The organism is Flavobacterium sandaracinum (assembly GCF_004349135.1).
Taxonomy (GTDB): domain Bacteria; phylum Bacteroidota; class Bacteroidia; order Flavobacteriales; family Flavobacteriaceae; genus Flavobacterium; species Flavobacterium sandaracinum.
On the sequence record NZ_SMFN01000018.1, the window covers coordinates 1 to 57,671 of the forward strand.

48 protein-coding genes, 2 tRNA genes and 1 pseudogene are annotated in these 57,671 nt (G+C 35.0%); 21 read left to right on the forward strand and 30 right to left on the reverse strand.

Annotated features, from left to right (window positions below; translation table 11 throughout):
* The 6 genes from E0F91_RS13490 to serB form a co-directional block, all read left to right on the forward strand.
* Positions 1-203: hypothetical protein (locus E0F91_RS13490; protein WP_132066987.1), on the forward strand; the 203-nt coding region annotated here is incomplete at its 5' end.
* Between the two features lie 375 nt (positions 204-578).
* On the forward strand, positions 579-1,277 hold the full coding sequence (locus tag E0F91_RS13495; protein WP_132066988.1) for a hypothetical protein: 699 nt from the start codon (positions 579-581) through the stop codon (positions 1,275-1,277).
* A 442-nt stretch (positions 1,278-1,719) separates the two neighbouring features.
* Complete coding sequence (locus E0F91_RS13500) at positions 1,720-3,045, forward strand: trigger factor (RefSeq protein WP_132066989.1); 1,326 nt, start codon at positions 1,720-1,722, stop codon at positions 3,043-3,045.
* Positions 3,046-3,443: 398 nt separating this feature from the next.
* Entirely contained in the window at positions 3,444-4,118 is a 675-nt protein-coding gene (gene clpP, locus E0F91_RS13505) for an ATP-dependent Clp endopeptidase proteolytic subunit ClpP (protein ID WP_091202765.1), read from the forward strand.
* A 166-nt stretch (positions 4,119-4,284) separates the two neighbouring features.
* A complete protein-coding gene (gene clpX / locus E0F91_RS13510; RefSeq protein WP_132066990.1) occupies positions 4,285-5,517 on the forward strand; it encodes an ATP-dependent Clp protease ATP-binding subunit ClpX in 1,233 nt (410 codons plus the stop codon).
* A 162-nt stretch (positions 5,518-5,679) separates the two neighbouring features.
* Complete coding sequence (serB, locus tag E0F91_RS13515; RefSeq protein ID WP_132066991.1) at positions 5,680-6,918, forward strand: phosphoserine phosphatase SerB; 1,239 nt, start codon at positions 5,680-5,682, stop codon at positions 6,916-6,918.
* A gap of 471 nt (positions 6,919-7,389) precedes the next feature.
* Here the strand turns inward: serB and E0F91_RS13520 are convergent, their stop codons facing one another.
* Both E0F91_RS13520 and E0F91_RS13525 read right to left on the reverse strand, forming a co-directional pair.
* A complete protein-coding gene (locus tag E0F91_RS13520) occupies positions 7,390-7,755 on the reverse strand; it encodes a hypothetical protein (RefSeq protein ID WP_132066992.1) in 366 nt (121 codons plus the stop codon).
* A 117-nt stretch (positions 7,756-7,872) separates the two neighbouring features.
* On the reverse strand, positions 7,873-9,396 hold the full coding sequence (locus E0F91_RS13525; protein ID WP_132066993.1) for a GH3 auxin-responsive promoter family protein: 1,524 nt from the start codon (positions 9,394-9,396) through the stop codon (positions 7,873-7,875).
* A 94-nt stretch (positions 9,397-9,490) separates the two neighbouring features.
* Here E0F91_RS13525 and E0F91_RS13530 point away from each other — a divergent pair, with 94 nt between their 5' ends.
* The gene (locus tag E0F91_RS13530; protein WP_132066994.1) at positions 9,491-10,285 is read left to right on the forward strand and encodes a DUF2797 domain-containing protein; all 795 of its coding nucleotides are present in this window, start codon (positions 9,491-9,493) and stop codon (positions 10,283-10,285) included.
* A gap of 243 nt (positions 10,286-10,528) precedes the next feature.
* Here the strand turns inward: E0F91_RS13530 and E0F91_RS13535 are convergent, their stop codons facing one another.
* Positions 10,529-13,147 (reverse strand): AsmA-like C-terminal region-containing protein, encoded by a 2,619-nt coding sequence (locus tag E0F91_RS13535; protein ID WP_132066995.1) that lies wholly within the window; start codon positions 13,145-13,147, stop codon positions 10,529-10,531.
* Between the two features lie 193 nt (positions 13,148-13,340).
* Positions 13,341-15,101, reverse strand: coding sequence for a signal peptide peptidase SppA (sppA, locus tag E0F91_RS13540; RefSeq protein WP_132066996.1), 1,761 nt, complete (start codon positions 15,099-15,101; stop codon positions 13,341-13,343).
* A gap of 138 nt (positions 15,102-15,239) precedes the next feature.
* Between sppA and folK the strand changes: the two genes are divergently transcribed.
* Positions 15,240-16,376 (forward strand): 2-amino-4-hydroxy-6-hydroxymethyldihydropteridine diphosphokinase, encoded by a 1,137-nt coding sequence (folK, locus tag E0F91_RS13545; protein ID WP_132066997.1) that lies wholly within the window; start codon positions 15,240-15,242, stop codon positions 16,374-16,376.
* A gap of 6 nt (positions 16,377-16,382) precedes the next feature.
* Here folK and E0F91_RS13550 read toward each other — a convergent pair whose 3' ends face one another.
* The 3 genes from E0F91_RS13550 to E0F91_RS13560 form a co-directional block, all read right to left on the reverse strand.
* Entirely contained in the window at positions 16,383-20,837 is a 4,455-nt protein-coding gene (locus E0F91_RS13550) for an Ig-like domain-containing protein (RefSeq protein WP_132066998.1), read from the reverse strand.
* A gap of 106 nt (positions 20,838-20,943) precedes the next feature.
* Positions 20,944-21,480 (reverse strand): RNA methyltransferase, encoded by a 537-nt coding sequence (locus E0F91_RS13555; RefSeq protein WP_132066999.1) that lies wholly within the window; start codon positions 21,478-21,480, stop codon positions 20,944-20,946.
* 72 nt (positions 21,481-21,552) lie between these two features.
* On the reverse strand, positions 21,553-22,002 hold the full coding sequence (locus E0F91_RS13560; RefSeq protein WP_132067000.1) for a DUF1573 domain-containing protein: 450 nt from the start codon (positions 22,000-22,002) through the stop codon (positions 21,553-21,555).
* Positions 22,003-22,164: 162 nt separating this feature from the next.
* Between E0F91_RS13560 and mutS the strand changes: the two genes are divergently transcribed.
* The 4 genes from mutS (at position 22,165) to E0F91_RS13580 (ending at position 25,556) form a co-directional block, all read left to right on the forward strand.
* Positions 22,165-24,771, forward strand: a complete 2,607-nt coding sequence (gene mutS, locus E0F91_RS13565) for a DNA mismatch repair protein MutS (protein WP_165930138.1) — start codon at positions 22,165-22,167, stop codon at positions 24,769-24,771.
* 147 nt (positions 24,772-24,918) lie between these two features.
* Positions 24,919-24,994, forward strand: a tRNA-Gly gene (locus tag E0F91_RS13570).
* A gap of 11 nt (positions 24,995-25,005) precedes the next feature.
* A tRNA-Leu gene (locus E0F91_RS13575) sits at positions 25,006-25,091 on the forward strand.
* A gap of 117 nt (positions 25,092-25,208) precedes the next feature.
* Positions 25,209-25,556: a DUF1508 domain-containing protein gene (locus tag E0F91_RS13580; protein ID WP_132067001.1), complete on the forward strand. Its 348-nt coding sequence runs from the start codon at positions 25,209-25,211 to the stop codon at positions 25,554-25,556.
* 163 nt (positions 25,557-25,719) lie between these two features.
* On the opposite strand, the gene E0F91_RS13585 is transcribed toward E0F91_RS13580, so the two are convergent.
* From E0F91_RS13585 to E0F91_RS13600, 4 genes are all read right to left on the reverse strand, one after another.
* A complete protein-coding gene (locus E0F91_RS13585) occupies positions 25,720-25,953 on the reverse strand; it encodes a PG1828 family lipoprotein (protein ID WP_073351851.1) in 234 nt (77 codons plus the stop codon).
* A 196-nt stretch (positions 25,954-26,149) separates the two neighbouring features.
* Positions 26,150-28,321 (reverse strand): S46 family peptidase, encoded by a 2,172-nt coding sequence (locus E0F91_RS13590; RefSeq protein WP_132067002.1) that lies wholly within the window; start codon positions 28,319-28,321, stop codon positions 26,150-26,152.
* A 23-nt stretch (positions 28,322-28,344) separates the two neighbouring features.
* Complete coding sequence (locus E0F91_RS13595) at positions 28,345-28,791, reverse strand: GNAT family N-acetyltransferase (protein ID WP_132067003.1); 447 nt, start codon at positions 28,789-28,791, stop codon at positions 28,345-28,347.
* Positions 28,778-30,019 carry a 3-deoxy-D-manno-octulosonic acid transferase gene (locus E0F91_RS13600; RefSeq protein WP_132067056.1) on the reverse strand — a complete coding sequence of 414 codons (1,242 nt, stop codon included), beginning with the start codon at positions 30,017-30,019 and terminating at the stop codon, positions 28,778-28,780. The genes E0F91_RS13595 and E0F91_RS13600 overlap by 14 nt, the downstream gene beginning before the upstream one ends.
* A gap of 226 nt (positions 30,020-30,245) precedes the next feature.
* Between E0F91_RS13600 and E0F91_RS13605 the strand changes: the two genes are divergently transcribed.
* The 4 genes from E0F91_RS13605 to E0F91_RS13620 all read left to right on the forward strand — a co-directional run bounded on the left by E0F91_RS13605 (position 30,246) and on the right by E0F91_RS13620 (position 33,097).
* Positions 30,246-31,376 (forward strand): DegT/DnrJ/EryC1/StrS family aminotransferase, encoded by a 1,131-nt coding sequence (locus E0F91_RS13605; RefSeq protein WP_132067004.1) that lies wholly within the window; start codon positions 30,246-30,248, stop codon positions 31,374-31,376.
* Positions 31,377-31,457: 81 nt separating this feature from the next.
* A complete protein-coding gene (gene galE, locus E0F91_RS13610; RefSeq protein WP_132067005.1) occupies positions 31,458-32,471 on the forward strand; it encodes a UDP-glucose 4-epimerase GalE in 1,014 nt (337 codons plus the stop codon).
* 120 nt (positions 32,472-32,591) lie between these two features.
* Positions 32,592-32,786, forward strand: coding sequence for a hypothetical protein (locus E0F91_RS13615; protein ID WP_132067006.1), 195 nt, complete (start codon positions 32,592-32,594; stop codon positions 32,784-32,786).
* On the forward strand, positions 32,771-33,097 hold the full coding sequence (locus E0F91_RS13620; protein WP_132067007.1) for a hypothetical protein: 327 nt from the start codon (positions 32,771-32,773) through the stop codon (positions 33,095-33,097). The genes E0F91_RS13615 and E0F91_RS13620 overlap by 16 nt, the downstream gene beginning before the upstream one ends.
* A gap of 74 nt (positions 33,098-33,171) precedes the next feature.
* Here the strand turns inward: E0F91_RS13620 and fabD are convergent, their stop codons facing one another.
* The 5 genes from fabD to E0F91_RS13645 all read right to left on the reverse strand — a co-directional run bounded on the left by fabD (position 33,172) and on the right by E0F91_RS13645 (position 38,108).
* Positions 33,172-34,047 carry an ACP S-malonyltransferase gene (fabD, locus tag E0F91_RS13625; protein ID WP_132067008.1) on the reverse strand — a complete coding sequence of 292 codons (876 nt, stop codon included), beginning with the start codon at positions 34,045-34,047 and terminating at the stop codon, positions 33,172-33,174.
* A 202-nt stretch (positions 34,048-34,249) separates the two neighbouring features.
* Positions 34,250-35,176 (reverse strand): bestrophin family protein, encoded by a 927-nt coding sequence (locus E0F91_RS13630; RefSeq protein WP_243698908.1) that lies wholly within the window; start codon positions 35,174-35,176, stop codon positions 34,250-34,252.
* Positions 35,177-35,236: 60 nt separating this feature from the next.
* Positions 35,237-35,962, reverse strand: coding sequence for a hypothetical protein (locus E0F91_RS13635; RefSeq protein ID WP_132067010.1), 726 nt, complete (start codon positions 35,960-35,962; stop codon positions 35,237-35,239).
* 80 nt (positions 35,963-36,042) lie between these two features.
* Positions 36,043-37,431, reverse strand: coding sequence for a HAMP domain-containing sensor histidine kinase (locus E0F91_RS13640; protein ID WP_132067011.1), 1,389 nt, complete (start codon positions 37,429-37,431; stop codon positions 36,043-36,045).
* 2 nt (positions 37,432-37,433) lie between these two features.
* Entirely contained in the window at positions 37,434-38,108 is a 675-nt protein-coding gene (locus E0F91_RS13645) for a response regulator transcription factor (protein ID WP_132067012.1), read from the reverse strand.
* A 227-nt stretch (positions 38,109-38,335) separates the two neighbouring features.
* Between E0F91_RS13645 and E0F91_RS13650 the strand changes: the two genes are divergently transcribed.
* Positions 38,336-39,979: a hypothetical protein gene (locus E0F91_RS13650; RefSeq protein ID WP_132067013.1), complete on the forward strand. Its 1,644-nt coding sequence runs from the start codon at positions 38,336-38,338 to the stop codon at positions 39,977-39,979.
* A gap of 38 nt (positions 39,980-40,017) precedes the next feature.
* Here the strand turns inward: E0F91_RS13650 and E0F91_RS13655 are convergent, their stop codons facing one another.
* Positions 40,018-40,341: a DUF6370 family protein gene (locus E0F91_RS13655; RefSeq protein WP_132067014.1), complete on the reverse strand. Its 324-nt coding sequence runs from the start codon at positions 40,339-40,341 to the stop codon at positions 40,018-40,020.
* 40 nt (positions 40,342-40,381) lie between these two features.
* On the reverse strand, positions 40,382-40,744 hold the full coding sequence (locus E0F91_RS13660; protein ID WP_073351869.1) for a DUF983 domain-containing protein: 363 nt from the start codon (positions 40,742-40,744) through the stop codon (positions 40,382-40,384).
* A gap of 91 nt (positions 40,745-40,835) precedes the next feature.
* On the opposite strand from E0F91_RS13660, the gene E0F91_RS13665 reads away from it, so the two are divergent.
* Positions 40,836-41,699 carry an AraC family transcriptional regulator gene (locus E0F91_RS13665; protein ID WP_132067015.1) on the forward strand — a complete coding sequence of 288 codons (864 nt, stop codon included), beginning with the start codon at positions 40,836-40,838 and terminating at the stop codon, positions 41,697-41,699.
* Between the two features lie 105 nt (positions 41,700-41,804).
* On the opposite strand, the gene purT is transcribed toward E0F91_RS13665, so the two are convergent.
* The 6 genes from purT to E0F91_RS13695 all read right to left on the reverse strand — a co-directional run bounded on the left by purT (position 41,805) and on the right by E0F91_RS13695 (position 47,483).
* Positions 41,805-42,965 (reverse strand): formate-dependent phosphoribosylglycinamide formyltransferase, encoded by a 1,161-nt coding sequence (gene purT / locus E0F91_RS13670; protein ID WP_132067016.1) that lies wholly within the window; start codon positions 42,963-42,965, stop codon positions 41,805-41,807.
* A gap of 61 nt (positions 42,966-43,026) precedes the next feature.
* Entirely contained in the window at positions 43,027-43,383 is a 357-nt protein-coding gene (locus tag E0F91_RS13675) for a bleomycin resistance protein (protein ID WP_132067017.1), read from the reverse strand.
* 116 nt (positions 43,384-43,499) lie between these two features.
* Positions 43,500-44,282, reverse strand: coding sequence for a DUF1828 domain-containing protein (locus E0F91_RS13680; RefSeq protein WP_132067018.1), 783 nt, complete (start codon positions 44,280-44,282; stop codon positions 43,500-43,502).
* A complete protein-coding gene (locus E0F91_RS13685; protein WP_132067019.1) occupies positions 44,279-44,779 on the reverse strand; it encodes a DUF6978 family protein in 501 nt (166 codons plus the stop codon). The genes E0F91_RS13680 and E0F91_RS13685 overlap by 4 nt, the downstream gene beginning before the upstream one ends.
* 352 nt (positions 44,780-45,131) lie before the next feature.
* Complete coding sequence (locus E0F91_RS13690; RefSeq protein ID WP_132067020.1) at positions 45,132-46,319, reverse strand: pyridoxal phosphate-dependent aminotransferase; 1,188 nt, start codon at positions 46,317-46,319, stop codon at positions 45,132-45,134.
* Between the two features lie 69 nt (positions 46,320-46,388).
* On the reverse strand, positions 46,389-47,483 hold the full coding sequence (locus tag E0F91_RS13695) for a fatty acid desaturase family protein (protein ID WP_132067021.1): 1,095 nt from the start codon (positions 47,481-47,483) through the stop codon (positions 46,389-46,391).
* A 106-nt stretch (positions 47,484-47,589) separates the two neighbouring features.
* On the opposite strand from E0F91_RS13695, the gene rsmG reads away from it, so the two are divergent.
* Together rsmG and E0F91_RS13705 are read left to right on the forward strand one after the other, a co-directional pair.
* Entirely contained in the window at positions 47,590-48,219 is a 630-nt protein-coding gene (rsmG, locus tag E0F91_RS13700; RefSeq protein WP_132067022.1) for a 16S rRNA (guanine(527)-N(7))-methyltransferase RsmG, read from the forward strand.
* 58 nt (positions 48,220-48,277) lie between these two features.
* On the forward strand, positions 48,278-48,676 hold the full coding sequence (locus E0F91_RS13705; protein ID WP_132067023.1) for a hypothetical protein: 399 nt from the start codon (positions 48,278-48,280) through the stop codon (positions 48,674-48,676).
* A 127-nt stretch (positions 48,677-48,803) separates the two neighbouring features.
* Here the strand turns inward: E0F91_RS13705 and pruA are convergent, their stop codons facing one another.
* From pruA to E0F91_RS13720, 3 genes are all read right to left on the reverse strand, one after another.
* Positions 48,804-50,432: an L-glutamate gamma-semialdehyde dehydrogenase gene (gene pruA, locus E0F91_RS13710; RefSeq protein WP_132067024.1), complete on the reverse strand. Its 1,629-nt coding sequence runs from the start codon at positions 50,430-50,432 to the stop codon at positions 48,804-48,806.
* Between the two features lie 294 nt (positions 50,433-50,726).
* On the reverse strand, positions 50,727-51,113 hold the full coding sequence (gene apaG, locus E0F91_RS13715; RefSeq protein ID WP_132067057.1) for a Co2+/Mg2+ efflux protein ApaG: 387 nt from the start codon (positions 51,111-51,113) through the stop codon (positions 50,727-50,729).
* A gap of 79 nt (positions 51,114-51,192) precedes the next feature.
* Complete coding sequence (locus E0F91_RS13720) at positions 51,193-52,458, reverse strand: type IX secretion system plug protein (protein WP_132067025.1); 1,266 nt, start codon at positions 52,456-52,458, stop codon at positions 51,193-51,195.
* A 166-nt stretch (positions 52,459-52,624) separates the two neighbouring features.
* Between E0F91_RS13720 and E0F91_RS13725 the strand changes: the two genes are divergently transcribed.
* On the forward strand, positions 52,625-55,435 hold the full coding sequence (locus E0F91_RS13725; RefSeq protein WP_132067026.1) for a M16 family metallopeptidase: 2,811 nt from the start codon (positions 52,625-52,627) through the stop codon (positions 55,433-55,435).
* Positions 55,436-55,513: 78 nt separating this feature from the next.
* On the opposite strand, the gene E0F91_RS13730 is transcribed toward E0F91_RS13725, so the two are convergent.
* The 3 genes and pseudogenes from E0F91_RS13730 to map form a co-directional block, all read right to left on the reverse strand.
* On the reverse strand, positions 55,514-56,278 hold the full coding sequence (locus E0F91_RS13730) for a class I SAM-dependent methyltransferase (RefSeq protein WP_132067027.1): 765 nt from the start codon (positions 56,276-56,278) through the stop codon (positions 55,514-55,516).
* 47 nt (positions 56,279-56,325) lie between these two features.
* A pseudogene (locus E0F91_RS13735) lies at positions 56,326-56,744 on the reverse strand (GxxExxY protein).
* Between the two features lie 86 nt (positions 56,745-56,830).
* Entirely contained in the window at positions 56,831-57,649 is an 819-nt protein-coding gene (gene map / locus E0F91_RS13740; protein ID WP_132067028.1) for a type I methionyl aminopeptidase, read from the reverse strand.
* Positions 57,650-57,671 lie beyond the last annotated feature (22 nt).

Consider the following 57,671-nt stretch of genomic DNA (forward strand, 5'->3'; position numbering starts at 1 on the left):
AAAAAGTCAATGGCGAACACAGTTTGATTATGCTCGTGTATAACATCAAACGCTCGATAAATATACTGGGCGTACCAGATTTAATTGCCAAACTCAAGAACTGGAAGTCACCTTACAAAACCAAAGGTGTTCTTGTTTTAAAAAGGGCTATTTTAAGGCTTTTTAACGACTTATTCGGATTGGACTTAGCAATTGCTGCTTAAAAAACAAGCTTGTTTAGCGTGCTTATATTGAAGTATACAGCGATGATTTTTGCTGTACTTAAGTGAAAAACGGAGTTTTTTCACAGCCTGACGTTTTGCTACTAGGCGATGTAGCGGGGTTAAATTTACTGTTTTATCTGTTGTTACTTTTTTCGGCAAGTACAAAACCGTTTTAATTTCAGCCGATTCCCGCTATTGCGCTTAGTAGCTGTTGGTGGATGGCTTTCTTGTCGGTTACACTTTTCCACGTTGCAATTTAATAATATTTTCTTACTTTCGTCTTTCTAATTTACGCAATTTATGAAAAAGAATTTTACAATTTCAATATTGATATTTTTATTAATTTCTGTAATTACGTTTTCTTATGTAAAATTAATGTCTTTACAATCTACGGTTAATTCTCTTTCAAATGAGGTCTATATTTTGAAAAACCCTTGTTCAAAAATAACCTTGAATGTAGCCAATAATAAATTAAATTACAAAGATGATTTTTTAAACGAACAAATTAGTAATTCGACAACATTAATTTTAAGCGTTATTGGATTTGCTCTTGTATTCGCTGGAGTTTTCACCTATTTCTTCGGTAAAAGTGTCTTTCTCGATGTCCTCAAGCAGTTTAGACTTAAAATCAATGAAGTCAGAGCCGAGGTACGCCAAGCTAAGAATACCAATGAGAAGAACTATAATGACATAAGGGTTAAGCATAATGATTTTGAGTTTAGTTTAAATTATAATCAGGGTAACTTCTATGTAACTTTATACAATAAATACGTTGATGATAAAAATACAGAGATGAGTTTGTATTACGCTTTAATCGCTTTTTCTGATTTTACAACTTGTTGTTTAAGTACTTCTGTTAAAAATGACGCTGAATTTAAAATTGAAAAAGTTGAGTATATTAAAAACGGATTAAACAATCTAACAGAATTCAAAAATTATAAAGTAAACATAGAATTTGGCGGAACAATTCAGAACAATATAACTAATATCAGAAAAATAGATAATGTTGAAATAGATATTCTACTTTCAAAACTTCAAGCGTCTATTACGTATGAAAATAGAAAAGTAAGTTAGTTATCTTTAGCACTTCTGTTTCTCACAAGCTTTCCACCAACTTGTATATATCCGCTACAAAGTAGCGCTTATACACCCAATTTTGGATGGCTTTGCGCTACTTTGTTTCGTTTTATCTGTTTTCAAATATATTAAAATTTTTTCTTACAAACTATCAAAGCAACTTCATATTGTTGAATACCATAATCCGCGTGAAGGATGGCAGTGGAGCTCTTTATGATTTTGTCCCGCAGGGCAAAACCATAAAAGCGGGAACGTACAGCCTGACGCACCGCAGCCAAACGGAGGTGCGACACGCCCAAATCACTCTAATTATCCTAGAATTTTGGAGATAGAATCCGTTGGAATTCAATACACAAGGTTCGGGCGGAAAAAACTTGGTTGGCTGGTAAAAATTTTATAATTTTGCAGACCGAAATTATAATGTAAAGTAAAGAAGAAGATGGATATCAAAAGAGTAGCAATAGACGCTGTAAACGAGACAATTGTAATGACTGTAGTTCAAATGGATTACAAAGGTCAAGTAGCAAAAAGAATAAACGAAAAAATGCCTTTGGCAACGGTTAAAGGTTTTAGAAAAGGCGCTGTGCCTAAAGACCTTGTTGAAAAACAATACGGAAAAGCAATCAAACAAGAAGAAGTTACTAAAGTAGTTGACTTAGCGCTTGAGCGTTTTGTGCAATCAGAAAGACTAAACTTGCTTGGAACACCTCTTCCTAAAGTAAACGAAGCGTTTTCTTGGGATGCGGAAGAATTGGTTTTTGAATATGAAATTGGTTTGGTTCCTGACTTCACTTTAGATCTAGAGGCTAAAAATGACATCGTAAAATATGTAGTTTCAGCGGATGATAAATTGATTGAAGGTCAAGTAGAAAGAATCCAAAAACAATTTGGAACTGCAATTCCTCAAGAAGTTGTTGCTGCAGATTCAGATGTAACAGGAACATTCACAAACGAAGAAAAAGGAATTAATAACGCTACCACTATTGCTGCTGATCTTTTCAAAGACAAAGCGACTTTTGACCTTTTCATAGGTAAAAAAGTAGGTGATGTAGTGACTGTAAATACAAAAGGTTTATTTGAAGACGATCATCAATTGATGGACGTGATGAAAGTAAGTCATGATGACGTTCACGGTTTAGAAGTGGAGGTAGCTTTCACAATTGAAGCAATCAACACGGCTGAATTAGCGGAATTGAACCAAGAATTGTTTGACAAATTGTTTGGAGCTGGAACAGTTTCTTCATTAGAAGAATTGAAAGCAAAAATCAAAGAAGATGCAGAATCTCAATTTGCTACGCAAGCAGACCAAAAATTATTAGGGGATGTTACTGAGTTTTTAATCGAAAGCACCAAGTTTGATTTACCAGCTGAATTCCTAAAAAAATGGTTACAAACTGTAGGAGAGAAAAAATTATCTCCTGAGGAAGCTGAAGTGGAATATGCACGTTCTGAAAAAGGATTGCGTTTTCAATTGATCGAAGGTAGAGCAATGGCTCAATCGGATATCAAAATCACTTTTGAAGATTTGAAAACATTCACAACAAAAAACATCCGTCAACAAATGGCACAATTCGGACAAACAAATCCTACGGACGAAGAAGTTCAAGGAATTGTTGCTAGAGTTTTGTCTAACCAAGACGAGGTTAAAAGACTTTCTGACCAAGTGGTGGCAGAGAAATTATTGGAATTGTTCAAAGAAAAAGCAAACCCAACAACTAAAGAAGTGACTTACGACGAATTTATTGCTGCGTCTTACGGAGAATAAATAGCGTTTGTACTGTCATAAATTCGAAAGTCAAAAGCCCTAAGAGCGCTAGAGATTATTAAAATTTTATGATTTGATTACAGATTGTAAACAATAAAAAATAGTTATATTTGAGCGTCAGAAAAATATTTTTTTGACGCTCTTTTGTTTGAATTAATTTCAGGAGCTAATCCAGCTGTACGTTTCAAGTTTTTTCTTCCGTTTGAGTTTTTTAAATTCCTGCAAGAGCTTCTTTCAGTCGCTTTGCAAGAATAAAAAAACTAAAAAACGGAATTCAAAAAGCTTTTTACTCCCATCTGGGCTAAAAAATAAGACATATTGACATCATTTATAAAGAGGTATGACCTTTGCATTAAATGGAATCATAAGATATAACGTAAAACTTAGAACAATAAAATATGAACTACGGTAAAGAATTTAAAAAATTTGCTACAAAGGACCACGGCGTAAACTCGATGTATTACGATAAAATCGTAGGCGCAATGACTCCTAAAAACATGACTCCATATATCATCGAAGAACGTCAGTTGAATATTTCACAATTGGACGTTTTCTCTAGGCTGATGATGGATCGCATTATATTCCTTGGAACAGGAATCGATGACCAAATTGCAAACATTGTTCAAGCACAGTTATTGTTCTTGGAAAGTGCTGATGCTTCTAAGGATATTCAAATTTATTTGAATTCTCCAGGAGGAAGTGTTTACGCAGGATTAGGAATTTATGACACCATGCAATACATCAAACCAGATGTAGCGACTATTTGTACTGGAATGGCAGCTTCTATGGGAGCAGTGCTTTTATGTGCAGGTGCTGCAGGAAAACGTTCGGCATTGCCGCATTCAAGAGTAATGATTCACCAACCGTCAGGTGGAGCGCAAGGAGTGGCTACGGATATGGAAATCAACTTGCGTGAAATGTTGAAATTGAAAGATGAGTTATACAAAATTATCTCGCAGCACTCTGGACAAACATTTGACAAAGTTCATACGGACAGTGAACGTGATTATTGGATGATTGCTGAAGAAGCAAAAGCGTATGGAATGATTGATGAGGTTTTAATAAGAGGATAGATTTTTAAGATTCAGAGTTGCAAAGGAGCTGAGTTTCAAAGGTGGCAATTTGTGGTTTTGAGATTAAATAAATAGATTAAAAATGAAGTTTCGGGTTGATAGATTTTCAGAGTCCTTTTGTAGACTTTGTACCCTTGTACCTTTGAATCTTTGTAACTAAATAAAAATGGCAAAAGTAGTATTAGAATGTTCGTTTTGTGGAAGAAAGAAGCCAGAAACTAGTTTATTGATTGCTGGTATCAATGCACATATTTGTGATAAATGTATCGAACAAGCGCACGGAATTGTTTTAGAAGAATTAAAATCTGGCGGAAGTTCAAAAATTGTTGGTGATTTGATTTTGAAAAAACCAAAAGAAATCAGAGCGTTTTTGGATCAATATGTAATTGGGCAAGACCAAACTAAAAAAGTAATGTCGGTGGCAGTTTACAACCACTACAAACGTTTGATGCAACAGCAATTAGACGATGAAGTAGAGATTGAAAAAAGTAACATCATCATGGTGGGTCAAACTGGAACAGGAAAAACATTAGTGGCTAAAACCATTGCAAAAATGTTAGACGTTCCTTTAGCCATTGTGGATGCGACCGTTCTTACTGAAGCGGGTTATGTAGGAGAAGATGTCGAAAGTATTTTGACACGTCTTTTACAAGCTGCTGATTATGATGTAGCCAAAGCAGAACGCGGAATCGTATTCATTGACGAAATAGATAAAATTGCACGCAAGAGTGACAATCCGTCTATTACGCGTGACGTTTCGGGTGAAGGGGTGCAACAAGCCTTATTGAAATTACTAGAAGGAACCGTTGTAAATGTTCCACCAAAAGGAGGACGCAAGCACCCAGACCAAAAATTTGTTGAGGTGAACACGCAAAACATTTTGTTTATTGCTGGTGGTGCTTTTGATGGAATCGAAAGAATTATTTCGAAACGATTGAACCGTCAGGCCGTGGGGTATTCTACTTCAAAAAATGTGGATAATATTGACAAAGAAAATTTACTACAATACATCATCCCGAAAGACATCAAGGATTTTGGATTAATTCCGGAGATTATTGGTCGTTTGCCAGTATTGACACACATGGATCCTTTAGATAGAGAAACCTTGCGTGCGATTTTGACACAGCCTAAAAATGCGTTAATCAAACAATACGAGAAATTGTTTTTGATGGATGAAGTAACTTTTACCATCACTGACGAAGCCTTGGATTTTATTGTGGATAAAGCATTAGAATATAAATTAGGAGCTCGTGGATTGCGCTCTTTATGCGAAGCCATCTTAACTGATGCGATGTATGAATTACCAAGTTCTGATGACAAAATTTTAGAAATAGATGTAGAATATGCTAAAGAAACATTGAATAAAAATTTATTGAAACGTTTGGAGATTGCATCGTAAAAAATGCATTTTTCTTAAAAATACAAACCTGTTCATTCATTTGGACAGGTTTTTTTATGGGGAAATTACACTATTTGTTATTGTTTGAAAAAAGGAACATTATTTTTTTTTATCAACGTCAGATTGTCGATTTTTGTCCATTCTAAATCAAATATATACAAAATGCAAATAGAAGAGGTAGAGGTAATTTTACTAAAAGTTTCAGGTCAGGATAAGCCCGGAGTAACCGCTGGTTTGACATCTATTTTGGCAAATTATGACGCCATTATTTTAGATATAGGTCAAGCCGATATTCATGACACACTTTCTTTAGGTATTTTATTTGAAATAAAAGCGGGTTCTTCTTCCGCTCCTGTTCTAAAAGATTTATTGTTTAAAGCCTATGAATTGGGTGTGAAAGTAAAGTTCATACCGATTTCGATTGCTGATTACGAAATATGGGTCAAAGGACAACGAAAGCAACGCTACTCTATCAATGTTTTGGGTGAGACATTAACGGCGGTTCAATTGGCAGCTGTCACAAAAATACTGTCAAACCAAAATTTGAATATTGACGCAATCAAAAGATTAACCGGTAGGGTTTCTATTTTGGAAAAAGAGGAGTTTCCGCGTTCCTGCATACAATTATCAGTTACGGGAACTATTGTAGATAAAACGTTTATGACCGCTAGTTTTATGGAAATTTCCAGAACGTTAGATGTTGATATTTCGTTTCAAGAAGACAATATGTACCGAAGAAACCGCCGTTTGGTGTGTTTTGATATGGATTCGACCTTGATTCAAACCGAAGTCATTGATGAATTAGCCGAGTTAGCTGGTGTGGGTGAGCAAGTAAAAGCCATTACAGAAGCAGCCATGAACGGTGAAATCGATTTCAGCGAAAGCTTCAAACAACGAATGGCTTTATTAGAAGGTTTGAGTGAAGAGGTATTGCAAAAGGTTGCTGAAAATCTTCCCATAACTAAAGGAGCGCACCGCTTAATGAAAGCCTTGAAATATTACGGCTATAAAACCGCAATTCTGTCAGGAGGATTTACCTTTTTTGGGAAATACTTGCAAAAGGAATTAGGGATTGATTACGTTCACGCCAATGAATTAGAAATCATTGATGGTAAATTAACTGGTAATTATTTAGGCGAAATTGTTGATGGTAAAAAGAAAGCAGAATACCTTCAAGCCATTGCTGATAAAGAAGGCATTCATATCAACCAGACCATTGCGGTGGGAGATGGCGCCAATGATTTACCAATGTTAAACTTAGCAGGTTTAGGAATTGCTTTTCATGCCAAACCTACGGTAAAAGAAAAAGCAGAAAGTTCTATTTCTAGTTTAGGATTGGATGGTGTTTTGTATTTGTTGGGCTATCATGACAGGCATATCGATATGATGGAGCAGGAGTAAAATACTATAATAACGATACGAATCATTGTCGGTAATATGCCGTTAGGCATTAAATACAGGTAGAAAACATGAAATTGAATGAATTTAGCGTGCCATAGGTACGCAATAATTAATGTTTTGTACCTACGGCACAAAAAAAGTTCCAACCCTTGTATTAAAATAAATAAGGTAGTCCGAAAAGTGATTTTTGTATAACTTTTTTATTTAATGTAGGTACAGGTTTTACTGATCGTTGCTTGTTGAAAGATCTTGAAATTCCGTAGTTTCAATTTTATTCACTTTTTCAGAATAGTATTTTATCTTAAGTCTAAGTGTTTTTCTAACTAACAAATACAAATCAATCAGAATAACTGAAATGATTAAAATAAAAAATGCTGGGATTAGAGTAATAACCGATTCTATCATAATGTTTATTTTCTTGTTTGATGTGTTAAAATTATAACTATATCAAACTTATTATTCAAAAACTTTTTATTCTTTTTTTATTGCGATATAAAATTCTTTACCGCTGTAATTGTATTTTTGGACACGAAGATTTGTTTTTTGATTCTTAACAGAATCTAAATTTGTTAGAATTGCTTCAAAATTAAAATATTTAGCATTTATTGGTATTTCAATTTTTTGTCTTTGATATATGCCATATAAACTAGAACCAAAATGAATTTTGTTAGTATTAGTAAGCTTTGATAGTAAATCCAAATCATTCTGCATGAACGCTTGTTTCCCTAATGCTAAATTATAAATTTCAATTGTTTCGTAATTACCAGCTGTTTGCCGTGATTTGCAATTTACAGATAACATATAAAAAACAACTAAAATCATAATTTTATAATTCATAATTTAAATTTTATATTTTCAAAATCGAATTAAAAATCTTACTCGAAATGTGTTTAAGATTAGAAAACATTATTTTAATTTTTTATGCTTTGTCATGATTTTTTACAAAATCTTTTTTTATACCCTTTCAAACTGCATGCTTTTCAACTGCTCTAAATAATCCCTTTGATTGGATAATCTTGGTATTTTATGCTGCCCGCCCAGTTTATCACGATCTTTTAACCAATCATAAAACAAGTTTTTCCGAGCTACATTAATGACCAAAGGATTTAAAGTCATATTGTTATAGCGTTTCGCTTCATAATCAGAATTGAGCGACTGAATTGCTTCGTCTAATGCTTTTTGAAATTGATTGATGTCAGCAGGATTGTTTTTAAATTCGATCATCCATTCGTGAGCGCCTTTCTCTTTGCCTTCCATAAAAATAGGTGCAACGGTATAATCAACAACTTCGGTTTGGGTAAGTTTACAGGCTTTGGCAATAGCCTGATCTGTATTTTCGACCATCAATTCTTCGCCAAAAACATTGATATGATGCTTGGTTCGTCCCGTAACCCTGATGCGATATGGGTTTAAAGAAGTAAAACGAACGGTATCACCTATTAAATAACGCCACAAGCCAGAATTAGTTGTAATTACCAAAGCATAGTTTTTGAATAATTCTACATCTGCCAACCGAATTACTTTTTGATCCGGTGTGCCAAAAGTATCTATTGGAATGAATTCATAAAAAATTCCGTAATCCAGCATCAATAATAAATCACTGGAATTATTTAAATCCTGAATGGCAAAAAAACCTTCAGAAGCATTGTATATTTCGTAGTATTTAAAGTCTTTTTTAGGGAGTATTTTTTTGTATTGTTCGCGGTACGGTTCAAAATTTACGCCGCCATGAAAGTATACTTCCAGATTGGGCCAAAGTTCGAATAAATTTCCTTTGCCCGTTTCTTCGAGCATTTTATTCATTAAAACCAACATCCACGAAGGAACTCCGGCGAAACTGGTTACATTTTCGTTTTTGGTTTCGTTGATAATCGCAGCAATTTTAGTTTCCCATTCGCTCATCAAGGAAATTTTGTTGCTGGGCGTACTGCTGAACTCCGCCCAAATAGGCATGTTTTCAATCAATATTGCGGATAAATCGCCAAAGAACGTATTGTTGTCTTCATAAATTTGGGAACTACCGCCCAGACGCAAGCTCTTACCCAGAAACAACTCCGAATCTTCATTGTTATTCAAATACAAACACAATAAATCCTTACTGCCTTTATAATGACAATCTTCTAAAGCTTCGTTGCTTACGGGAATAAATTTGCTTTTGGCATTGGTTGTTCCGCTTGATTTGGCAAACCATTTTATAGGTGTTTCCCAAAAAACATTTTGCTCACCTTTGCGCGTTCTTTCTATTAGCGGCTGCAATTCTTCGTAAGTTGCTATTGGAACTCGCTCTGCAAAATTCGCATAGGATTTTATTGTTGCAAAATCATATTCTTTGCCTAAAACAGTATTTTTAGAAGATTGGATTAAATTCATAAGCAATTCTTCCTGAACTTCATTTGGATATTTCAAGAAAAGTTCGATCTGATGAATTCTTTGTTTGAGAACCCATGAGGCAAACGAATTGATTATGGTTAGTGGCATTTTTAAATTATGAATTATGAATTGTGAGTTATAACTTTACCAAAAATAACAAAATTTGTTTAACTGTTGCGTTAAACCCGAAACTTTAATCACAATGACATACGAAGGTGTACTCAAAAAAATGCAAACTGAATTTGGAAACCCAATTCAATATTATCTGGTTTTCGAAAATAGTTTTTTGAATGTAAACCAATTGCTGCACAAGAATCTAGAAATTAGTTTTGTAGGCTTTCAGTGTTTGAATTGCGGCAAGAAGAAAAAGATATTCCGTCAGGGATTTTGTTATGATTGCTTCTATTCCAGTGCGGCTGTAGGCGATTGGATTATGAAACCAGAACTGAGTACCGCTCATCTTGGGATTCAAGATCGTGATTTGGCGTATGAAGAGAAAGTGCAGTTGCAACCACATATTGTGTATTTGGCTTTGTCAAGTGAAGTCAAAGTTGGAGTGACCCGCAAAACCCAAATGCCCACCCGATGGATTGATCAAGGTGCGACACAGGCTATTTCGATTGTGGAAGTTCCTAACCGATACTTGGCCGGAATTACCGAGGTAGCGTTGAAAAACCATTATGCCGATAAAACCAATTGGAGAAAAATGTTGACGAATAATGTGGAGCAAATTGATTTAGTTGCGGAACGATTGAAAGTCGAAAATTTAATCCCAACCGAAGTTCAGGAATACTTTTATTCGCAGAAGAATGACTTGTACGAAATGCATTATCCCGTTCTAGAATATCCTACTAAAGTGGCAAGTTTAAGTTTGGATAAATCGCCTCACTTTCAAGGAAAATTGACCGGAATAAAAGGACAGTATTTGCTTTTTGAAGATGGAACGGTTTTCAATATTCGTGGTTCCGAGGGGTATGTTGTTACCTTTTCAGTTTAGGCAGTTGCACTTGGGCGTATCCTTTTTTTAAAATTGAAAAAAATTTAAAAAAAAGGTCAGGCTGTCCGCTATATCTTTTATTCCGCAGGCTCCATAAAAGGATGCCGCTGCCATCCTTTACGCAAAAAAATCCAGTGACAACAGCATATTTGTACATTACAACACTCTTGTACAAATGTATTCACAATAAAAAAGAGGAATGTCACATAGTGAAATTCCTCTTTCTTGCTTCATAAAGTGTTCTTAGTTCGCTTTTGTAGTGTCTACTTTTTTCTTTCTATTAAACAATCCATTTAATAATTCAGAGGCTTTCGCTTTTACTTCTTCCTTAGTCGCTGGCACAGCAGGAGTAGCTGTTTTAGTAGTGTCTCCAGGTTTCTTATTTTTATTGATATAGTCTGTCAAAGCTGACGTTCCTTGTTTTACCAATCTGTCTTTTTGTTGGTTTACCAATTGAGTCGTCAATTTAGTTACTGCGCTATTAATATCCGTGGTGATTTTAGGATTTGTAAAATTACCTACTAATACCGCATTTATCGGGAAGCTTTCTAATTTAGCAGCATCAGCAGCAGATAATTTTGCAATTAATGCATTGGCTTCTGAACCCAAATATTTAGCTGGAACATCAAATTTTAAATTGTAATTCATGCTTTGGTCAAAACCATGTGTCCCTCCAATTGTTGCCTTGATGTCTTTGTACTTGATGTCAAATGGTTTAACATTCACTTTTCCGTCCTTGAAAGTCACAGCAGCTTTCAAATCATTCAAATTGATTTTACTCACATCAATGAATTTCAAGTTAGAACCTAAAGCCGTCAATAAAGTAGAATTACTGGAGTTTACCGTCGTAGAAAGCAGTTGTCCTAATAAATCTCCGGTAAGCGTTTTCAAGTCAGGAGTAAATTCCGTTGCGTCAAGATTTCCGTTTAATTTGATGCTTGAATTTAATTTTCCATTGATGATTCCCGCAATTGGCGCTATTTTTTTCAACATATCCAGTTGGGTGAACGACTGTGCAATGTCGACTTGATTTAATTTTAAATCCATATTGAAAACGGGTGTTTTTCCTTTTGTGGAAACAGCTCCATTCACCCCAATTGTTCCACCGAAAATAGATGTTTTCACATTTTCTAAAGTTACTTTTTCGTCTTTTACGATTAGTTTTCCTGATACGTCTTTCAAGGTTAAATTATCATATAAAACCGTAGTCGCTTTTGCGGTAAGCGTACAATTTAAAAACGCAGGAATCTTCATGGCATCAGGTTTTTTAGCCGTTGCTGTTTCCGTTTTCGCGGGTTCCCCAGTTGTCATGAAATCGTCAACGGCTAATTGTTTCGAATTCATGTTAAAATTTCCTTTCAACTCTTGGTTTCTAAAAATAAATCCGTAGAAATTCTCTAAAACTCCGGTTACACTAATGTCACTTTTTCCGGTAGTTGCGTTCAGTTCTTTCAAATTGACTTGGCTAGGATTAAATTGAACTACAGCAGTGCTAATGTTCATTGTTTTGCCATTTTCATCTGCATACTTGAAACCGGATAAACTCATAGTTCCCGCATTATTGATGTTTTCGTACTGACTTTTCTCTACAGATTGCATGTCAAATTTTGTCGTCACATCAGCGTTTAAAATTCCGGATAAGGGCTTGTCCAGTTTTATAGGATACGCTTTCGAAAGATTGGCTAAATTGATAGTTCCTTTTAAAACAGCATCGACAATTGCATTTTGAGTAATGTTTCTAATATCGGCTTTGGCATTAAAAACATCTTGGTCAATTTTGAAAGAGAGTTTGTCTAAGTTGACATACGTGTCATTTAGAATACCTGTTTCGTTGATGATTTTAGTGTCAATAACGATGTTTTGAACTGTTTTTGGTAAGTTAGGGTATTTGAAGGAGGCGTTATTGGAAGCAATTTCAATATTAAATTTTGGTACCGTGGTATCAGAATACAAGCCTTTTGCAAAACCGATTACGGTAAAATCTCCGGTTGTTTTCACGTTGTCCAGACTAGCTGCATACGCCGCCGGAATAATTCCCAAGAAATTTTTGAAGGTAGAAGTTGGCGTTTTAAATTTCAAATCGTATTGCTGACCCGCTTCCACCATTTGAATAAAACCATCAAATTCAAGCGGCAATTGATTGATTAACGCTTTGTTTTCTTTGAAGGTATATTTACTTTTTTCTAAATCAATTCCTAAAACGGCATCGAGGGTCAAGGCAACATTGTTCATGTAATTGACTTTGTCCAAATCTAAAGTGATTTTCGCAGTGGACTTGGTAACCAAATCTAATTTTTGGGCTGCAAAATCTCCAACACCTTCATGATTGATGCTGTCAATCACCATTTTGATTTTTGATTTTTCATCAAAATAACGAAACTTGAAATTTTCAACAGCATAATTCTTAATCGTTAGTGATAATGGATCACTTTTGCCAGCCTTGGTAGTTTCTGGATTTTTTAAGGCGATATCATAATTCCCGATTCCGTCTTTGTTGAAAATGATATTGATCAATCCATTTTTTGAGGTGATTCCGTCAATTTTTATAGCTTCCTCTTTGCCTTTGAATAATTCTTTGATAGACATTTTTAAATCTAATTCGCCCAAAGAAACTAAAGTATCACCTTCAAAAGGCGCTTTGTTTATGATCACTAATTGTTCAAGTGAAACATTTGCATTTGGAAAACTTTTGATCAAACTTAAATCCACATCCGAAAAAGTAACTCGTGCGTCCACTTTTTCATTGATTGCTTCAGCAATTTTAGCTTTTATTTGATCCTTAAAAAAGTAAGGAATGGTAAATAATGCAACTAAGAACAGGATAATAAGAGCTCCAATAATTTTTAAAATTGTCTTTAGCATAATTTGATTTTCTTTAGATTGATACATTTAGCAAAAATGATGCCCTACAGCCACAAAAATAGTGGAATATAATTTAGGAGTGTATATTGAATTCACTAATAGTTTGGTGCAGCGGTCTGGTTTACATTTTCGATTTAAAAAAAAATCCGTTCAAATGATTATTTAAACGGATTTTGAATGGATATTTTAAAAATTAATTAATCTTGATTTCAAACGGCATGATGGCTTGAATTCCTTTTCGTGCTTGCAGCTTTTTTATTTCCTGCATCATACGATAGTTTTCTTCTCCTATTTCTTCTTTTATGAAATCAGCTTTCGATTTTGCAAAAGGAATATTAGCTAAAAGATCATTAAAGTTTTTCTCGTATTCTGGATAATTTTGAGTGCTGTAGCTTTTCACTTTTGCCAAAGAAGCCGCTTTTGCAATTGCATCATCTAAGCCTCCAATTTTATCTACTAGTCCAATTTTCAAAGCCTCTGAGCCAGTCCAAACTCTCCCTTGCGCGATGGCGTCCACTTGTGCAAATGTCATTTTCCGACCTTGTGCTACGTGAGTAACAAAGGTTTTGTAAATGTGTTCTACACCTTCTAAAGTAACCGCTTTGAATTTTTCATCGATTGGAACAAAAGGACTATAATTTGCCGAATTTTCATGGGTTTTTACTTGTTCTGTGTAGATACCTATTTTAGTAGCCAATGGAGTGAAATTAGGGAGTATGCCAAAAACACCTATGGAGCCAGTAATGGTATTGGCTTCGGCAAAAATAGTATTCGCATTACAAGCAATATAATACCCACCTGATGCTGCATAATTCCCCATAGAAACGACTATTGGTTTTACTTTTTTGGTCAATTCAATTTCTCTCCAAATCAAATCAGAGGTCAAAGCGCTTCCACCCGGACTGTCAATGCGTAGCACAATGGCTTTTACATTTTTATTTTTTCGAGCTTCTTGTAACGAACGACGCATAGAACCTTCTCCAATCACATTTACATCGCCTTCACCGCTCAAAATTTCTCCTTGAGCATAAATAATGGCAATTTGATCTGAACTGTCGAAAGTTTGTGAGGTTGTAGCGATTTTTTGCGCGTAATCCACAACGGATACAGTGTTGTAGTCTTCGTCATTGGCTACCTTAAGCGCTTTTCGGATGGCATTATGGTATACATCTTCATAGGCAATAATGTCAACTAATTTTTGTGCTTTTGCCATTTCTGGAGTTCGAGCAAGAAGCCCATTGGCAATTTCATTTAATTTTGCTACTGATATATTTCTACTTTTTGCGATGTCAGCAGTGATGGAACCCCAAACAGAATTTAATAATGCTGTTGTTTGTTCCCTGTTGGCATCACTCATTTTATTTTCTAAAAACGGTTCCACAGCACTTTTATACTTTCCGTGGCGAATAACTTCCATTTTCAATCCTGATTTTTCTTGAAAATCTTTAAAGAACATAATTTCAGAAGATAATCCCTTGAAATCCATTTCTCCAACCGGATTAATATAAATTGGGCTGGCAACGGAGTTCAAATAATATTCTTTTTGAGAATACGAATTGGCATACGCCATTACAAATTTCCCTGATTTTTTAAAACTTTCTAACGCATCTCTCAAAGCTTTACTTTGCGCCATGCCTAATGACGAAACATTGTTTAGAATAGAAATGCCTTTAATGTCATTATCCGTTTTTGCTTCTTCAATGGCATTGATGATATCTGTAACGCCTACCTTTTTGTTTTCTGAAAAAATAGTTACCCAAGGATCTTTGTACTTTCCGGCATAATCATTTTGTATGTTTTCCAAATTCAATTCGATAACCGAATTGTTTTTTACAGTAACACCTTCGGATTCACCACCAAAAATAGCCCCAATGAGTATAATTCCAAAAAAGAACAACATGAAAAAAACAAAAATACCTATAATGGTAGCCAATACATTTCCTAAAAATCTCATAATTATATTTTTTTAATAAGTCGCAAAAAACATAGAAATGTTACAAACAATGGTTTAGAATTTCTACGTTCAAAAATCAACAGCGGATACAAATATATTGCTTATTCTAAAATTCTTTTAGTTAATTTGCACCTAATTATGAAATCACAACATCAGGTCATTTTATCGATAGGAAGTAACCAAGGCAATCGTTTAGAAAATGTCGAGCGTTGCTTGGAATTGATACATCAGGAAATTGGTACGGTTCTGAAAGTTTCTAGACTATACGAAACTCCAGCTTGGGGTTTTGAAAGTGATGCTTTTTATAATTGCGCTTTGGTTTTGCATACTTTTTCCTCAGCTCATAAAATTTTGGCCCAGGTTTTAAAAATTGAAAAGCGATTGGGACGCTCACGTAATAAAAATCAAGGGTATCAATCTCGTGCAATTGATATTGATTTAATTGCTTTTGATGAGGAAATTATTGAGTCAGAAAAACTCCAAATTCCACATCCTTTGATGCAAAATAGGAATTTTGTTTTGCTACCTATTCAAGATTTGAATTTAGATTGGAAACATCCCGTTCTTCTAAAAAATATTTCGGAATTAGTGGCTTTGTCACCAGATGAAAGTCTTTGTACAATTGTTCAAGATTTGAGAAGTCCATTACAAAATATCTCTTTGGAGCAATTTAATTACGTTGCTTTTGAAGGAAATATTGGTGCAGGAAAAACTACTTTGGCTACAAAAATTTCGGAGGATTTTAATGCGAAAACCGTATTGGAACGTTTTGCCGACAATCCATTTTTGCCTAAATTCTACAAAGACCAAAACCGGTATGCATTTCCGCTGGAAATGTCATTTCTTGCCGATAGATACCAGCAATTATCCGATGATTTGGCTCAATTTGATTTGTTTAAAGACTTTCTGGTTGCCGATTATCATATTTTTAAATCCTTGATTTTTGCCAAAATAACTTTAGCCGAAGATGAGTATCGTTTGTATCGCAATCTTTTTGATATCATTTACAGAGAAATGCCAAAACCGGATTTATATATTTATTTGTACCAAAATTCAGAACGGCTTTTGCAAAATATAAAGAAACGCGGCAGAAGCTATGAACAGAAAATTCCAGCCGAATATTTAGATAAAATCAACAGTGGTTATCTGGATTACATCAAATCGCAAACCGATTTAAATGTTTTGATAATAGACGTATCGGACCGAGATTTTGTAAAAAATCAAGAAGACTATCTGTATATTTTAGAACAAATACGAAAGAAAATTAGTAAATAAAATACTTTATCTTTTCAAAGTAAAATGGCCTTTTGTTTCTCTTCCATCTTCTAATTTCAAGGTAAACCAATAATCATCTGATGGCAAAGGTGTTCCATTGAAAGTGCCATCCCATCCTTGACTTGAATTAGGAACCCATTGCTTTAAGAGTTTTCCGTATCGGTCAAAAATGTAGAGTATCGATTTTGAATTGAAAGTGTCATTTATTCCTTTAATACTCCAATAATCATTATAACCATCGCTGTTTGGTGTAAAGAATTTTGGCGCTCCTATTACAGAAATAGTTTGACTAACGATACCACAACCGTTTTTGTCATTGATGAAAACCTCGTGAATTCCAGCAGGCACATTATCAAAAAAATTGGAATCTTGCCAGAAATTATTGGGGTCATCCAAGCTGTATTCATAATCTCCAGGTCCAGTTGCATTGATAGTTATGGTATTATTATCTGTTAAATCTACAACATCCACAGAGACTATAGTTGCGATATTTGATGCAGTGACAGCGATGGTTCTAATTCTGCTACAACCCGCATTATTGATTACTTCAACGGTATAATCTCCCACGGTATTTACATCTAATGCTGGGGAATTTGTCCCAACAATTATTCCATCTTTCGTCCAAATATAATCGTAATTACTTGTTGGCGAACCATCTAAAATACCTGCATCCAGCGTTACAAAAAAGCTCGAAAGATTGGAACAAACTAGTTCATTTGAAAGGCCATCCAAATTCAAGTCAATATTTGGAATAGGGTTGACAACAAAATTTAATGTCGTCGATGCCGTGCAAATCGTGTTTAATGGGTTTTGAACATTTACAGTAATATTTTGTGTATTGGTTACAAATGGATTGGGTAATGGACTTGGCAAAAGCATATTGTTTTGATCGTAATATTTGACAATCATTCCAGTTTGTCCGCCAAGAATGGTGGTTTCAAATGATGAGGTATCAAAAGCAAATTGACCATCTTGATTGATTGGATTCGCTTCGTCGTCACAAGTTGTTGTAAGGGCTGAAGGAACAGCATTAGCAATTGGCGAAGCATCTACAATAAATGTTATGGTGGTTTCATCAAAGCATTGTTGAGTTGTATTATTGGTTACAACCGCTTTAATGGTTTGCGAAGTTGATGTGAAATTTGCTGGAAATGGACTTGTAATCGAAACTCCGTTGGCATCTTTCAGAGGATTATTGGCTTGATCGAAATAAGTAACCGTTACATTGGTTTGTCCTTTTAATAAATCAGATTCCAACGAAGAAGTATTGAATGTAAATATTCTATCGTTGTTATCGTCGCATTGTCGAGGAATAACAACTGTATTTGCAACAGGTAAAGCTTCAATACTTAAAGTTAAATACGGGCCTAAACCATAACAAGCATTATCCAAATCACTGTCAATCCGTATCCAAATATCTTGAGAATTAGGGTAGCCAATATTTCTATAATTCGAAATATCTGTAATTACGTTAGTTTCTGCCAAGGCATCCGCTTCGTTCTTGTAGTAATTAATAGTATAAACATCAGAAGTAGGTAATAGTCCTGCTATAATCGCTTTTGTCTTAGAGAAATCAAAAGTGGAAATTCCATCACGATTGTTATTGTTAGTATTATTATTTCCATTAGTGTCTAAAAAATCGTCACAAACCGGAGCAAAGGGAATTTTATAAGTAGGTGGAATATTCGTTGCGGGAACTTTCAAAGTAATTTTGGCAACACTATGACAGCCAGTTATTTTGTTGGTAACTCTTGACCAAACATCCATTACTGTTGGAGTTGTATTTTCAAAAGCCAATTCATTTGAAATCAAATCAGCTGAAACGGCATTATTGGCTCCGTTTAGCGAAGTATAATAAGTAAAGGTTTCATTAATAGAGTTTGCTGAAATTACATTGTTATTTACGGTTAAATTAAATAATGTCCTTCCATCTACAATTAAATCAGTATCACATTGGATAATTTCGACATCTTTTACTATCGGCAATGGATTAATGATTACTGAGATTTCAGATCTCGGTCCTTCACATCCAGTAGCTGTGATGGTTTGACTAATGTAATATTTTGTTGTGCCTACAGTGGCCGTCGACGGAGTAGGACTTGTTGCGCTTGAGGTCCCGCCTGTTGGAGTTGTGTACCAATTAAGAGTACAATTTGCCGAAACGGTTGCTGTTAGAGGAATTGCCACTTCATTTTGACAATAGTCAATATTACTTGTTATTGGAGCCGTCGGTAATGGATTCACAATTACAATGATTTCAGCTCTTGGTCCTTCACAACCTGTAGAAGTTATGGTTTGACTCACATAGTAATTTGTTGAGCCTAAAGTTGTAGTAGAAGGGGTAGGACTTGTTGGGTTAGATGTCCCTCCCGAAGCTGTTGTGTACCAATTTAAAGTGCAATTTGCAGAAGCTGTTGCTGTTAGAGGCACAGCAGTTTCATTAGTACAATAGTTTGCATTACTCACAATTGGTGCAGTAGGTAATGGATTTACAGTTACTATAATTGCAGCCCTAGGACTTTCGCAACCGTTTACTGTGTTTGTTTGACTTACATAATAAGTGGTGGAACCTGCAATTGTTGTAAGGGGTGTAGGACTTGTAGTTGAAGGAACTCCTCCAGTTGGCAAAGTGTACCAATTTAAAAAGCAATCTGTCGAGGCGGTTGCAGCTAAAGGAATAGCTGGTGCATTCAGGCAATATAAAACGGGACTTGTAGAAGATATTGCGATTTGAGGTAAATTAGGCAAAGCTTTAACAGTGGCGATAATTTCAGTTCTTGGACCATTTGGGCAATTTCCATTTGAGGCATCAACATAATAAGAAGTTGTAGTGGTAAGAGTTGGAGTTGTAAATGAATTTCCTGTAAATAGTTTTGTTCCTCCAGTTGGCGTAGCATACCAATCCACGGTACCATCAGTTGCAGTTGATTGAAGAGTAACAACCCCTGATCCGCAAATAGAACTGGGAGTTGTGCTGGTTATTTTAGGAATTGTAACTGTCGTACTTGCTGATATTTGAAGAATTGGATCTCCTGGCATGTCACCATATTCAACTATATAACCTTGGGGATAATAATTAGGGTTTGTAATTGGATCCCCAGTTTCTCTAAGATCGTTCCAGGTACCAGGACGTAAAAGTGCAGGTGCTGTTATATGAGCATAATCTTCGTTGTTGTTAGAGTCATTTGGTTCATTATCAGACGTATTCCAATTAGCATAATTAAAGGGAGGTGTTGTTGTGCCAGTGCCTTTTCCAATCCAGAAAGTAATTCCAGTTCCTCCATTAGCAAGCCCTTCAGGACCTGTTACCCATTTCCAAGTGCCTTCTGTTGCTACGTCACTGCCGCCAATCCATCCAGTTCCTGGTGCTTGAGCTCCTGCTAATTGAGCTTCATCTGCAGCTGTTAATGTTGCTAAATAGCCTTTCAGGCCATAATATATTTTGTTTGCAGCCTCATCTCTTGCTTTTGTCCAATTAATTCCTAAACTCGGAACATATTCATAAAAATGTCCATTTGAAGGCAAGTAATTGGCTGAACCAAAACCTAAATTAATAGAAAAATCTCTAGTTCCAGAGGGAGATATTGACGAATTAGTAAATGTTACATCTTTTATTGCGGTTTCAAAATCTGAATAAGTAACCGGAATTCCTGTTGGACTATATAGTTTTAATTTTCCTTCTAAAGAACTCCAAGATGTGGTAATTGTGGGATGTAAAAGCGGATTAGCTAGTGCTAATAAATCCTGACCAGAAACATATCCTGAAGAGATTTGAATGTAAATAGCATCGGTGCTAGGTTTAGAAGGGTCATTGGTAATAGAAATGGTTTCAACTATTTTTAAAGAAGTTCCTGGGCAATAGGTTTGATTTCCTGTTGCGGTAATTACGGGTGGCGCGATTGTAGCTGTAGTTCTACTGCAATCTTCAGAATAACGGGCGGCGGCATCTTTTTTGGAAGGATCCCAAGAATTTGAAACTGCTTCACTATCTACTTGAATACAGGTTAGATTTGGATTATTAAATGCATTTAAAGCAAATAAATCTCTATTGTTGCCGTTCTTTAAATTTAGACTAGTCAGTTCATTCCAACTACAAAATAGTTGACTCAAAAGGGTGTTTTTGCTAAGATCTAAACTTGTTAATTTATTTTGGAAACAAGACAAGTAGGTCAGCCTGGTGTTTCTTGTAAGATCTAAATTCGTTATGTTGTTACCCCAACAATTTAATAGAGTCAATGAGGTATTGTTAGTTAAATCTAAACTCGATAATTTATTTCGGGAACACTCTAAAGAAGTCAAACTTACAAAATCCTGTATTCCGGTTAAATCAGTGATATTGTTAGCCGAAATGTCTAAGCTAGTAATTCCACTCACATTATCAGTAAGCACTTTTCCATCAATAGCTCCACTATCAATGCCTTTATTAATTAGTGCACTTTCAAAATTTACATCTGGAATCAAAGTATTTTGGGCACAGCAAAAAAAAACAGAGAATAGTGTAATAAGGTGGTATAGTTTTTTCATGAAATGATAGAAAAAAATTGGGAAAAATCGATTTAAAACAAACTTACAAATTCCAGTTCATTTTTTGAAACAAATCCCAAACTACAATTCCTGCACTAACGGATATATTCAAAGAATGTTTGGTGCCTAATTGCGGGATTTCGATAGAACCATCGCACAAGGCAACTGCTTCTTGAGAAACGCCATAGACTTCGTTTCCAAAAACTAAAGCATATTTTTCTCCCTTTTTAACTTCAAAATTTTGTAGAAAAATAGCGCTTTCCACTTGTTCTATGGCAAGTGTGATTACGTTTTCTTTTTTTAATTTTTCGATTACTTCAAGAACATTCTCTTGATGTTCCCAAACAACTGTTTCAGTGGCGCCAAGGGCTGTTTTGTGAATTTCTTTATTAGGAGGAGTAGCGGTAATGCCGCACAAATAAATTTTTTCAATTAAAAAAGCATCAGCAGTTCTAAACACAGAACCAATATTATGCAAGCTGCGGATATCATCTAAAACCAAAATAAGTGGTGTTTTTTCCGATTGTTTAAAAGCTTCAATGGATTTTCGATCCAATTCGCTGTTTTCAAGCTTTCTCATATTTTTTTGGGATTTTTTTGCATAAAAAAGCTCCCGACAAGGAGGGAGCTTTTTTTTATTGTTTTCTAAAATTTAGCTTTTTGCAGCAGGAGCAGCTAAAACATTTCCTTTTATTGTAAGTGTTTTACTAGCAACAACCGCATTAGTTGTTAAAGTCACTGTTTTTGTAAATGCTTGACCCGCTCTTGAAGTATCATATTTTACCCCAATAACACCTTTTGCACCTGGAGCAATTGGCTCTTTTGGATACGTTGGTACAGTACAACCACAAGAACCTTGTGCATTAGTAATGATTAATGGTTTGTTACCGTTATTTGTAAAAACAAATTCACGTCGGCCGTCAGAGTTGTAAGCGACAGTGCCATAATCAATAGTCTCTGTAACAAACACCATTCCAGCTCCATTTACTTTTGCAGTAGCAACTTTTGTATTGGTAGCATTTAATTTTTTAGTAGTCTCTTGTGCGTTAGAAGTCGTAACTCCTAAAGTAACTAGCAAGGCTAGAGCAATTATTTTTTTCATGTGTTTTTAGTTTTATAAATATTCACAAAGCTATGTAAAAATTAGAATTTACGCCTTAATTTTTTCTTAAAAAAATAGTTTAATTTTTTGAAGAGACCTCATTTTTGTTTAAAAATCTATAAATTCGCCTAATTATTTTTTAATTTTTCAAATACAAAACCATTGGCATCTAAAGATAAAGTAGTTAAGGAAACACCGTTAATGAAACAATACAACGAGATAAAAAGGAAGTATCCTGATGCGTGTTTGTTGTTTCGTGTGGGCGATTTTTATGAGACATTTGGTGAAGATGCTGTACGTGCTTCCAAAATTTTAGGAATTGTCTTGACTAAGCGGGGAGCGGGTTCTGAGACGGAAACTGCGCTTGCTGGTTTTCCGCATCATTCTTTGAATACGTATTTGCCAAAATTAGTAAAAGCGGGTCTTCGTGTAGCTATTTGTGATCAGCTTGAAGATCCTAAAATGACTAAAACTATCGTCAAGCGCGGTGTTACTGAACTGGTAACTCCCGGGGTTTCTATGAATGATGAGGTTTTACAATCTAAAACGAATAACTTTTTAGCATCTATTTATTTCGCAAATAAATCTATAGGAATTTCCTTTCTTGATGTTTCCACCGGAGAGTTTTTGACAGCTCAAGGAAACGCGGAATACATTGATAAGCTGTTACAGAATTTCAACCCAAGTGAGGTTTTGATTCCAAAAAACAATAAAAGTGATTTCCGGGAAATTTTCGGTGACGATTACCATTGTTTTTATCTCGAAGATTGGATTTATAAGGAAGATTATGCATTCGAAACCTTAACGAAGCATTTTCAAACCGTTTCTTTAAAAGGATTTGGAATCGAAGAACTCAAAGAAGGAATTATTGCTTCGGGCGCTATTTTGTATTATTTGTCCGAAACGCAACATAATAGAGTGCAGCACATCACAGCGATTCAACGTATTGCCGAAGATGCTTATGTTTGGATGGATCGGTTTACGATTCGAAATTTAGAATTGTATCACAGTTATAATCCAAATGCGGTCACGCTGCTTGATGTTATTGATAAAACGCTTTCGCCAATGGGTGGTCGTTTGCTAAAACGTTGGTTGGCATTGCCGTTAAAAGACAGTCATAAAATTCAAGGTCGGCACCAAGTGGTTTCTTATTTAAAAGAAAATCAAAGCGTTCTGAAAAACATCCAAAATCAAATTAAGCAAATTTCCGATTTAGAGCGGTTGATTTCAAAAATTGCAGCTGGAAAAGTATCGCCTCGCGAAGTGGTATATTTGAAAGAATCCTTAGATGCGATTATTCCAATAAAAACATTGGCTTTGGAAAGTCCGCAAGAAGCCGTAAAAGTAATTGGTGACAGTTTGCATAGTTGCGAATTGTTGCGTGAAAAAATTAAAACGGTTTTGAACCAAGATGCTCCTGTGGCTATTGCCAAAGGGAATGCGATTGCCAAAGGAATCAATGCGGAGTTAGATGAGTTACGGGCAATATCAACTTCTGGAAAAGAATTTTTAGAAGGAATTGAAAAACGAGAATCACAAGCAACTGGAATTTCGTCGTTGAAAATCTCTTTTAATAACGTTTTTGGATATTACATCGAAGTGAGGAATATGCACAAGGACAAAGTTCCCACGGAATGGATTCGGAAACAAACCTTGGTCAATGCAGAACGTTACATTACCGAAGAATTAAAAGAATATGAAACCAAAATCCTCGGTGCCGAAGAAAAAATTCATAAAATAGAAGTAGAATTATTCGAACAATTAGTTAGCTGGATTGCTACGTATATCAAACCGGTTCAAATGAACGCTAATCTTGTGGCACAGTTAGATTGCTTATGCTCTTTCACACAATTGGCTATCGAGAATAAATATGTTTGCCCGGAACTCGATCAAACATTCGAACTGGAAATTAAAAACGGAAGGCATCCTGTTATCGAAAAACAATTGCCTGTTGGAATGCCTTATATTGCCAATGATGTTTTCTTAGATAGAGAAACACAGCAATTGATCATGATTACGGGTCCTAATATGTCCGGAAAGTCGGCTATTTTGCGTCAAACCGCTTTGATTGTGCTGTTATCTCAAATGGGGAGTTTTGTTCCTGCAGAAAGCGTTAGAATGGGAATTGTAGATAAAATATTTACTAGAGTGGGAGCAAGTGATAATATTTCGATGGGTGAATCGACTTTTATGGTCGAAATGAATGAAACAGCTTCCATCTTAAATAATATTTCGGATCGTAGTTTAGTGCTTTTAGATGAAATTGGAAGAGGAACGAGTACGTATGACGGGATTTCTATCGCATGGGCAATTGCAGAGTTTTTGCACGAACATCCTTCTAAGCCTAAAACTTTGTTTGCAACGCATTATCATGAATTGAATGAAATGAGTGAATCATTGCCTAGAATTCAGAATTATAATGTGGCAGTCAAAGAATTGAAAGATACGGTACTTTTTATTCGAAAGTTGGTCAAAGGAGGAAGTGCTCATAGTTTTGGAATACACGTAGCAAAAATGGCCGGAATGCCTCAGATTGTAATTTTGAAAGCACAAAAGCTCTTAAAAAAATTGGAGAAGAATCATTCTAGTGATGCGTTAAACGGGATTAAAGCAGCGCAAGACGACATGCAAATGAGCTTTTTTAATCTGGATGATCCTTTGTTGGAAGAGATCAAAGAAGAGATCTTAAATTTGGACATCAATACCATTACTCCGATGGAAGCACTGATGAAACTCAATGAAATTAAAAGAATGTTGACGCGAAAATAAATTTTTCGGTTTAAAGTTTACGTTATCAGAAGGTTAACTTTTATCTGTAAATTTTTTGCAAAAAAGGCTTGTGTAATTCAATAAATGTCCTAAATTTGCATCCGCAATACAGAACAAGTATCGCGGTTCTTTCTAAGAATTGAAAATGCGAAAATAGCTCAGTTGGTAGAGCGCGACCTTGCCAAGGTCGAGGTCGCGGGTTCGAGCCCCGTTTTTCGCTCCACACCACATAATGCTCGGATGGTGAAATTGGTAGACACGCTGGACTTAAAATCCAGTGAACAGCAATGTTCGTGCGGGTTCAAGTCCCGCTCTGAGTACAAAGCTCCTTCGAAAGAAGGAGCTTTTTTTATGGCTTTTATTCAGCCAAGAAAAGAAATCTTATTAAAAATGCTATTGGGAGTATTGTTGCTTAATTTTTACTAACACGAAATGTTATGGGGGCTTTTGTTATCAGTAAACGATACAACGATGAATATAAATTCGTATTTACCTCTAGAAAGGGAAAAGTTGTTTTTACAAGTTTGAGTTATGAACTCAAGTTTGAGTGTGAAGAAGATATCGAAAGATTTAAAATGAATATGCAATCCGCTAATTTTTTGAAGTTTAAATCTTCTAGTGGGAAGTTTTATTTCAAATTGATGCTTGGAGATACTCATTTTGCAACAAGCAGAAAGTATACTACTTCTTTACGTTTACAAAAGGGAATTGACGAAATCATAAAATATGGTTCTGTATCTGAAATATTAGATTTCTCAGTAAATGATTTTATTTTTATTGATTGAGGTTTTTAATTGAATTGATAAAAAAAAAGAGAGTCTTGGTATATAGTCAAGACTCTCTTTTTTTTGTTCTGTAAAGCTATTTCTTGTTGAGGAAACTGTTACAAATTAAAAAAGCCATCTCGCAGAGCGGATGGCTTTAAAATTTTTAGAATTTGAGTTCTAATTATTTTTTTACTTCTGTAGCAGCATCAGTAGCAACTTCAGCAGCATCAGTAGCAGCAGCAGCAGCAGAATCAACAACTTGTGCAGCAGAATCAACTACCATAGCAGCAGAATCAACTACCATAGCAGCAGAATCAACAGCAGTTGCAGAATCTTCAGCAGGAGCGTCAGCTTTTTTACATGATACAACAGTCAATACAGCAACAGCAGCTAAACTTAAAAATACTTTTTTCATCTTAATTTAATATAAAAGGTTAATTATTAATTCGTGGCAAAGATATAAATTTTTTAATATGTAAAATATTTTTTTATTTTTTTTTTAAAAAATAATATTTTTTGTCAACATACAAACAGATACCAATTATTATGCCAGTTAGTATAAATGGGTCACTACTGTTTGATAGCGTTCGCGAGGCCTTATTTTTTGGCTATTATTTTTGTAAGTTTTTCTTTTTCAAGGGTTTAATTTTCTTTGGGTGGACTAGTTTTAATTCACTGATTAAGTTTTTTGCACCTGCATATTTGTCCATAATGAACAGTACGTAACGGATATCGACCATGATATTTCTGCAAATACTTGGATCGTAATAAATATCACTCATTGTTCCTTCCCAAACTCTGTCAAAATTGAGTCCTATTAAGTTTCCATTAGCGTCAATTGCCGGACTTCCTGAATTACCTCCTGTGGTGTGATTTGTACCAATAAAACATACAGGCATTTTTCCATTTTCGCCGTAAGGACCGTAATCCTTTGTTTTGTATAAATCAATCAATTTGGCAGGAACATCAAATTCATAGTCTCCTGGAATATATTTTTCCATTACGCCGTCTAAATACGTTACTGGAGTATATACTGTAGCGTCTTTAGGCTCGTATCCTTTTACTTTTCCGTAGGTTACACGTAAGGTGCTGTTAGCATCAGGAAAAATACGGCTTTCCGTATTCAATTCTAATTGCGCTTTCATGTACGTGCGTTGCAATGCCGTAATCGTTAAGTTCAGTTCGTCGTATTTTGGCGCAACTTCTTTAGAATATTTGTCGGCTAATTCTTTTACAAGCAAGAAACCTGGATCATTATTTAAATTTGCCATAACAGTACGGGCATCACCTGATAACAATTGTTTCAAACCGGCGTAATTTTTCAGTTGAGATTTGGTATACACTTCCGAAGCTAGATTTTTAGCGTTCACATTGACCAACCCTTTTGGTAAAAATTGCTTTGGGGATTTGGTAGCATACAATTCAATTAATTGTTCAAAAACTTTTTCATCAACAGTTGCATTGAAATTTTTGTAAAAATCAGCCAGTCCAGTAATCAAATTGTTTTTTCTGTCATTGAAAGCTTGCTCTCCTCTGGCATTGTAAACTTGCTCCAGTTGGTATAATCTATATCCAGTACTCAACAATTCAGTATTGCGCAGTACTACTTCTGTAAAATAGTCTCTTGCTACAGCATAAGGCGCAATTTCCGTATAGTTTTTGTCAAAGTCAGACAACAGTGTTCCGTATTCTTTTTCTTTGCCTGCTTTTGCTATTTTTTGCTGAAAGGCTTTTTCAGACTCTTTTTTTACAGCAACTGCATTTGATTTTTGTAAGCCTTGCGTTTCGCCGATCCATTTTTTCCAATAATTGGCAATACTCGCATATTTTGAAGCGTATTGAATCTTAATAGCGTTGTCTTTTCGCATAAAACCATCGGCAACTTTTAAGGCTTTATCTCTGATTTCGATTTTGGCAGGATTCAGTTCGTTTACAATTTGCTCAATGGCAACCGAAGGTAAATATTCGTTTGTTTTTCCTGGGTAACCAAAAACCAATGTGAAATCATCTTCGGCTACGCCATCCAATGATATAGGTAAAAAGTGTTTTGGAGTGTAAGGAACATTCGCTTTTGAATAGGCAGCAGGGTGATTGTTTTTGTCAGCATAAATTCTAAACAATGAAAAATCTCCAGTATGACGTGGCCAAACCCAGTTGTCAGTATCGGAACCAAATTTCCCGATAGATGTAGGTGGAGCACCAACTAGACGAACATCCGTAAAGGTTTCTGTTACAAAAAGCATGTATTGATTGCCTTCGAAAAAGGTACGGATTTTATTTTCCTGCCAATTTTCCTTTGGTAACGAATTACTTAATGCCGAAATGTTTTCCTGAATTTTCTTTTGTTTTGCAGCTTCACTGCTAAGTGCAGCAGTTCCTTCCAGAACGGAAACGGTTACATCTTCTATTTTGACAATGAAAGTTACTGTCAAACCTTCGTTAGGCAATTCATCTTCCATTTTGTAGGCCCAGAATCCATCTGTTAAGTAATCTTTTTCGACAGTAGAGTGGGATTGGATTTGTGAATATCCACAGTGGTGATTGGTTAAAATCAATCCCTTTGGAGAAATAACTTCTGATGTACAACCTCCGTTAAAATGTGGAACCGCATCTTTCATGCTTGACTGATTCACGTCATAAATGTCTTGTACAGACATTTTCATGCCCAGATTTTTCATTTCGGTCTCGTTCATTCCTTTCAGTAGCGAAGGAATCCACATACCGCCTTGTTGGGCTTGTGTCTGCAAGACGAATAATAATAGGAATAGTTTTAAAAATTTCATGTTTATATATTTAGTTTGCAATTTTATCTGGTTTTGTATGCCATTAATTTTCGATTATGTAATTCAAAACCGCTGGCAATATACAATTTTTGTGCGTTTTGATTGTGATTTTCTATCTCTAGATATATTAATTGTAGTGCTAATTTTTTACTTTCCTCTACTACAAATTGTATGGCTTGACTTCCAATTCCTTTGCCTCGAGCATTTTCGTTCAAATACAATTCATCTAAAAAAGCAATTCTTCCTTGGTATTCGAAACTGAATATAAAAGTTAAAATAACATATCCTACAATTTCATTGTCAGAAAAAATGAGCCAAGCTTTTCCCAGATTTTCATTGGAAATAAATTCTTGAAATAAAGCTTTAGAAACTTCAATGTCCATTGGATAATTATCAATGGCATAGAATTCCTGCATCATGGAGACGACGGTTTCTATATCAGAAAGTGTTAGGGTTTTAAATGTAATCATTCAAAATATTTTTTAAAATGATGGCAGTGGCGCCTTCATTCATTTGTACAAAAGTGCTGGATATATGACCTTTCTCCCTTCGGATGTCGTCATTGCGTATTAGGTTTTCAAGCGCTTCATTTAATTCTTTTTGATTGGCAACCGAAACACAGGCTTCTATATTTACCAGCGCGATTGCTTCTGCAAAATGCGAATAGTTGGGTCCAATAAGAATTGGAACGCCAAAAGTTGCCGGTTCCAATACATTGTGAACTCCCGGATTTCCAAAACCGCCCCCCACATATGCAATATCCGCATAACTGTAGATTTTGGTCAAAATGCCGATCGTATCAATGATAAAAACATCGAAATCAGCCAATTGCTTTCCTTCTTTTTCAGAGAACAGAACAGTTTTTTTAGTGATGCTGTTTTTCAATTGTTGAATTTGTTGTTCTTTAATATTATGTGGCGCAAGTATAAATTTGACATGGAAAGTATTTGAATTAATAAAATTCACTAATAAATCTTCATCTTTTGGCCACGAACTTCCTACGACAATTGTTATTGTATTGTCTTTAAAATCAGAAATAAAATCCAGTGAATTGTCTTTTTCTAAAATTGTGGCTACTCGGTCAAATCGGGTATCTCCGGAAACGGCAACATTGGTTTTTCCTAACTGCTGAAGTAGTTTTTTGGAAGTTTCATTTTGCACAAAAAAGTAGGTAAATGTATTTAGTGCCTCTCTGTAAAAGCCACCGTACCATTTGAAAAACAGTTGATTTTTTCTAAGAATTCCTGAAATCAGGTAGGTTTTAGTATTTGATTTTTTGAGCTCGGCTAAATAATTGGGCCAGTATTCGTATTTAATAAAAAACACCAAATCCGGATGAACGAGTTTCAGAAATTGTTGTGCATTTTTCTTGGTGTCCAAGGGCAAATACACGGTAACATCAGCAACAGTATTGTTTTTACGAACTTCATAGCCTGAAGGAGAGAAAAAAGTAACTACTATTTTATGTGAAGGAAATTGCACTTTTATTTTTTCAATCACAGGTAAACCTTGCTCGTATTCTCCCAAAGAAGCGGCATGAAACCAGATTGTTTTGTCATTAGGTTTTATTTTTTGTTCCAAAACTGGAAAAACTACTTTCCGTCCATCTACAAAAAGTTTCATTTTTGGACTGAAAAGCGCCATGATTTTTAGTAGAAAACCAGCAAAATGAACGATTAAGTTATATAATGAAAGCATCATTTAAATTTTTGGGCTAAAATACGTTTTCTTTATTTTAATTTCTTCTGCAGCAATATTTAAATTTTGGATACGAGAACTCTTTTTATTTCATTGGAATATTATCTTTTTTTACTGTTGGTTGCATTGGTTTCAACTCATAAATAACTATTTTTGTTCTTCGTTTTAAGAAAGTATTTACTGTATTTAAAATCGGTAATCTTTCTAACATTAAACATAAATTACAATGAAAAAAATCCAAATGGTTGACTTAAAAAGTCAATATGAAAAAATAAAAGACGTCGTGAACATTTCTATTCAGGAAGTTTTAGACACTAATACTTATATTAATGGACCTCAGGTTCATGAATTTCAAAAATCATTAGAAGCATATTTAGATGTAAAACACGTAATTCCTTGTGCAAATGGAACCGATGCGTTGCAAATTGCGATGATGGGATTGGATTTAAAGCCCGGTGATGAGGTTATAACGGCTGATTTTACTTTTGCTGCGACAGTGGAAGTAATTGCTTTATTGCAACTGACACCCGTTTTAGTCGATGTGGATTTGTACAATATGAATATTTCTATTGAAGGAATCAAAAAAGCAATTACACCAAAAACAAAAGCGATTGTTCCGGTACATTTGTTTGGTCGTGCCGCCAATATGGAAGCAATTATGGCTATCGCCAAAGAATTTAACTTATACGTTATCGAAGATAATGCGCAAGCGATTGGTGCCAACTGTAAATTTTCGGATGGGACTAAAAAGAAAGCGGGAACCATTGGACACGTAGGAGCGACCTCATTTTTTCCTTCCAAAAATCTAGGATGCTACGGCGATGGTGGAGCGATTTTTACGAATGATGATGCTTTGGCGCACAAACTTCGCGGCATTGTAAATCACGGAATGTATGAGCGATACCACCATGATGTTGTAGGTGTAAATTCTCGTTTAGACAGTATTCAGGCCGCAGTTTTGAACGCTAAATTGCCTTTGTTAGATCAATATGGAAGAGCTAGACAAGATGCAGCTAGGAAATATTCGGCTGCTTTTGAAGGACATAAAAATATTGTTGCGCCAAGTATTTGTGATATTTGTGACTGCCACGTTTTTCATCAATATACGTTGCGAATTATAGATGCTAATAGGAATGGTTTGATGCAGCATTTACTAGACAAAGGAATTCCTTGCGCTATTTATTACCCAATTCCGTTGCATTCGCAAAAAGCGTATTTGGATTCCCGTTATAAAGAAGAAGATTTTCCGGTAACTAATCAATTAGTGACGGAAGTACTTTCATTGCCAATGCACACTGAATTAGATGACGAGCAAATTAAGTTTATTACGGATTCCGTTTTAGAATATTTAGGATAATTTTAGTAGAGACGCGATGTATCGCATCTTTTTTATAAATGAAAGAACGCTATACATCGCGTTTGTATAAAAATAGAAATCATGAAAATACTAGTTACAGGAGGTTTGGGTTTTATAGGATCTCATACCGTAGTTGAATTGCAAAACGAAGGATATGAAGTGATAATTGTAGACAATTTATCTAATACTTCCTTGAGTGTTTTGGACGGAATTCAGAATATTACGGGAAAAGTTCCGGCTTTCGAAAAATTAGATTTGCGTGAAAAAGAAAAAGTGCAGGAATTTTTCAAAAGACATCATGATATTTCAGGTGTCATTCATTTTGCAGCTTCGAAAGCAGTGGGAGAAAGTGTTGAAAATCCGTTGTTGTACTATGAAAATAATATCAATGCCTTGGTTTATGTTTTGCAAGAATTGCAGCAAAAACAAGAAGCAAATTTCATCTTCAGCTCGTCATGTACTGTTTATGGTCAAGCCGAAACCATGCCGATTACTGAAAATGCTTCCATTCAAACTGCAATGTCTCCGTATGGAAACACGAAACAAATAGGAGAAGAAATCATCACTGATACAGCTAAAGTTACAAATATCAATGCTATTTTATTACGTTATTTTAATCCAATTGGGGCGCATCCATCCACTGAAATTGGAGAATTACCTATTGGCGTTCCTCAGAATTTAGTGCCGTTTATTACTCAAACCGGTTTTGGATTGCGCAAAGAATTAGCTGTTTATGGAGATGATTACCCAACTCCTGATGGAACTGCGGTTCGCGATTACATTCACGTAGTCGATTTGGCGAAAGCCCATGTAATTGCTTTGCAACGTTTATTGAACAAAAAAAATACCGCTAAAGTAGAAACCTTTAATCTAGGAACCGGAACCGGAAGCTCTGTTTTAGAAGTGATCCATTCCTTCGAAAAAGTGAGTGGTAAAAAATTGCCTTATAAAATTGTAGGACGTAGAGAAGGTGATATAACTTCTGCTTACGCCAATACCGATAAAGCGAATGATGTTTTAGGATGGAAAGCCCAATCTACGCTGGAAGAAGCGATGGCGAGTGCTTGGAAATGGGAACAGAAAATTCGTTCGTAGACATAAACTATAGAGTCTCTCTAGAAAAACATATTTAAAATCCTAAATTATCACAACGATAATTTGGGATTTTTTCGTTTAAGTTATTTGTTGTAAATTCGTTACACAAAGAAATGAATAATGGATACTGAAAAAAAGAAATCTGAAAATACGAAAGCCGAAGAGCCTTCAACAGATTATGAAACTTCAAAAATGAAGTTCAAAGGGATTGATAGAGCTACTTTTGATTTTGACGAAGAAGTGAAAAAAGGGTACACTCCTGAAGACGCTAAAGCGGAATCTATTAGAAGAATTAGAGGATGGTGGGGAAAATAAAAGTTGTTTTCACGCCGCACGTGATTGATTTTTTGGATGACCTAGTTCGTCTTTTGTATAAAAAGGAATATTTTGGGTTTATAGAAACGGCAGAAGAATATGTTTCTAAAATTTATGATTCTGTTCCTGAAAACTTACGATTAAGTACTCACAAACCAACGCCACAAAAGCTCCGCTATTTAGGATCACATTACATTTTCTACAAAGCGAATAGTCGAACCACTTGGTACCTATTCTTTGAAAGACAGGAGTTCGTATTCTTGATTACTGGAATTATAAACAATCATTGCGAAGAGGCTAAAGAATTCTGATTTTTAAATTAAAAATCCTCATAAAAATTCATTTATGAGGATTGTATTTGTTCTCCCTTCGGAAGTTAGGGGGATTAAGCATTCGCAGTAACCGCTTCTTTATCAATTTTTCCAATTAGTCCAGCTAATACTTTTCCTGGACCTACTTCAGTAAATAAAGTAGCACCGTCAGCAATCATTTGTTGTACAGATTGTGTCCATTTTACTGGGGCTGTCAATTGAATAATTAAGTTCTTTTTGATTTCGTTTGGATCTGAAACTGCACTTGCTGTTACATTTTGGTATACCGGACAAATAGGAGTAGAGAATGTAGTCGCTTCAATGGCTGCTGCTAGCTCTTCTCTTGCCGGTTCCATCATTGGAGAGTGAAAAGCACCGCCAACAGGTAACAACAACGCCCGTTTTGCGCCAGCAGCTTTCATTGCTTCACATGCTTTTTCTACTGCTGATGTTTCTCCTGAAATTACTAATTGTCCTGGACAGTTATAATTTGCAGCTACTACAATTCCGTCAATCGAAGCGCAAACTTCCTCCACAATAGTGTCAGCCAATCCTAAAACAGCTGCCATTGTAGATGGTTTTATTTCGCAGGCTTTTTGCATGGCCAAAGCTCTTTGTGAAACTAATTTTAAACCATCTTCAAAAGACAAAGCACCATTAGCTACTAAAGCGGAGAATTCACCTAATGAATGTCCCGCTACCATTTCTGGTTTGAAATCCTCTCCTAAAGTTTTTGCTAAAATCACCGAATGTAAGAAAACGGCTGGTTGCGTCACTTTGGTTTCTTTCAATTCCTCGGCTGTTCCTTCAAACATGATGTCTGTGATGCGGAAACCTAAAATTTCATTGGCTTTCTCGAATAATTCTTTTGCCAGAGCAGAACTTTCATATAATTCTTTACCCATTCCTGTAAATTGTGCGCCTTGGCCTGGAAATACGTATGCTTTCATGTGTCTAATTTAAAGATTGAAAAATGTATTGATTGAAAAACGAGTTTCAATCGGGATGCAAAAATACTATTTTTTACGGTATTTAAAACTATCGTATTACTACCGAAGGAAACATATCGATTTTAAAACAAACATTTAATTCAACAAAAAAATCCACCCCAATAAATGGAGTGGATTAGTACTAAAATCAAAATTCTGAAAACTAAAGAACGAAATATGCATTCTTTAAAGGTTGAATGGGATGTGATTTCACATCATAAGAATAGGATTCCTCGTCAAATTCATCTCTGTATTCGTTTACCATCTGCATAAGATTTTTTTCAACAGTATTTGATATAGCACTTACAGGAGTATCTGTAGGTCTGTTTTCAAATGGATCTAATAAATGAATGGACATTTTTTCGATTAAGAAAAAAACAGCTGCAATAGTGGTCACTAATGGAATTTTAAGCCAGCCATTCACAGCAATTAATCCAAAAGGCAAAAGCATAATAAATAAGCATAATGCAAATCGGATGTATATGCTGTATGTAGTTGGAAAAATTGTGTTTTTTATACGTTCACATTTACCCATTGAATCACACAGTCTTGTAAGTGTGTTGTCAATTTCTACTTGTTGGTAAACGTTTATTTTGTTTTTGTGGAGTGCTTTTCTTAAATCTTTGGCGTGTAGCATTAGGATTGCATTAGGCACATGTTTGTGTTTTTTTACAAATCGTAATTCTTCATCATCTAGTAAATTCAATATTGGCTTTAGTGGGTCTTTTTCTCTCAATGTTTGCCCAAGACTATAGCACCATGCCGCTTGTCTTTTGGCAAATTTTTCTTTGAAATCATTTGCTTGTATGGAGAAATCAGGATCGTTATAAAAAACAATAATTTGGCGCAACAGTGTCCTCGAGTCATTGACAATAGAACCCCAAATTATTCTCGCTTCCCACCAACGGTCGTAAGCCTGATTCGATTTGAATGCCAGAAGTAACGAAATAATAGTACCAATGATTGTAGGAATCGCAATTGGGATATTGACAGATGCCGTTTTGAAAAAATAGTGAAAAGTCTCAAATGCAATACAAAACAAAATCACTAACATTAGTTCCGTTTTTATTTTACCCAGGACATATCTCATGGGAATTTTCTTTTTTAGTAACATATGTTTTGAATTAATAGTTTAAAAACTTTTTAAATTTTAGTAAATTCCTTCATATAAGGAAAGAACGGGTATTCCTAATGCTTCGTGAAATGATGCTTTTTCTTTTTTTAGTAGTTTTAGCTTCTTTGGTTTTCGAGTTTCAATCAAAATGTTGATATTGTTTTTTGCTATTGCGTCAGTTAAAAAGGGTTCAACATCATAGGCTCTTTGTGGGTCATTTATTTTAGTTTCGCTCACAATTTTTAATGAAAAGAGAGTATTCACATAGGCTTGTAAATCTTCTGCATTCAAGATGGAATCGGAGTTTTTAATATAAAGCGCCTGGCTAAACGTTTCTTCTTGAAAGTCGGTGTTTGTATGTAAAATGGGGCATTTGCTGTTAGCAATAATTTGGGCGCAATGCGTATTGATTTTCTTTTGAGAGGATTTGAAAGAAGGGGTCATAATTGTTAGTCCTATGGTGTAATATTCCATTAAATTTCTAATAATAGGAGCAGAAATTCCATATTGATGATGGATTTTTAAACTGTAATTTTTAGATTCCGAAATGATTTCTCGACATAATTGCAAAACAGATTCCTGGGTAGGACTCAATCCCTTGTCGATGTTTCTCAATAAATTAGCAGAAGAATACGTGTCTGGAATATCAGCTATTAGCATCAGAATGAGCTGACACTTGGCGCCATTAGATGATTTTATAGCAGTTTTAACGGCATTGATAGTGTCGCTTTGTAATATAGAAGGGATCAGAATATTTTTCATGTGTAATAAATTAGATTTATTTATACATGCAAAATAACAGTACCCAAATAAAAGAAACCTTAAATTAAAATTAGAATATACTAAGAATTAACATTAGAATTTCTAATGTTTGTTGTTTTAAATGTAATATTAACGATTGTTCCTTTGTCAGGTTCAGATTGTATTTGAAGTTCGCCGTTATGCATCCGAATTATTTTCATAGCAAGTGGAAGTCCCAATCCATAGCCGTTATATTTTGATGCTTTTTTGCCTCGAAAAAAAGGTTCGTAAAGATGCGGAATATCCTCTGCAGGAATACCAATTCCGATGTCAGTAATCGAAATTTTGATAGTGGAATTTTTTATAGAAAGAGTTACAAAAACAGTTTCGTTATCTGAATATTTTACACCATTAGCAATGATATTGTTTAAGGAGAGTTCTAATAACGATTTGTTGCATGGAATTTCAAGCAGCTTGGGATCGTTGGGAATTTCATTGATTTTTAACTTGACTTTGTTATTGGGGTAAATTTTATCAATATCTGATTTTACATCCATAAGAAGTTCATCGATTCTAACGATATCTAATAATTGTTTTTTTCCATCATAACCAGTTTGTGTCATTTTTAGAAGACTTTCAGTGAGGTCCCCCAGCCTTGATGCTTGACTGTGTATGTTTTCTAAGGAGGCAATATAATCTGTTATATTCCTTTCTTTCAAGAGCATTATTTCTGCTTCCGCAATTATAGAAGTAACTGGCGTTTTTAGTTCGTGTGAAGCATTATTGATGAAATTAGCTTGAATTTCGAAGGAGGTTTCCAGTCGATCGAGCATATTGTTAAAGGTTTTTGTCAAATCAGCAATTTCATCTGTTTTTTTAGTTTCGGGAAGTCTATTGTGTAGGTTTGAGGCGCTTATTATTTTCACTTGGGCTGTAATTCTTGCCACAGGATTTATAACTCTACGTGCCAGAAACCTTCCTAGGAAATAGGCCAATACTATAAATCCCAATCCACCAAAAAATAGAATTTGAATGATGTAAATACTACTCACGTCACCCCGACGGTCTTTCGCGGTGATGATCACTATGTATTTTTGATTGGATTCAGTGAATACTTGTGCATAAAAATAGTGATTGTTGTTTTCGATCCAGTGAGAACCATTTACCATTACTTCAGTGTAAAAATCAGCGGGTAGATGAAGATCAGTGTTGTATTCAAAGGTGTTTTTCCCACTGACTTTGAGAACATAATTTTGTTCGTTGATTAATTCTTCAAGCCCATTGGCTTTGAATTCTTTGAAATATTGGGTTTTTAACGGATCATTTTGATAATGAATTGATGCTACAATTTTAGCTCGATCTTGCAATCTTTTCAAAAAATGGTACTGATTGTTTTGCTTGAACAAGAAAAAAACCACCATACTTAGTAAAAGAGTACTGAGTGTCGATAGCGCAACATAGGTAAAGGTGATTTTTTTCTTAATCTGCATTTTTATGATTTCATTACATAACCCAAACCTTTCATGGTGTGAATTAACTTGGTTTCATAGGGTTTGTCTATTTTTTTTCTCAAGTAGTTGATGTAGACATCAATTACATTTGTATTCATGTCAAAATTAATATCCCAAACATTGTCTAAAAGTTGCTCTCGCGATAGTATAGTTTCTGCGTTTTTGGCTAAATAATACAAAAGCTTAAATTCTTTGGCTGTTAAAATAATGGGATCCCCATTTCTGGAGACCGTTTTTGTTTTGGAATTAATTTTTAGATCTGCAATAGTAATAACTTCAGTCGGTTTTTGTAATAAGCCAGCTCTTCTTGAAAGTGCATTTACTCTGGCATCAAGTTCTAGAAATTTAAAGGGTTTTACTAAATAATCATCGGCTCCAGAATTTAGTCCGTTTATTATATTTTCACTACTGCCTAAAGCGGTTAGGAGTAAAATGGGGACGAAATTTTTTGCTGCTCTCAACCGTCTGCAAATTTCAATACCGTTGATGTCAGGTAACATCACATCTAGTAAAACCACATCAAAAGCATGATTAGAGAGTAACTCTAATGCTGTTGTCCCATCAAGTGCAACACTTACATCGTGATTTCTTTCTGAAAACCCTTTACGGATAATTGACGAAAGACTAGGCTCGTCCTCTACTATTAATAACTTCATGAACAGTACTGTTTATACAAATCTAATGATTAAACTTTTATTTTTTTTCGAAAAAATGACTGCTAAACTAATATTAACAAAATCTTATAAATAGTTGAAAGTGATGTTTTATCTTTTTAAAAGGCCTTTAGCCATTCATGTATAGTGTTCATTATTAATTTATTGAAATTTTTTATTGTAACAGATTGTATTTTTTGATTACTAATCAAATATAAATACACAGCCATATGAAAAATATTTTCTCTATTGCATTTTTATTCCTTTTTGGATTTTTACTTTTTTACATCAACCTGCCTGTACTTCATTATGGTTTTACTGGTTTTGCTGTTATTTTTTTACTGTTGGTGATTCTGGGTATTCTATTATCAATAGGGTTTTCCGTTTCGCAGCAAACCAAACAAGTTAAGATTGTTTCCAAGCCAAATAAGTTTTTGTCTATTTTGGCAGGAATACTTTTAGTGTATTGTATTGTGCTTCCTTTTGTAACTAGCCTAAAAATGTTTAGGAGTGATTCCTATCAAGAACTAATAGGCGAGGTCAAAAACGGCCAAAAAATCACCAATCATATTGCTCCAATTTCGATTGATAAAATCCGTGTGGTTGATGAGGAATTAGCCCATCTTTTGGGAGAAAAAGTTTTAGGTTCGCAACCAGCTTTAGGGAGTCAAGTTGAATTAGGTGATTTTTGCATTCAAAAAGTAAACAACAACTTGTATTGGGTAGCACCGCTACTGCATTCGGGTTTTTTTAAGTGGTTTAACAACCAAGAAGGAACAGCTGGCTATGTTATGGTTTCTGCGACTAATGAACGCGATGTAAAATTAGTTCAGAATGTTGGCGGGGCAGCTATTAAGATTAAATACCAACCAGGAGCTTATTTTCAAAGTGATATTCACAGACAGGTTTATTTTAACGGCAATGCTACTGTTGGTTTGGCTGATTTTAGTTTTGAAATTGATGATGCTGGAAAACCGTTTTGGATTGTTACCAAATATGCGAAAAAAATAGGATTTGCAGGAAATGAAGCCATAGGAACTATTGTCGTTGATGCACAATCTGGTACTATGAAAGAGTATGCTATTGCTGCAACTCCAAAATGGGTGGATCGAATCCAGCCCTTAGAATTTATCGAAGATCAATTGAACGATTGGGGTGAATATGTGCACGGATATTGGAATTTTTCTAACGCGGACAAACTTCAAATCACAGAAGGTTTGACCTTAGTTTACGGAAAGAACGATAAATCGTATTGGTATACTGGATTGACTTCGGTAGGGAAAGATGAGTCCGCTGTAGGTTTTGTCCTAGTAGATACCAGAACTAAAGAAACTACTTTTTACAAGCAAGGAGGCGCGACCGAGTTTGCTGCTCAAAGCTCTGCCCAAGGAAAAGTTCAGGAAAAAGGATACAAGGCTTCTTTGCCTATTCCTTATAATATCAATAACATACCAACTTATGTGATGACTCTGAAAGATGATGGTGGATTGGTAAAAATGTTTGCAATGGTAGCCATTTCAGATTATACGATTGTAGGTGTAGGCAATACAATGCGAGAAACATTGACTTCGTTTAAAAACGTATATAATATGTCGGATAATAAAATAAATCCGAATAGTGTTTCCAATAAAAAAATACTGAAATCAGTGGTGACCCGAATCCAGAATGATGTCAAAAATGGGAATAGCTTTTATTATTTCAAGGTGAAAGATTATCCGAATATTTTTGTAGGTTCCTCACAAATATCCAATCAATTGCCAGTAACAATGGTGGGCGATAGTATACAAATTTCCTTTGATTTGGATTTAGAAGAAGTAATAGATGTTTCCAGTTTTGAGAATATCAATCTCAAATCAAGTATGAAATCGAAGTAATTCAAAAGGGCTTAAAGAATTTTCTTTAAGCCCTTTTTTTATTTTTTAGGTAATACTTTAAAGGAGGTGACTTTGAATTTATTGTCAACGACTTTACCAACAACTTCCGCTTTTCTAATAGCGGTGCAAAAACCATCACTGGCATGTGCATCTCCGTGAGAGTCAATAGAACTTCCGTCAACAAAATAGGATTTTCCGTCCACGCGAACCGCTAATTCACAACCATGTCCTTCCATTCCAAATTGGCATTGTCCACAAGATGCTTCAACAATTTGAGGTTTTGGTTCTTCTTTTTTATCTTTAACCTGAGCACTTGCAAGTGTTGCAGAGAATAAAATAGCTAAGTATAGTAATTTTTTCATAAATGTTTCAATTTTTACTTTAGCTAAGATACTGGTTTTTTTACATCGAATAATTTTTAAACATGTAAATCCACAATAATCGGGAAAGACGAATGTTGATAGAAGCCATGGCAAAAATCACCACGGCAATAATTGGTATGATTCGTAAATCAAAATTTTCAGTAAAGAAAAATTGAGCGATAGTAAACGTAGCAATACTTTGCGCCACTGTCAGACCATAATTCACATACATGGCGCCATAAAAATAGCCAGGTTCTTTCTCGAACTTATTGTTGCAATGCGGACAATATTCATTCATTTTTGGAAACCCAATGTGTAAGAAAATATTTTTTTCTTTGAAAACTTTCCCTTGAAGACAGTGAGGGCAATCATTATTCAGTATGTGTACGATAGAATTTGACATCGTTATAATTTTTATCAAAGGTATTTCTTATTCAAGTCCTAGATGTTTTCTATATTCGCTTATTATAGCACAATAAAGACATTTTAGGGAAATGAAAAAATATCCTATTTATAACATTCAGCGATTTAACTGTACTTCAGTGAATAGTGATTTGTACATTAACACCTTCAAGAATCATTTAATTGATCATAGTTTTGTTGAGGAACCGCACCGACATAATTCGTATGTTCTAGTCTTTTTTACCAAAGGTTCGGGAACGCATGAAATTGATTTTGATGTGTTTGCGATTCAGCAGGGAAGTATGTTTTTCCTGCAACCCGGACAAATGCATCATTGGCATTTGTCTGATGATGTAGATGGATTTGTAATTTTCTATTCGCAGGAAATGTATAATCTGTATTTTGGGCAAAAAACCATTGGGGATTATCCGTTTTATTCCTCGGTGGATAATAAGCCAGAAATGATTTTCGATGCAACCGAATCAAAAGCAATTCTCCCTTATTTTGAAAGTCTGATTGCAGAAACGCAATCGGATCAGCTGTTGAATCAAGATAAAATTATGAACTTGTTAGATATTATTCACATTGAAATTGCCCGAAAATATAGTGAAACCCATCTGCACGAAGCACACTCCTACAATGTGAAAATTAAAATGTTTGAAACGGTTTTAGAAAATAATTTTAAGATAGAAAAAGCACCTTCTTTCTATGCATCGCAATTGGCTATAACTTTGAAACATTTGAATAGGATTTGTAATGAAATATTACAAAAAACCACTACCGAAGTAATTACAGACAGAATCATTCTCGAAGCAAAACGCATGTTGATGGATAAAAAGTTTACTGTCAATGAAATTGCTACGCGATTAGGCTTTGATGATTATTCCTATTTTACACGTTTGTTTAAAAAAAATACAGGAATGACTCCGACAAACTTTCGCATTTTTAAAAAGTAATGGGGATCAATGCCGTTTCATTCATACGGTTGCCGAGTGGAGCGCAGTCGAGACTCAACAGTTAGTCTCGACTGCGCTCGACTTGACAATACTATCGCTATTCAATTACGAATGCACGGTAACCAAACTAGCTGCTTTTTTTGCTTTTTCTACCACTTCTTCAATTGGAGTTTCTAAAGTGTCATTGACTAAAGCTACGCCCATTCTTCGGTACGGTCTTGAGGTGGGTTTGCCAAAGATTCTGAAGTCCGTTTTTGGTAAACTTGCTATTTCGGTTATTCCAGTATAACTGGGGTTTGTGGAGTTTTCCGAGGCTAAAATTACAGCACTCGCACCGTTTTTTTCTAATGTAATTTCGAAAATAGGCAAACTAAGAATCGCTCGTAAATGCAACTCAAATTCATTGAAGTTTTGCGTTCCGGCCAAAGTTACCATTCCTGTGTCGTGTGGACGAGGCGATAATTCCGAGAAATAAACGCCATCATCAGCCAAGAAAAATTCAACTCCAAAAAGTCCTGCGCCACCTAAAGCTTCCGTTACTTTTTCAGCCATGTCTTGTGCTTCGTATAAATCCTTATCGGAAATCCTTGCCGGTTGCCAGCTTTCCTGATAATCGCCACGTTCTTGTCGGTGGCCAATTGGCGCGCAAAATAAAGTGGGATTATTATTTTGAACCACGGTCAATAACGTAATCTCCGAATTGAATTTAACAAACGCCTCTACAATGACTTCTACTACATCACCACGGGAGCCTTCTACGGCATAATTCCACGCTTTTTCGATGTCGGCCTCAGTTTTTATGGTGGATTGTCCTTTTCCGGACGAAGACATTAATGGTTTTACCACGCAAGGCATTCCCACGGCTTCAACACCTTTTTGCAATTCCTTGGCGGTTGTTGCATAGCGGTAATTTGCGGTTTTTAATCCTAATTCTTTGGATGCTAAATCCCGAATTGCTTTCCTGTTCATAGTGAAGTTTGCCGCTTTCGCAGAAGGAACTACGGTGATTCCTTGCTTTTCATAGTCATAAAAACGCTCGGTGCGGATGGCTTCAATTTCAGGAACAATGAAATCAGGATTGTGTTTCGCAACGATGCGATCTAAGGCATCTCCGTCGAGCATGTTGATGACTTCAAAACCATGTGCGACTTGCATAGCGGGAGCATTTTCGTAACTGTCAACGGCAATTACGGTTTGGCCGATGCGTTGTGCAGCGATTGTAAATTCTTTTCCTAATTCGCCTGAGCCGAGAAGTAGTATTTTCATTTTTTGAAGTCTTAATTAGCATGTAAAAATACTAAATTGCTTTTTTATGACTGCAGATTCGCTACAAACTTTGCCCAAAAGTCAATAGATTATGATCTGGATCTAAAATTGAAAATTCTTTTTGTCCCCAAGGTTTGATTTCTAAAGGACCATTCGGGTGAATGGCAACGCCGTTTTTCAAGAAGTTGTTATAAACGGTTTCGATATCTTGTGTGCGAATGTAAACTCCCGAGTAATTTTCAAGAGCATCAAGGGTAGCAAACTCAAAAAAATGAATTTCAATATTGTCTTTTTGTACCATCAAATACGCGTCATAATCTGCATTGCCCCATTTCTGAAAACCTAATTGGTTTATGTAAAAATCTTTCGTAATCGCTTTGTTACGCATGGGTAACTTTGGTTTGATTGCGGTAAGCATGGTGGTTTAGGTTTTGATTACTTCTATTAATGAAGCTCAATTGCTTCTCTTATAAACTTTGTTCGCTGGAAGGTAGAGCGGTAATTTGTTGCTAGAATTCAGAAATCTAAACCGTTTTAAGCAACAAGTAATTTTTTATTTTCAACGGAATCTTTCTCAGACCAAAGAATGAAGTTAGCATTTTTAGATTTTAGTGCTTCTAGAAATTCAGTTTTTACCTCTTTGTCAATATCATTGATTATAGCAATAGCTGTTACATTTTTTTTTGTAATTTTTTCTCGAACAGGTTTAATGTCATCCCATGAAAATAAAAATGTAGGCAAGTTCGATTTGTTAATAGTATTGAAAGATTTAATTACTATTTCCTTATCTCTTAGGGCAATTTGAAAATCAAAATTAAATTCTAATCCAGTCGAACCTTTTGAAATAAAATCAGGCGTAAATATAATATTCTGGGAATCTAAATGATTTCGAACATCTTCCTTAAATATTGATGCAACATTATGGTTTGATAAAACATATAGGTCATTTATCTCAATTATTGCTGAAAGAATATTATGTTTTGATTGTGAAAATTTATCAATATTAGTTTCAATCACTAATTCGTCATTGTCAATTTTCACGCCGTAATTAATTAATATTGAGTCTAATAAGTATTTTCTTCTTTTGGATCCTTGAATTTGTAATCCTTGAATTTCTAAATTAGATATTGTCTCTCCATTATCACTCAATTTTAATAAAGAACCATTTTTTTTAGCGTAAATTTCAATTGTATCGTTAAAAGCACCAATAAAAGGTGTGTTGATTAAAAACCAATCCGTATTAAGGTCTTTTTGGATAAAAGTTTTTTCTCTTAACCAATTATAATAATTGTCGACAGATGTGTTTACCCAATTCAAAGCAGTGCTTGTTGTATATTGATTATGGATTTTAAATTTATCCTTCTAGCAAAGTTAAATATTAAATCCGACAAATCAGATGATTGATTAATTTCTTTAGGTTGAAAATCAATTTCTGTTAACGGAATAGCCCAAGCTAGAGGTTTGTATCCTTCAACATAAATATGCATATGTGGCTCGGTCGGTTGAAACCATTTATCAGCATATGGTTTTAGAAATTCTGGTAATGTATCTTTAATATTTTCAGGATTATGATGACCTCCTTTAAAATCAATTCTAAGAAGTCCAATATGAGAATTACTTTCTAAATGATGAATTGAAGTTTTAAGGATTATTTTTTGATTTGTAGTTATCTCAATCCAAAAGGCGTAATCAGAATCATGATTAGAAATTAATTCAATTCTATTTTTTTTGTTTTTTAGATCTATAATTTGATAAGGATTAACTAAAGTTTTTTCTAGATCTAATAAATACTTAGCTTCTTGGTTTGTAAACATTTTCCAAAATATTATTTATAACGATTCATTCCTTAAGCTAATATATAGAAATAATATTACAAAGTTGTTGATTTCTAATGTTTTATTTTTTAGTGATATTTTAGTAAATATTGAGTTTTGCTTAAGGTGTTGGTATAGATTCGGTTTGCGTAGGTTCCGCGTGAGTGATTGTCCCGAGGTTTCGGGAGAAATCCTTTATATTTTTGCTTTAAAAATATTAAGATTGTAACGGAAAGCCCGAACCTTGTGGTCACGCCCAAAAACAACAAAACCCCAAGAAAATCTTGAGGTTTTGTTTGTATCGTGTGAGTTGGATTTTTGACTTTCTAACTTTCAACTTTAGGAGCTTTGACTATAGTGCCAATGCGTCTTTAATTCTTTTTAATGCTTCTTTCAAGATTTCGTCGCTTGTAGCATACGAGAAACGAATACAGTCCGGGTTTCCAAAAGCGTCACCGGTTACTGTTGCTACGTTAGCTTCGGCTAAAAGGTACATTGATAAATCCATTGCATTGTTGATTTCGGTTCCTTTCAATGTTTTTCCGAAGAAAGAGGACACGTCTGGGAACACATAAAAAGCGCCTTCTGGAACGTTGATTTTTACTCCTGGAATTTCTTTTAATAATCCTACTACTAAATCCCTACGGCTATGGAAAGCGTCGACCATGTGTTTTAAAACACTTGGATCAGCGTCTAAAGCGGTAATAGTAGCGCGTTGTGCAATACTGTTTGCTCCGGAAGTTACTTGACCTTGAATTTTGGTACATGCTTTTGCAATGAATTCTGGTGCGCCAATATATCCAATTCTCCATCCTGTCATGGCGAAAGCTTTGGCAACTCCATTTACGGTAATTGTTCTTTCTAACATTCCCGGGATGGATGCGATGCTGCAAAAAGTCCCTGAGAAATTGATGTGCTCGTAGATTTCGTCAGCAACTACGTAAACGTTTGGATATTTCTCCAATACTTTAGCAAGAGCTGTTAATTCTTCTCTATTATAAACAGATCCACTTGGATTACAAGGAGAACTGAACCACATCATTTTTGTTTTTGGTGTAATCGCTGCTTCTAATTGTTCGGGTGTGATTTTGAAATCAGTATCAACAGAAGTAGGAACTTCGACTGGAACGCCACCGGATAATTTTACGATTTCGAAATACGAAACCCAATATGGTGCTGGTAAAATTACTTCGTCACCATCGTTTAGCATTACTTGTGCAATGTTGTATAAGGATTGTTTTGCTCCTGTTGAAACTACAATTTGAGACGGTTTGTACTCTAAATTATTGTCTCTTTTGAATTTTCTACAGATAGCTTCTTTTAATTCTAAATAGCCTTCTACTGGAGAATACGTACTGTAATTTTCGTCAATCGCTTTTTTAGCCGCTTCTTTGATGAAGTCTGGCGTATTGAAATCAGGTTCGCCTAAACTTAAACTGATGATGTCTTTTCCTTGTGATTTTAATTCTCTGGCCAAAGCTGCCATGGCTAAGGTTTGAGACGTAGATAAATTGTTTATTCTATCGGATAATGGATTCATTGTAATAGGTTGTAGTTAGTTTATTTGTTAGTTAAAGAGGCACTGCAGCACATCTTTAGGTTATTATGATTAGGTAAGTTCCGGTTTCATTCCCAACTCTTTCAAATGTTTGAAATGAGCAATAACGGCACTTCGCATTGTTTTGTATTCGTAATAAGGTAAGTTGCATTCTTGAGCCGTTTCTTTTACGATACTGGCAATTTTACCATAATGTACGTGACTGATATTTGGGAAAATATGGTGCTCAATTTGGTGATTCAATCCGCCAGTGTACCAGTTTACAATTGCGTTTTTAGGTGCAAAATTCGTAGTGGTAAACAATTGGTGTATCGCCCAAGTATTGTCCATTTCGCCTAATTCATTTGGAGATGGATTGGTTGTTTCTTCTACAACGTGAGCCAATTGGAATACAACACTCAGAATTAATCCAGCAGTGTAATGCATTACGAAAAAGCCTATTAATACTTTCCACCATGTGATTCCAATAACGATTGGTAAAACAATCCAGATAGAAACGTAGATTACTTTTGTAATGATTAAAGTCGTCCAAAGTACTTTCGGACTTTTTAATTCTCCGTACGATAATTTCCTTTTAATGTAATTACGCATCTGTTTAAAATCAGTTGTGATTGCCCAGTTGAAGGTTAGCAAACCATAAAGAAAAACAGAATAATATTGCTGAAAACGGTGAAAATTATACCATTTTGCATCTTTTGTAAAACGAATAACACGTCCTGCGTCTAAGTCCTCATCGTGACCCGGAATGTTTGTATAGGTGTGGTGCAAAACATTATGTTGTACTTGCCAGTTGTGAACATTTCCTGCCAAAACATAAATAGTACCACCCATGAATTTGTTCACCCAAGTTTTATTAGAATACGATCCGTGATTTCCATCGTGCATCACATTCATTCCTACTCCGGCCATTCCAATTCCCATAACGATGGTCAATAACAAATGTGCCCAAAATGGCATACCAAGTGTTAGAATTAAAAAATAGGGCGCAAGAAAAACGGAGAAGAGAATTATAGTTTTCAGATATAGTTTCCAATTTCCCGTTTTTTGTATGTTGTTTTCTTTGAAGTAATTGTTAACCCGTGAGTTAAGTGTTCTAAAAAACTTTAAGCTGTCTTGCTTCGCAAATGTTGGCGCATTATTATTCATATATTTTCAATAAAGTTCAAAGGTAATTATTATAAATTTTTCGATATACAAAATTGAGATAAATATTTTAACTCTAAAGTATTACTTTTGTTAAAAAAAATAATAGATGGACGAGATTCTTAAGTATTTTCCTAATTTAACTGATATTCAGAAAGAACAGTTCGAAAAGCTGGATTTTTTATACCATGATTGGAACGAAAAAATCAATGTTATTTCGAGAAAAGATATTGATGCTTTGTACACCAAACATATTCTGCATTCGTTGGGAATTGCCAAAATTATAAATTTTGAACCTGGAACGTATGTTTTAGATGTGGGTACCGGTGGTGGTTTTCCAGGAATTCCCTTAGCGATTCTTTTTCCAGAAACCCGTTTTCATTTGATTGATATTATTGCCAAAAAAATAAAAGTGGTTCAGGCTGTTGCGGAAGGTTTAGAATTGAAAAATGTAAAAGCAGAACAATTACGCGCCGAAAATGTGAAAGGGGATTTCGATTTTATCGTGAGTCGTGCCGTAACCAATATGCCGGATTTTGTTTCTTGGGTGAAAACCAAAATCAAAAAGAACAACAAACACGAATTAAAAAACGGAATTCTCTATTTAAAAGGAGGAGATTTAACGGAAGAGTTGAAGGATTTTCCAAAAGCTACGGAATATAACTTAGCTGATTTTTTCGAAGATGAATTTTTTGAAACGAAGAAAGTTGTGCATGTACCGTTGAAGTTTACGAGTTAGGTCATAAGGTCAAAAGTCTTAAAGTCGAAAGTTACCACTCATTCTGAAAACCGAATCAATGAAATCTAAACTTATAACAAAACTTATTTTATTAGTGTTTATACTTACGTCTTGTCAAAATAAAACTTATGAAGAAAGAATAAATAAAACAAAATTAATTGAAGGCGAATATTATTCAGAATTGAATTCTCAAAATGGAATAAGTGTACGTGAAAATAAAATTGCTTTTTTTGAAAAAATGAAATTCAATAGTGAAGACATCTATGAATATGTTATTGTTGACTCAATATTGACAGAAGGAAATGTAGAAAATAAAATTGGAACATATTTAAAAAGAACTGACCGAAAAAATACTTTATACACTAAATTTACAAAATTACTTGACTCTACAATAATTTTAAATAGAAATAATCAATCCGAAGAGTTTAAGCTTAAAACCCGAATTGAATTTAAATAAAAACGAGAGGTAACAAACGTCTCTATCCATTTGCCAATAAAAAAGCCGAATCTAAACTTTTAGATTCGGCTTTTTGGTATTAACTTAAGTGCTTTACGACTTTCGACTTTCACACTTTAGGACTAATTTACTCTCCTAAAAACGGGTATCTGTAATCTACAGGCGTTACAAAAGTTTCTTTGATAGTTCTTGCCGAAGTCCAACGCAATAAGTTTTGCATAGAACCTGCTTTATCATTAGTTCCAGAGCCTCTTGCTCCACCAAAGGGTTGCATTCCTACAACAGCTCCTGTAGGTTTATCATTGATATAGAAGTTACCAGCTGCGTTTTGCAACGCAATAGTAGCCTCTTCTATTGCATAACGATCTTGGCTAAATACCGCACCTGTTAAAGCGTACTCAGAAGTAGTATCAACTAACTTTAGAGTCTCATGCCATTTAGCATCTTCGTATACATATATTGTAACTACAGGTCCGAACAATTCGGTTTCCATTGTAGTGTATTTTGGGTTTGTAGTTAAGATAACTGTTGGTTCTATGAAATATCCTTTTGATTTATCATAGTTTCCACCAATGATAACTTCGGCATCAGCATCTTTTTTAGCTTGATCAATAAAACGAGCTAATTTATCGAAGGAAGTTTCAGAAATAACAGCAGTAATAAAGTTACTCATGTCTTCTGGCGATCCCATTTTCATTGATTTTAAATCGGCTTCTAATTCTGATTTTACTGCTGGCCACAAGCTTTGTGGAACATATACACGGGAAGCAGCACTACATTTTTGACCTTGGTACTCAAAAGCACCACGAGCAATTCCTGTACTTACTTGTTTTGAATTAGCAGATGGGTGTGCAATGATAAAATCTTTTCCACCTGTTTCTCCTACAATTCTTGGGTACGTTTTGTATTTGCTGATGTTGGTTCCAATTTTTGCCCAAATGTCATTAAAAACGCCAGTAGATCCTGTGAAGTGTACTCCTGCAAAATCTGGGCTAGCTAATAAGGTTTCGGTGATCATTCCAGAGTCGCCCATAACCATATTAATTACTCCATTTGGTAATCCTGCTTCTTTAAAAATTTGCATCAATAAATTTGCAGAGTATACTTGTGTTGCTGCTGGTTTCCAAACTACTACATTCCCCATTAAGGCAGCGCTGGTAGGTAAGTTTCCTGCGATGGCAGTAAAGTTGAAAGGCGTAATCGCATAAACAAATCCTTCAAGAGGTCTGTATTCTACACGGTTCCACATGTCTGAAGTAGACTTAGGTTGCTCGCTGTAGATTTGCGTCATGTACTGTACGTTGAAACGTAAAAAGTCAATTAATTCACATGAAGCATCAATCTCAGCTTGATAAATTGTTTTGGATTGCGCAATCATGGTTGCAGCATTAATTTTTGCTCTGTAAGGACCAGCTAATAATTCAGCTGCTTTTAGGAAAATTCCAGCACGTTGTTCCCATGCCATATTTGCCCAAGCGGTTTTAGCTTGAAGTGCTGTTGCAATCGCGTCTTCAATATGTGATTTTTGAGCTTGGTGGTAGGTTCCAACGATGTGTTTATGATCGTGTGGTGCTGACATTGTTTTAGTATCTCCTGTTCTAACTTCTTGGTTTCCGATATAAAGAGGAACGTCAATTTTAGAATTCCACATTGCTGCGTAGGCCGCATCAACTGCTGCTCTTTCGGGAGAGTTTGGTGCATAGCTCTTTACAGGCTCGTTTACTGCTTTTGGTACGTGAAAAAATCCTTTTAACATATTTTTAAAATTATAAAATTAGAAAATGGGTGTTGTGTCTTTGTAACTAAAGCACAAAAGTACGAAGGTTTCTTTAAAGAAATGATATTTTCGAGCTAAACTAAAGGCGATAGAAAGGAATAGTCGTGTGGTAGCCCTGATAACAATGGAAAGCTTTTTGTGGTCTCATTATATTTTTTCTTGTGAAATAAGAGCGACTTTAGAAGCTCCTTATTTTACTTAGAAAAAAATAAAGGAGAGTGCAAAAACTTGAAATGGATAGCAGGATAGGCTCAAAAGGAAACTATTAAAAAGCTAGTTTAACGCGAATGGTGCGCACAACCTGAACGTAGGTACAATCACTTTGAAGTTTCTTGTTGTGGTAAAATTAATCATATTAAAATGGCCTTTCATAGCACCATAAGGGGATGATAGTAAACAACCAGAACTGTACGTATGCAATTCTCCTGGTTTTAAAACTGGTTTTTTGCCAATTACTCCCTCGCCATCGACCATTTCTATTTCATTTAAAGAATCGAAAATTTCCCAATGACGTGAAATTAATTGAACAGAATCCTTACTGTGATTTTCAATTGTGATTACGTAACTAAAGGCAAAGTGAATCTTGTAGTTCTTGAAGTAGGTGTCTTCAAAACTAGTCAATACCGATATTTTTATGCCTCTTGTTATTTGAGAAACCATATTATGTGGATGAGTGGTGTTTAATAAGTTCAAATTTACAAAAAATTGATTTCGTTTTACAAAAATTAAATAAGTTTTTTTAGTTAATTATATTTAAGGAATTCGCCATTCCTCTGCCTACAATTCGGTCGTAACGATCAATGCTTTCTCTGTAATAAACTAGGATAGTGTAGTCGTTTTCAGTTTGATAAAAATTACCGTCAATTGTATTTTCAGAATCAATAACTCCTTTGTCATCAGCAACTACATACTGGAAGTTTGTAAATCCCTGTTTAATTAAAATTGCCTTTTCATAAATTCCTTTTTGCGGATTATAATCCATTTTATAGGCTGGAGCTTTATTGTAATTATTGAACATTCCTGAGACATAAATGTTTTTATTTAATCTGAAAGTAGGAGCCGAAAGACTGAAATATACCCAAGCATAATCCGCTTCTATTTCGCTGTTAGCCGCATTTATATTTTTGACGACAAAGTCGCCATTGACATCTTGGGTAAATACATACGGAAAATTAGCTCTAGCTTCGCTAGTGTATAGATGGGAGCCATAGATTGCAGTATTAGAATCGATACGAGCGACATTATTACTGGCAGCTCTGATTTCTTTATTTTCGAAAAATAAAAATTCGTTTCCAGCCCAAAACTGAGTTTCAGAATCGTATTTGTAAATCAAATCATTTCCAATTGTATATTGTGGAATTATATTTTTTATAGGACTATTCAGTTGGCCGTTTTGAAGTAAAAGGACTTTTACATTTCGCAACGGATTTTGAAAAGTAATGGTGTTGGATCTAATGGTAAAATCTAAATTTTGTTTGGATTCAATATTACTAACTGTTCGTGCTCGTTTTACTTGGATGGGAACGGTAACTAGGTCTTCATAAAGAATGAATTTTCTAGAGAACACAACTTCTCTATTTTCATCTAAAATTTTAAGCATGTAATTTCCGCTGATTTTTAACTGTTGGGTAAACTGATTTGGAATTGCTAATTTGTAATGGGAATAGATTTGTAAGGTATTAAAGGAGTTGGTGTAATCTTGAATTCTTTGGTTGTCAAACCCTTCTAAATATTCATTTTTAGGTATTTCGGTAGGATTCCAGTTGTAATTGCAATGAATAATTTCGTAATAATAATTAGCTTCATTACCAAAAAGATCATCAAACTGCAATTGAAATCCTTCTCCTAATCTTAAAATTGGAATAATGTTTTTATCATTTTGTACAAATGAGATGGTTTTAATATTAAAGGGAGGAGCCACTTCTTTTTCTGCTTGCGCAAAAGCGGTACGGGTCAGAAATACAACAGAAAAAAGGAGTACTTTTTTGAAAAAGAATTGTGTCATTTTGCAGTGCTTAAGATTCGGTAAATATAAGGAATACTCTTGTTTTTAATTTGTTTATTTATTTTCAAAAAAAATTTTTTTCGTGGGTAATTTCTGTTAATTAAAATATAATATTGTTAGATATTAAGAGTAATCGTATTATTTTTACTTCAAACAAACAAACCTTATGAAAAAAATTAACAATTTAGTATTTGGAATAATGCTGTTTCCTTTAGCTGTTTTCGCGCAGCAAATGGATTATTCGAAGGCAATTCCTTTTGATCCTGCTGTCAAAACGGGCAAACTTGAAAACGGTTTAACGTATTACATCAAGAAAAATGCCAAACCAGAGAATAAAGTAGATCTTCGTTTGGTGGTGAATGCTGGTTCTATTCTTGAAGCCGATGACCAACAAGGATTAGCGCACTTTATGGAGCACATGTGTTTTAATGGAACCAAGCGTTTTCCAAAAAATCAGTTGGTTGATTATTTACAAAGTATAGGAGTGAAGTTTGGACAACATTTGAATGCCTATACCAGTTTTGATGAGACAGTTTATTTTTTACCAATTCCATCAGACGATCCTGAAAAATTAGAAAAAGGATTCCAAATTATAGAAGACTGGGCGTTCAATACGGTTTTGACTCCAGAAGAAATTGACAAAGAAAGAGGCGTAGTCTTAGAAGAATATAGATTGGGATTAGGAGCAGGAAAAAGAATGCAAGGACGCTATATTTCTAAAATGATGCATGATTCTCATTATGCGGAGCGTTTGCCAATTGGTCAGAAAGAAGTTCTAGAAAAGTTCAAGCACCAATCGCTAATTAATTTTTACAAAGATTGGTACCGACCTAATTTGATGAGTGTAATTGTGGTGGGTGATATTGATGTGGCCGAAATGGAGAAAAAAATTATTTCGCACTTTTCAACCTATAAAAATCCAGCTAAGGAAAAACCGAGAAAGATTTACGATGTGCCCAATCACAAAGAAACTTTTGTAGCTGTCGAGAGTGATAAAGAAGCTTCAAGTGCGCAAGTACAACTGCTTTACAAAGATTACGGAGCTCCAAAGCAAGTGGTAACGGTTGGAGATTTTAAAAACTCTTTGGTTGAGGGATTATTCTCGACACTATTGAACACGCGATTAGATGAACTTACAAACTCAGCGACACCTCCTTTTACTTATGGATATTCGTACTACGGAGGCACTTTTGCCAGAAATAAAAAAGGATATCAATCTGTGGCAATGTCTCAAGAGGACAAACAACTAAGCGCCTTGAAAGTTTTAGTAACAGAGAATGAAAGAGCCAAGAAGTTTGGATTTACGCAAGGCGAGTTAGAACGTGCGAAATTAGAGTTTCTTGCCTCTATAGAAAAAGCATACAACGATAGAGAGAAAACAAATTCAGTGAATTTTGTAGGGGAGTATCAAGCTAATTTTCTAGAAAAAGAACCAGTTCCTGGAATTGAATGGACGTACCAAACGATGAAACAGGTTATGCCTTTGATTACTTTAAAGGACGTAAATAGTTTAATTAAAGATTATGTGAAAGAAGACAACCGTGTCATTATTCTTACTGGTCCTGAAAAAGAAGGTTTGAAAAAAGTGACAGAACAACAAGTTCTTGATGCTTTGAAAGTAAATGCCGAGGATCTTAAGCCTTATGAAGATGCTGCCGTTGCAACAAGTTTGATACGAAACGAAGTAAAACCCGGTACTATTGTTAGCCGTGAGAACAATGCTAAAATTGGTACAAAGACGCTAGTATTATCTAATGGTGTGAAAGTGACGTATAAGAATACAGATTTCAAAAATGATGAAGTTCTTTTTGAAGCAGTGAGTCTTGGAGGAACTAATTTATACTCTAATGAGGATATGAAAAAAGTTCAATTTGCCAATGGCGCTTTATCAGAAGCCGGATTCTCAGGACTAAAATTGAATGATATTAATAAATTTATGACGGGTAAAATAGCGCGCGTAAACCCATATATTGGAACTACAACAGAAGGTTTACGTGGAAATGCTACTCCAAAGGATTTAGAATATCTTTTCCAAATGACGCATGCTTATTTCACGGATTTGAATATGGATGTGACTGCTTTTGATGGTTACAAACAAAAACAAGCTTCTTTCTTTAATAATATGGCTTCGACTCCTTCATTTTATTTTCAGCAAGAGTTTTATTCGTATTTAAATAAAGAAAATCCAAGATTTAACGGGTTGATTCCTAATGAAAAAACATGGGGTGAAACGGATTATGCATTAGCTTATAAGAAATACAAAGAGCGTTTTGCGAATGCGGCTGATTTTGAGTTTTACTTTGTAGGTAATATTGATGATAAAGTGCTGGAAGGGTATGCAGTTAAGTATTTAGCCTCTTTGCCTGCTACAGACAAAAAAGAAAAAGCAGTAGATTTAGGATATAGAATGCTAAAAGGGGATCTAAAAAAAGTAGTTAATAAAGGAACAGATCCTAAGAGTACTGTCACTATTATGTATTATGGTGATGCAACATATTCCGCTAAAGATGCGATGAGCATGCAAGCATTAGGAGAAGTTTTGACCATAAAATTGATCGAACAATTGCGCGAAAATGAAAGTGGTGTTTATGGGGTTTCTGCAAGAGGGAGTTTGAGTAAAATTCCAAATGCAATGTATAGTTTCACTATTGGTTTCCCGTGTGGACCGGATAATGCGGAGAAATTGACAGCTTCTGCTTTAAAAGAATTGCAGAACATTATTGATAATGGTCCAGATGAAAAAGATGTAGCTAAATTTAAAGAAGGAGAATTAGCTGATTTCAGAAAAGACAGTAAAGAAAACAGGTATTGGCTGTCTAATTTCACAAGGTCATACACCAATGGCAACAGTCCAGAAGACGTATTGAAATTTGAAGAAATGGTCAATGCTGTTACTGCTAAGGACATTCAAAATATTGCAAAACAATATCTTACTAAAGATAAAGTAATTGGAATGTTAATGCCGGAGAAAAAATAAACCGACTCATTATGAAACTAAAAACCTGCTAAAATTAACTTTAGCAGGTTTTTTTATTTTGTAAATTTCTGGGTTGAATTACTTAAAACAAACCGGGATAATTTCTCCTTTTGCCAAACAATATTTTTCTACTAATTCAGGGGCGATTTTGTTGGTGTAATCTTCTTCAATTACTGTAAAACCAATGCTTCGTAGCTTATCAAAATAATCGCGACCATAAATACGTACGTGATCGTATTGCCCAAAGATTTTAGCGCGTTCTTTTTGGTCTGTAATAGAATCATCTGCAAATGTTACGGCTCTTTTTAGATCCTGAGGAATTTGCAAAATTGCCATTCCACCCGGTTTTAATACGCGATACAATTCCTGCATGGCTTTCGTATCATCTGGAATGTGTTCTAAGACGTGATTACACAAAATAACGTCATATTGATTGTCCTGAAAAGGCAAATTACAAATGTCTGCTTTTACATCCGCTAAGGGCGAAAATAAATCGGTTGTGGTGTAGTCTAGGTTTTTCTGGTTTCTAAACAATTTATAAAAAGCTTGTTCCGGTGCAAAGTGCAAGACTTTTTTCGGAGCCGTAAAAAAATCGGTTTCTTCATTTAAATACAACCAAAGCAATCGGTGTCTTTCCAGTGAAAGTGTACTTGGTGAAAGCACGTTATTACGTTGCGTTTCATAGCCATAAGGCAACATCGATTTGAAACTTTTTCCGTCAATAGGATCAGTGAATTTTGTTCCTTTTAAAGTAAAGGCAATGATAGGACGGGCTACATAACTCAGCCTGATTAATAAAGGACGAGGAATAGTATTGAGTATTAATTTAAAAAGTTTTTTCATATTTGTTTCACAGAGATTCACAAAGAAGGCTCAAAGATTCGCTAAGTTTATCTTTTGGAATCTGAAGGCGTATTTATAAATCTTTTTATGTTGTTTTTTAAAATTGTACTATTGTAATTTATTAATAATCCTAGAGGATAATTGCCAAGTTTTAAATACGTTAGTATTTGAGCGAAATGTACGGCAGTACAACTTTCTACTGTTTTTAATTCGATTACTAATTTGTCCTCAACAAGTAAGTCTATTCTATACCCTTGGTCAAGTCTGATTTCCTTATATTTTATTGGAAGTGTTATTTCTTTTTCAACTTTAAAGCCTGCATTTTGAAGTTCATAAAAAGACATGTTTGGTAAGCAGATTCTAAAAGACCCGGACCCAATTGTCGATGTACTTCAATGGCTAACCCAATTACTTGATAAGAAAGTGCATTTAAATCATCGTTTAAGTCATTATCTTTATTTTCCATTTTCTTCGATGCTAAAAATACTAAAAAACTTTACTTAAAACCTTTGCGAATCTCTGGGTATCCTTTGCGATTCTTTGTGTAATAACTTAGATTACCAACGGTACTTTTCTAAACTCATCCTCTTCATTACTCACAATTCCTAATGCTTTATACACGTAGGCAAAAGTCGATAGAATCTCTGGTTTTCCATCAATAATAGCAACATCATGCTCAAAATGGGCGGATGGTTTTCCGTCAGCAGTTGTGATTGTCCAGCCGTCTTTGTGTTGTTTGATGTTTCTAGTCCCCATGTTAATCATCGGTTCAATGGCTACTACCATTCCTTCAACAAAAAGTTTTCCTCTTCCTTTTTTACCATAGTTAGGCATTTCAGGATCTTCGTGCATTTTTTGGCCTACGCCATGACCTACTAGTTCTCGAACCACACCATAGCCGTGTGCTTCCGTATATTTTTGAATGGCGTTTCCTACGTCTTCAACTCGGTTTCCTAACCTCAGTTCGCGGATTCCAACATACAAGGACTCTTTGGTAATCTGTAATAATTTTTTAGTTTCAGGAGCTACTTCACCTATCTCGAAAGAATAGGCGTGATCCCCATGGTATCCGTTTTTGAAAGCGCCACAATCTACAGAGATCACATCGCCACTTTCTAAGGGTTTATTGTTAGGAATTCCGTGAACTACTTGTGAGTTTGGACTCATGCAAAGCGAATTTGGAAAACCGTATAACCCCAAGAAACTCGGTACGGCGCCATGATCACGAATGAAGGTTTCGGCTAATTTGTCAAGGTATAAAGTAGTAACTCCTTCTTTAATTTCAGAAGCAATCATTCCTAAAGTTTTGGATACGATTAAGGCACTTTCGCGCATCAATTCTATTTCTTCACGGGATTTTACAATAATCATAATTTCGAATTTTCAGTTTGCA

Excerpts from the sequence above, each read along its gene's own strand:
- E0F91_RS13495 (WP_132066988.1), top strand. The coding sequence starts at position 579 with ATGTCTTTACAATCTACGGTTAATTCTCTTTCAAATGAGGTCTATATT.
- E0F91_RS13500 (WP_132066989.1), top strand. The coding sequence starts at position 1,720 with ATGGATATCAAAAGAGTAGCAATAGACGCTGTAAACGAGACAATTGTA.
- clpP (WP_091202765.1), top strand. The coding sequence starts at position 3,444 with ATGAACTACGGTAAAGAATTTAAAAAATTTGCTACAAAGGACCACGGC.
- clpX (WP_132066990.1), top strand. The coding sequence starts at position 4,285 with ATGGCAAAAGTAGTATTAGAATGTTCGTTTTGTGGAAGAAAGAAGCCA.
- serB (WP_132066991.1), top strand. The coding sequence starts at position 5,680 with ATGCAAATAGAAGAGGTAGAGGTAATTTTACTAAAAGTTTCAGGTCAG.
- E0F91_RS13520 (WP_132066992.1), bottom strand. The coding sequence starts at position 7,755 with ATGAATTATAAAATTATGATTTTAGTTGTTTTTTATATGTTATCTGTA.
- E0F91_RS13525 (WP_132066993.1), bottom strand. The coding sequence starts at position 9,396 with ATGCCACTAACCATAATCAATTCGTTTGCCTCATGGGTTCTCAAACAA.
- E0F91_RS13530 (WP_132066994.1), top strand. The coding sequence starts at position 9,491 with ATGACATACGAAGGTGTACTCAAAAAAATGCAAACTGAATTTGGAAAC.
- E0F91_RS13535 (WP_132066995.1), bottom strand. The coding sequence starts at position 13,147 with ATGCTAAAGACAATTTTAAAAATTATTGGAGCTCTTATTATCCTGTTC.
- sppA (WP_132066996.1), bottom strand. The coding sequence starts at position 15,101 with ATGAGATTTTTAGGAAATGTATTGGCTACCATTATAGGTATTTTTGTT.
- folK (WP_132066997.1), top strand. The coding sequence starts at position 15,240 with ATGAAATCACAACATCAGGTCATTTTATCGATAGGAAGTAACCAAGGC.
- E0F91_RS13555 (WP_132066999.1), bottom strand. The coding sequence starts at position 21,480 with ATGAGAAAGCTTGAAAACAGCGAATTGGATCGAAAATCCATTGAAGCT.
- E0F91_RS13560 (WP_132067000.1), bottom strand. The coding sequence starts at position 22,002 with ATGAAAAAAATAATTGCTCTAGCCTTGCTAGTTACTTTAGGAGTTACG.
- E0F91_RS13580 (WP_132067001.1), top strand. The coding sequence starts at position 25,209 with ATGGGGGCTTTTGTTATCAGTAAACGATACAACGATGAATATAAATTC.
- E0F91_RS13585 (WP_073351851.1), bottom strand. The coding sequence starts at position 25,953 with ATGAAAAAAGTATTTTTAAGTTTAGCTGCTGTTGCTGTATTGACTGTT.
- E0F91_RS13590 (WP_132067002.1), bottom strand. The coding sequence starts at position 28,321 with ATGAAATTTTTAAAACTATTCCTATTATTATTCGTCTTGCAGACACAA.
- E0F91_RS13595 (WP_132067003.1), bottom strand. The coding sequence starts at position 28,791 with ATGATTACATTTAAAACCCTAACACTTTCTGATATAGAAACCGTCGTC.
- E0F91_RS13600 (WP_132067056.1), bottom strand. The coding sequence starts at position 30,019 with ATGCTTTCATTATATAACTTAATCGTTCATTTTGCTGGTTTTCTACTA.
- E0F91_RS13605 (WP_132067004.1), top strand. The coding sequence starts at position 30,246 with ATGAAAAAAATCCAAATGGTTGACTTAAAAAGTCAATATGAAAAAATA.
- galE (WP_132067005.1), top strand. The coding sequence starts at position 31,458 with ATGAAAATACTAGTTACAGGAGGTTTGGGTTTTATAGGATCTCATACC.
- E0F91_RS13615 (WP_132067006.1), top strand. The coding sequence starts at position 32,592 with ATGGATACTGAAAAAAAGAAATCTGAAAATACGAAAGCCGAAGAGCCT.
- E0F91_RS13620 (WP_132067007.1), top strand. The coding sequence starts at position 32,771 with ATGGTGGGGAAAATAAAAGTTGTTTTCACGCCGCACGTGATTGATTTT.
- fabD (WP_132067008.1), bottom strand. The coding sequence starts at position 34,047 with ATGAAAGCATACGTATTTCCAGGCCAAGGCGCACAATTTACAGGAATG.
- E0F91_RS13630 (WP_243698908.1), bottom strand. The coding sequence starts at position 35,176 with ATGAGATATGTCCTGGGTAAAATAAAAACGGAACTAATGTTAGTGATT.
- E0F91_RS13635 (WP_132067010.1), bottom strand. The coding sequence starts at position 35,962 with ATGAAAAATATTCTGATCCCTTCTATATTACAAAGCGACACTATCAAT.
- E0F91_RS13640 (WP_132067011.1), bottom strand. The coding sequence starts at position 37,431 with ATGCAGATTAAGAAAAAAATCACCTTTACCTATGTTGCGCTATCGACA.
- E0F91_RS13645 (WP_132067012.1), bottom strand. The coding sequence starts at position 38,108 with ATGAAGTTATTAATAGTAGAGGACGAGCCTAGTCTTTCGTCAATTATC.
- E0F91_RS13650 (WP_132067013.1), top strand. The coding sequence starts at position 38,336 with ATGAAAAATATTTTCTCTATTGCATTTTTATTCCTTTTTGGATTTTTA.
- E0F91_RS13655 (WP_132067014.1), bottom strand. The coding sequence starts at position 40,341 with ATGAAAAAATTACTATACTTAGCTATTTTATTCTCTGCAACACTTGCA.
- E0F91_RS13660 (WP_073351869.1), bottom strand. The coding sequence starts at position 40,744 with ATGTCAAATTCTATCGTACACATACTGAATAATGATTGCCCTCACTGT.
- E0F91_RS13665 (WP_132067015.1), top strand. The coding sequence starts at position 40,836 with ATGAAAAAATATCCTATTTATAACATTCAGCGATTTAACTGTACTTCA.
- purT (WP_132067016.1), bottom strand. The coding sequence starts at position 42,965 with ATGAAAATACTACTTCTCGGCTCAGGCGAATTAGGAAAAGAATTTACA.
- E0F91_RS13675 (WP_132067017.1), bottom strand. The coding sequence starts at position 43,383 with ATGCTTACCGCAATCAAACCAAAGTTACCCATGCGTAACAAAGCGATT.
- E0F91_RS13685 (WP_132067019.1), bottom strand. The coding sequence starts at position 44,779 with ATGTTTACAAACCAAGAAGCTAAGTATTTATTAGATCTAGAAAAAACT.
- E0F91_RS13690 (WP_132067020.1), bottom strand. The coding sequence starts at position 46,319 with ATGAATCCATTATCCGATAGAATAAACAATTTATCTACGTCTCAAACC.
- E0F91_RS13695 (WP_132067021.1), bottom strand. The coding sequence starts at position 47,483 with ATGAATAATAATGCGCCAACATTTGCGAAGCAAGACAGCTTAAAGTTT.
- rsmG (WP_132067022.1), top strand. The coding sequence starts at position 47,590 with ATGGACGAGATTCTTAAGTATTTTCCTAATTTAACTGATATTCAGAAA.
- E0F91_RS13705 (WP_132067023.1), top strand. The coding sequence starts at position 48,278 with ATGAAATCTAAACTTATAACAAAACTTATTTTATTAGTGTTTATACTT.
- pruA (WP_132067024.1), bottom strand. The coding sequence starts at position 50,432 with ATGTTAAAAGGATTTTTTCACGTACCAAAAGCAGTAAACGAGCCTGTA.
- apaG (WP_132067057.1), bottom strand. The coding sequence starts at position 51,113 with ATGGTTTCTCAAATAACAAGAGGCATAAAAATATCGGTATTGACTAGT.
- E0F91_RS13720 (WP_132067025.1), bottom strand. The coding sequence starts at position 52,458 with ATGACACAATTCTTTTTCAAAAAAGTACTCCTTTTTTCTGTTGTATTT.
- E0F91_RS13725 (WP_132067026.1), top strand. The coding sequence starts at position 52,625 with ATGAAAAAAATTAACAATTTAGTATTTGGAATAATGCTGTTTCCTTTA.
- E0F91_RS13730 (WP_132067027.1), bottom strand. The coding sequence starts at position 56,278 with ATGAAAAAACTTTTTAAATTAATACTCAATACTATTCCTCGTCCTTTA.
- map (WP_132067028.1), bottom strand. The coding sequence starts at position 57,649 with ATGATTATTGTAAAATCCCGTGAAGAAATAGAATTGATGCGCGAAAGT.